The following is a 48,484-nucleotide window of genomic DNA, read 5'->3' as shown; positions in this document are numbered from 1 at the left end:
GGTGGGTATGGCAATATATCGTTCAGAAGGATGAACAAATTTTTTGGTGAAAATCCGATAAAATTGACTGACGGGCCTGGTATGAATACCCCGAAGAGTATCCGTATACCAGAGTTCACCTTCGCAGCCCCAGCCTTTCAATTCGAGAAAACGGTGATCATCGAACCGGTAAACAACCTGTGTCGGTGGCTCTTTCGCCTGGCAGCCCGTCGCCAGAACAATGGTAGTAATCGCCAGTCCTATAAATAATGTTTTCATGCTCTATCCTTGAACTAGTTGGCTCTCACTTTTGGGTTTAGGCATATCCCATTGCAGATTTGTCATTACCTGATTTCCTGCGGTTAGATCTCGGGACGGTTTTATAGTTGTAGAATTGTTAAAATGATTTTTCACACCATAGTCGCCTTTCGGTAGTACCTCATCAGGCCAGTTCATATAAAATTTAGTTTGTGTCTCTGGTAATTTTCCGCTTCGATAATATTCTAATGCTGGTTCATAACCGTTCTGCGGATCGCGCCAGTCCGCACGATGTAACAACCCTTCCCAAAATTTCCCCGCCTGATAATCGAATGATTTGCACTGCCCAATAGCCAAATCAAACGCCATAGCGTGCGATGGCGCAAATTCGCTCATCACAATAGAGGAGTGCTGGCTGTAGCCTACCGGGTCAATTTTCTGCCATTCCGCTTGCAGTTCTTCCGGTGTTTTCTTCCAGGTAAGGGTAACTAACTGAAAATCACGCGAACCTGACACCTCACCATAAATAACCTCATGCTTGCGTTCAAAACTCTCTTCTTTAAGCTCTGAAGCAGATAAAACGTGACCAGGCTGCCAGCCAATATTTTGATAGCGGTTCACAGCAAAGGTTGTCGTTACCGTGCGCTTAATGGCGCTGGCTTTGGCGGAATAGGAAATGTAGGCGTCCGGGCTGTCCGGATCGACATAATAGGTATACGGTTTATCACTGGTTTTAGGATCGTTATCCGGGTGATTATCCTCCCCCTGGAGTTTGAAAATAAAAGGTTCCGGTAACTCCTCACCGTTTATTACCACATCGCGAGCGCTGTAACTGGCGTTCGTGAGAAAGGCATATTTTGCATCCCCCTCATTTCGCGGCGGTAACTCAAAGGGGTTAGCGTCAGGGATGTTTCCTACTTCACCATGCTGGTAAAACACACGCTGAAACAGATTCGGTATATCACTGGCGATATTCTGAGGAATGCCCCGCCAGCCAAACCCCTGCACATTCTCCAGCGACACGACGCCATCGTTCGGGCAAAAGTAGTTATACACTTTACCGTCGTTGCTTCGGCAATATCTGTCATCCGTTCGCAGCGGATTATCGGAAGGTTTACGCAGGGTACAGGAGGCCTCCAGAGCCTGTAATTCGCTCTCTGCCATTTTCCCACCCCCTTTCCATTGCGTATGCATCAGGCGACAGAAATTTTTAAATGTCTGCTGTCTGGCATCGTCGGTCTGTTGATAACCCGGCTGAATATTTTCAGCCACGCGCGACTCAAGAGAATACGGTGAGTGATTAAGAATCACACAGTTTACCGGAGCATACCCGGCCTGTTTCACCAGCATATTTGCCAGCATAGTAATAATCGTGCCCTGACTGTGAGCGACGATATTGATAACATCGTTTTGAGTTACTAACGGCTGACGAATCTGAATAATCAAATCCGCCAGCCGTTGAGCGGCAAAAAACTGGTAAATGCGGTGCGGGTTTTCATAAATGGGATGGGTAAAATCGCCATCATTGAAGTGCAGCGAGGCAAATCCCGCAGCGGCAACGCCGAAGCCACCGGCGCCGGGTCCCAGCATATCCGGGATCGTCGTCGTTGCGTTGGCAAAGGTCCCGCCCCCCTTGGCAAAACTCGTATCAAGTGCATTTTTAAAGTTATCGTTCTGGTACTGAAACGGCCCTTTTCCGTCATTACCCAGCGACTTTTTATTCGTCTCGTTATCTTCCTGGTATGCATCATAGGGAAGATGCGCTTTGTCACTCAGCTTCCCGACCTCCTCCCGGTAGCGCTTCTGGTCCGCCCGGTAATCAGCATGCGTAACCGGTTTATATCCCCAGTAAAACGGGATGATGGGGGAACGCCCTGGAGTGATAATTCTGTAGTCTTTCCATTCGTGGGCGTAAAAATCCTGCCGGTTAAGTCGCTTACCCAGCCCGGCAAGTATACCTTTCTCCTGGTTCTGGTAGGCTTCACCCACGTCGTTCACGCCATGGACGAGGATCACAATGCCGGGCATCGGGCGCGGTATCCCGACGTTGCGCGTCTGGGCGACTTCGCCCAGGGTTTTGTGTACCGGAATATCGCCTTCTGATACCACCCGTGGAGCGTAGGGTTTTGTCTTCGCCTCCGTCATTCCATTATCTCCATTTTATAGCTGTCGAGGTCGTCAGCATCGAGCAGGGGTGAACGACCGCAGCTGTCCGTCACGCCTTCCACCCTCTGTCCGGATGCACTGGTCAGCCTGAATTTTTTGTTTGCCAGAATTTGCTCCGGATCATCGCCGGCGTGCAGTTTGTAGCGATGTTTAAAGGCGCCTTTCTCAAAGGATGGCGTCGGTACCGACACACTTTCCGGACCGTCGTATTTCAGGCTCGGCGCTTTGAGCTCAATGCCCGTCGGCGAGAAAATGGTGACCAGTCCGGTCGGGCTGATACGGATCCCGCCGCCCCCGCAGACAAACTGCATTCCCTTTCTGGCACTGCCGTTCATTTTCCCGGCGGTGCTCGTCAGCGTGAAATCCTGCTGCGACAGCATGTGCATTTCGCCCCGCTGCGCCTGCGTCGTAATATCCCCCGCACCGGCAATCATCTGGATGCCGAGTTTGCGGGCAAACAGCGACAGTTTTTCCCCTACGGCCAGCGAGAATTTTTTCACCACATTCACGCTGGCATTCCCGCCCGCTGTGGCAATCAGGTCTTTCCCGGCGGAAAGTTGCAGGCTGTCCGGCGTAACCAGCGCAATTCCACTTTTTCCATATGCCAAAATACCGGGCTCCGCGAGATGACTCAGCGTCTGGCTGAGCGCATTTTGCCGATCGGTTTCCACATTACTCGCGCCTGCCGTAAGCGCACTTTGCTGTAGGGTCATCGCCAGCGACAACGCCTTTTCAAGTTGTGCAATAGCCGCTGTCATATCCAGTTGCTTCCCCCCCGCGCGGGGCTGGGCTTCCGTGGTGATCATCACGCCTTTCGCAGCACGCAGCGCCATCCAGTCGTCGGTGCGAGCCTCCACACCTTCCCCGCGCTTTTTGCCTTCAGCATCAACCAGGTGACCCACACTCACTTGCCCTTTGCCGTACTCCGTAGCGATTTTGATGTGCTCCTGCCCGCGACGATCTTCAAGACGGATCTTGTTCAACGCGGCTGTGCGGATCACGTTTCGGGTATCGTTACGGTTTGTGACTAAATCCGGGTGGCTGCCGTCGTGCATGACATGGGCGATATAAGGTCTGTCCGGGTCGCCGCCTTCGAAACCAACGGCAACTTCAGTCCCCTCCAGTAGCGGAAAGTGAATACCAAAGGTGTCACCGGCGTACGGCCTGCCGAGGCGTACCAGGGCGCTTTCGAATCCGACCCGTTTTTCATCAAGGTCAAAATCGAACTTAACCCTGTAGCGCCCAACCGCATCAAGTCCGGCATAGGTTTTATCTCCCCCGATAGCCTTCACTCTGGCGGGCACCGTTCCGGCTATCACCGGCCGGGATAAGTATTCAGGACGGAAGCTATAGCCCTGGATATAGGGGATCCCAGAAAGTACGGCGCGATAGTGTTCAGCACGGCTGCCGCGGATAGTCATCGCAGTTATCACAAACCCGGACTTAAACCCGTCAGGTACAGGCCCTGAGGGATAAAACATAATGCCTGGCTGAAGCTCGGGATCGCTGGTTGTCGCCCCCAGAAGACTCTGTCCGTTCAACAGGCGTTCATAACGCAGACGAGCGTAAAATGCGGCGGTTTCCGCCTCTTCACCGTGAAAATCCCCCGCAGTCAGATAGTGATCGGCATAGTGATAGTGTTGGCCTGTCGTTACACCTTCGGGAATATCGCTCGTTTTAACGGTCTTATCCGTCTGCGGCGATTGCGGGTCACGGTAGTTATAGGTGCGAACCAACACATTTTTGGGGATCAGGCCGTGCTGCTCCTCCAGATCGGTAATGTATTCGCTATAACTGGTCATGCCTGAATGTCGGACATAAGGCATCTGTTTGTCGCTGAAGTTGTAACGACGCGCAGAATCCCCAAAAATAACGACGGTTTCCGTTTTCACTTTGTTGTGATTCTCAAATCGGAACCAGATCCCTATCTCTGCCAGCAGCCGACGGATGAACCGCAAATCGGTTTCTTTCCACTGAACGATCATTTCCCGTCGTGGATAACTGTGGCTCAGTTGGTCAAAATCAATGTTGTAGCCGTCAAAGTGACCACTGTCCTTCATCAGCTTTGTAACGAGCTCCGGGACTGTCATGTTCATGTAAACCGCAGAACGGTAATTTTGATCCAGCAGCGCCAGCTCATGCTCCAGCACGCATTCATACAGTGCTTCGTCACCTGAAGACATCAGCCGCGAAAATTGGGTGATCGTGCCATTAATCTGGCGAACCGGCAGCCAGGAGGTTTGCCCATGCCATGAGGCTTCCAGATTGGGTGCACGCAGAATAAACTCAGCCCTTTGATTAAGAACAGCATTAATGGCAATGTTTAGATCCGGACTGGTAAAGCGAATGGTATAGCGATAAGGCTCGCTTAATATCTCTTTTCCTGTAAAAGAATGAACATCTGAAATAACATTTTTGCTACGCGGGAAATACAATAAATATCTGTTTAACGTGTCCTGCCTTTGAGCTACCTCAGATTCCCCTGACATTATTAGCTATCCTTTTAACAAACATTCCGTTCATTAAAAACAATACACCCATCGCTCCCCCATTAAAATACCCAACTTCAGGTTGAATTAATTCACGGGAAGTGAATCTATTCACAGAATAAATAAAAAAGGACCAGACAATTTTATCACACATAAATTCAGAATGATTTATTCATCAAATATATAAGTGAAGGATTATTTAATAATGAAAAATAATACGCCTGGGGTTAGGGATATTAGAAATGTTGTGTAGAGAAGAAGAACTTATACATGCTGGTCACATAAAGTGACCAGCATCAGGCCAGAGGGCCTGCTTTATGCATTGGGCATTTGTTACTGTTTCGCGCCTTCTACCGCTTCGCGAGCCAGTTTAGTGATGCGATCCCAGTCGCCTGCTTCCAGCGCATCCGCCGGAACCAGCCAGGAGCCACCGATGCACAGCACGCTTTTCAGCGCCAGGTAGTCACGGTAGTTTGCCGGAGAGATACCGCCCGTTGGGCAGAAACGCACCTGGGAGAATGGGCCCGCAATCGCCTGCAACGCTTTGGTGCCGCCGTTCGCTTCAGCCGGGAAGAATTTGAATTCTTTCAGGCCGTAGTCCATGCCCAGCATCAGTTCAGAAACGGTGCTGATACCCGGGATCAGCGGAATAGAACCTTCGGTTGCGGCTTTCAGCAGGGGCTCGGTCAGCCCCGGGCTGATGGCAAACTGTGCGCCCGCTTCGGTCACTTCCGCCAGCTGCTGCGCATTCAGAACCGTACCTGCACCGATGATCGCTTCCGGCACTTCTTTGGCGATAGCGTGAATCGCATCCATCGCACAGGCCGTACGCAGGGTCACTTCCAGAACACGAACGCCACCCGCAACCAGCGCCTTCGCCATTGGGACAGCGTGCTCCAGTTTGTTTACCACAATAACCGGCACGACAGGGCCAGTAGTCAGGATTGCTTCTGCACTTGTTTTCCAGTTTTTCATCAGAGTTTTCTCTCGCCAGATCGTTAAAATCAAGTCGTCTTAAAACGTAATACAGGTTGCGCCCTGCTCCGCACCGGAGAGTTTCTCACGCAACGCACCAAACATTTCGCGTCCGGTACCCACGCGGGATGCGCTCAGGTCAGGAATATGTGGCTGACGCGCCGCCAGCTCTGCTTCGTCCACCAGCAGGGTTAACTCGCCTGTCTGACCGTTAACGCGGATCATGTCACCATCACGCACTTTCGCCAGCAGGCCGCCGTCGTAGGCTTCCGGGGTGACATGAATCGCTGAAGGCACTTTACCGGATGCCCCCGAGAGGCGTCCATCGGTCACCAGTGCAATTTTGAAACGGCGGTCCAATAATACACCAAGCGGCGGCATAAGTTTATGTAATTCTGGCATCCCGTTCGCTTTTGGTCCCTGATGACGCACCACGACCACACAGTCTTTATCAAGCAGACCCGCGTCAAAAGCAGGTAAAACGTCGTGCTGGCTTTCAAACACCACCGCCGGGGCTTCAATCACCTGATTCTCTTCCGGCACGGCAGAGGTTTTCATCACGGCACGTCCAAGGTTACCGCTCAGCACTTTGGTGCCGCCGTGAGGAGAGAATGGCTGTTCGAAGGTTGCGATAACCTGAGGATCGAGCGAGTCGCTCGCCCCTTCGCGCCAGTCCAGCTCACCGTTGTTCAGCCAGGGTTCAAGGGTATAGCGATGCAGGCCAAAGCCCGCCACCGTGTTGACATCCTCATGCAGCAGGCCGCCTTTCAGCAGCTCGCGCATCAGCACCGGCACGCCGCCCGCGGCCTGGAAGTGGTTGATGTCCGCCGGACCGTTCGGGTACAGACGCGCCATCAGCGGTACCACGGAGGAGATATCGGAGAAGTCATCCCAGTTAATCAGAATGCCCGCCGCGCGCGCCATCGCGACAAGGTGCATGGTATGGTTGGTTGAACCGCCGGTCGCCAGCAGGGCGACAATCCCGTTTACGATAACTTTTTCATCCACCATTTTGCCCATTGGCATCCACTCGTTGCCGTTACCGGTCAGGCGCGTCACCTGACGGGCTGCGGCTTCGGTCAGCGCTTTACGCAGTGGCGCATCCGGCTGGATGAACGACGAGCCCGGTAGCTGCATCCCCATAAACTCCACCACCATCTGGTTGGTGTTGGCCGTACCGTAGAATGTACAGGTGCCCGGCGCGTGATAAGACGCGGCTTCCGCTTCCAGCAGTGCCTGACGGTCCGCTTTTCCTTCGGCATACAGCTGGCGGATACGGACTTTTTCCTTGTTTGGCAGACCGCTTGCCATCGGGCCTGACGGCACAAAAATCGCTGGCAGATGGCCAAACGACAGCGCGGCCATCACCAGCCCCGGGACGATTTTGTCGCACACGCCCAGATAGAGCGCGCCATCAAACATATTATGAGACAGGCCCACTGCCGCCGACATGGCGATCACTTCGCGGCTCAGCAGGGACAGTTCCATACCGTCCTGGCCCTGGGTTACGCCATCACACATGGCCGGCACGCCGCCTGCAACCTGGCCCACCGCGTTCACGCTGTGCAGCGCATTGCGGATGATAGACGGGTAGACCTCATACGGCTGGTGGGCTGAAAGCATGTCGTTATAGGAGGTAATGATGGCGATATTGTTACGCAACATGCTTTTCAGCGCGTCTTTATCACCAGGCTGGCAGGCCGCAAAGCCGTGGGCCAGATTCCCGCAGGCCAGCTGTGAGCGATGGACCGTTTCACTCTTCGCCTGTTCGATGCGGGCAAGGTAGGCAGCACGGGTCTCTTGCGAGCGTTCAACAATGCGTTGTGTTACGCGTAACAATGTCGGATTCATAAAAGCTCCTCTAATTTATCTGTCCAGGCTCGGGAGTTTACACAGTTTCTGACGGTTGTTAACAACGCTGAAACGCCTGATATCCGGAGCACAGGGGCAAAATGTCTGAAGGGAGTGTAATAAAAAAAGCTCCGCGGGTGAATCCACGCGGAGCTTAAAAGATAAAAATTATGCCACTTGCTGTGTTAGATCATGTTACCGGTAAAATAACACCTTTGGGCTAGAGAAGGTGGTTATTCAAACTCGTTCCAGGAGCGGCCATCACGGGTGATCATCGCAACGGAGGCGACAGGTCCCCATGTTCCCGCCTGATACGGTTTTGGCGCGTCCTGATCGGCTGCCCACGCTTCGGTGATGGAGTCGACCCACTTCCACGCCTCTTCCACTTCATCGCGGCGGACGAACAGCGCCTGGATACCACGCATGGTTTCCAGCAGCAGACGCTCGTAAGCGTCGGCCAGATGCGTCTGGTTGAAGGTTTCAGAGTAGCTCAGGTCGAGCTTGGTGGTTTGCAGGTTGTGTTTGTGATCAAGACCCGGCACTTTGTTCAGGATCTGAATATCCACACCCTCGTCCGGTTGCAGACGGATGGTCAGTTTATTCTGCGGCAGTTCCTGCCAGGATTCTTTGAACAGGTTCAGTTCCGGATTTTTGAAGTAGACCACCACTTCGGAGCATTTTGCTGGCAGACGTTTCCCGGTACGCAGGTAGAACGGCACACCGGCCCAGCGCCAGTCGTCGATATCCACGCGGATCGCCACAAACGTCTCGGTGTTGCTGGACTTGTTCGCGCCCTCTTCTTCCAGATAGCCAGGAACTTTTTTCCCCTGGGCAAAACCTGCGGTGTACTGGCCGCGCACGGTTTTCTCACGCACGTTGGAGCGGTCAATACGGCGCAGTGATTTCAGCACTTTCACTTTGGCGTCACGAATGCTGTCGGCCGTCAGATCTGACGGTGGAGACATGGCAATCATGCACAGAATTTGCAGCAGGTGGTTCTGGATCATGTCACGCATCTGGCCGGCCTGGTCGAAGTAGCCCCAACGGCCTTCGATGCCCACCTCTTCCGCCACGGTAATTTCCACGTGGTCGATAGTGCGGTTGTCCCAGTTGTTCACAAACAGGGAGTTGGCAAAACGCAGCGCCAGCAGGTTCAGTACCGTCTCTTTGCCCAGATAGTGGTCAATACGGTAAACCTGACACTCCTCAAAGAACTCGCCTACCTGGTCGTTGATTTCACGCGAGGTCGCCAGCGACGTACCCAGCGGTTTCTCCATCACTACGCGCGCCGGTTTAGCGTTCAGCTTCGCCTCGCCCAGACCTTTGCAGATGGCGCCGAAGGTGCTTGGCGGCATGGCGAAATAGTTAATAGTGACACGATTTTCCTGGTCAAGCATTTCACCCAGACGGGTAAAGGCGCCTACATCGTTGACGTCCAGGTTGCAGAAATCGAGACGCCCGCTCAGCTTATCCCAAAGGCTTTCATCGATTTTCTCTTTCATGAACGTTTCGAGCGCCTCACGCACGACTTTGGTATAAGCCTCCTTATCCCAGTCTGCGCGCCCTACCCCAAGGATCCGGGTGTCGGGATGGATCTGGCCCGCTTTTTCGAGCTGATACAGGGAAGGCAGCAATTTTCGGCGTGCAAGATCGCCTTTCGCGCCGAAAATGACCAGGTCACATGCCTGGGCTGTTTGCGTTACCGCCATGTCATTCTCCTCAGTTAGATCGCCTGGTACTCTGCCAGGTATCGTTGTAATTTTATTACAATGCACTGTACTGCTTTTACGCGTTTCCTGAAACCATTAGCGCTTAACGTCGCGTGCGATACGGTGATTTTTCGTCGCCTGGGCCATTACGCCCGTCTGATGACGCAGCAAACGTCGATTCTTTGCGCAACGGGGTCAGAGCAAAACCCGACGTCGATCAAGTAATGAAAAAAAACAACAACATTTCTTGTCGACGATTACCCTTTCGGGAGTCCTGGGGGTAATATCGGCTAAATCGAATCAAGGTTTCATCTCTTTATGAAATCGTTTATGCCCTCATGAGCGTCTTGTTAACAATGAACATGCTGGAAAAAATCCAGTTTCAACTGGAACACCTTAGCAAATCCGAGCGCAAAGTGGCTGAAGTTATTCTCGCCGCGCCCGCTCAGGCGATTCATTCAAGCATCGCCGCTCTGGCACAGGAATCGGGCGTCAGCGAACCGACGGTCAATCGATTCTGTCGTAGTCTGGACACGCGCGGCTTTCCTGATTTTAAACTGCATCTGGCCCAAAGTCTGGCAAACGGCACCCCGTATGTTAATCGCAATGTCGATGAAGACGACAGCGTTGATGCATACACCGCAAAAATATTTGAATCGGCAATGGCCACGCTCGACCACGTTCGCCAGTCTCTGGACATGAGTTCAGTGAATCGCGCGGTCGATCTTCTCACGCAGGCCAAACGGATTGCCTTCTTTGGCCTTGGCTCGTCCGCCGCCGTGGCGCATGACGCCATGAATAAGTTCTTTCGCTTTAACGTGCCGGTGATTTACTCCGATGACATTGTGCTGCAACGCATGAGCTGTATGAATTGTAGCGAAGATGATGTCGTGGTACTCATCTCTCATACGGGCCGCACCAAGAGCCAGGTGGAGCTGGCGCAGCTCGCGCGTGACAACGATGCGATGGTCATCGCCCTGACGACGGCAGGTACGCCGCTCGCCCGGGAAGCGACGCTCGCCATTACCCTGGACGTACCGGAGGATACCGACATGTACATGCCGATGGTCTCCCGCCTGGCGCAGTTGACGGTCATCGACGTGCTGGCGACCGGTTTTACCTTACGCCGGGGCGCAAAATTCCGGGATAACTTGAAGCGGGTCAAGGAAGCCCTGAAAGAATCGCGTTTTGATAAAGAATTGCTTATAAAGAGCGATGTTCCCTAATAACGACGAAGTACGATTTACGGCATTCGGTCCCCTCGCTACTGCCTTGCGATAGATGAAGGCCGATTCTATGTTCACGCAACACCAAAGTTGTTTCAGTCAACGGAGTATTACATGTCCAGAAGGCTTCGCAGAACCAAGATCGTCACCACCTTAGGCCCGGCCACCGACCGCGATAATAACCTCGAAAAGATTATCGCCGCGGGTGCTAACGTGGTGCGTATGAACTTCTCTCACGGTACGCCAGAAGACCATAAATTACGTGCCGACAAAGTGCGTGAAATCGCAGCTAAACTGGGCCGCCATGTTGCCATCCTCGGTGACCTGCAAGGTCCAAAAATCCGCGTATCGACCTTTAAAGAAGGCAAAGTCTTCCTCAACATCGGCGATAAATTCCTGCTGGACGCCAACCTGAGCAAAGGTGAAGGCGATAAGGAAAAAGTGGGTATCGACTACAAAGGTCTGCCTGCTGACGTTGTGCCTGGCGACATCCTGCTGCTGGACGACGGACGCGTACAGCTGAAAGTGCTGGAAGTTCAGGGTATGAAGGTGTTCACCGAAGTGACCGTCGGCGGCCCGCTCTCCAACAACAAAGGCATCAACAAACTCGGCGGTGGCCTGTCTGCCGAAGCGCTGACCGATAAAGACAAAGCGGATATCGTGACCGCAGCGCAGATCGGCGTGGATTATCTGGCCGTCTCCTTCCCGCGCTGCGGTGAAGATCTGAACTATGCTCGCCGCCTGGCGCGCGATGCAGGCTGCGATGCGAAAATCGTTGCAAAAGTGGAACGCGCTGAAGCGGTCTGCGATCAGGACGCGATGGACGACGTGATCCTGGCGTCTGACGTGGTGATGGTTGCCCGTGGTGACCTGGGCGTGGAAATTGGCGACCCTGAACTGGTCGGTATCCAGAAAGCGCTGATCCGTCGCGCGCGTCAGCTGAACCGCGCGGTGATCACCGCCACCCAGATGATGGAATCCATGATCACCAACCCAATGCCGACCCGTGCAGAAGTCATGGACGTGGCGAACGCCGTGCTGGATGGTACTGACGCGGTGATGCTGTCAGCGGAAACCGCGGCGGGCCAGTATCCGGCGGAAACCGTGGCCGCCATGGCGCGCGTCTGCCTGGGTGCAGAGAAGATCCCAAGCATTAACGTCTCCAAGCACCGCCTGGATATCCAGTTCGACAATGTGGAAGAAGCGATTGCGATGTCCGCGATGTACGCAGCCAACCACCTGAAAGGGGTCACGGCGATCATCACCATGACCGAATCTGGCCGTACCGCGCTAATGACGTCCCGTATCAGCTCCGGTCTGCCGATCTTCGCCATGTCCCGTCACGAGCGTACGCTGAACCTGACGGCGCTGTATCGCGGCGTGACGCCAGTATACTTCGACAGCACCAACGACGGCGTGGCCGCCGCGCACGATGCCGTGAACCTGCTGCGCGACAAAGGTTATCTGGTATCCGGTGATATCGTTATCGTGACGCAGGGTGACGTGATGAGCACCATCGGCTCAACCAATACCACCCGCGTACTGACCGTAGAGTAAGCTCCGCACCCCTCTTCCCTAAGGGAGAGGGGTGAAGGTTTCCTATTTCTTCGGGAAAAGTTCTTTACGCTTGTACGGCTCTGTTTCGCCAGGTTTACGCGTTTTGAGCAGCTTCAGGATCCACGTATATTGCTCCTTATGCGGCCCCACCAGCACTTCCACCTCTTCATTCATGCGGCGTGCGATGGTGTGATCGTCTGCGGTCAGCAGATCGTCCATCGGCGGACGTACCTCAATGCTCAGGCGATGCGTTTTACCGTCATAAGCCGGGAACAGTGGGATCACGCGGGCGCGGCAGACTTTCATCAGGCGACCAATCGCTGGTAGCGTGGCTTTATAGGTTGCGAAGAAATCGACAAACTCGCTGTGCTCAGGACCATGGTCCTGATCGGGCAGATAGTAGCCCCAGTAACCCTGACGTACCGACTGAATGAAAGGCTTAATGCCATCGTTTCTGGCGTGCAAGCGTCCGCCAAAGCGACGGCGCACGGTATTCCAGACGAAATCGTAGATTTTGTTTCCCTGATTATGGAACATCGCCGCCATTTTCTGGCCCTGCGACGCCATTAACATCGCCGGAATGTCGACCCCCCAGCCGTGCGGCACCAGGAAAATCACCTTTTCATCATTGCGACGCATCTCGTCGATGATCTCCAGCCCTTTCCAGTCAACGCGTTCGACGATCTTCTCCGGCCCTTTCAGCGCCAGTTCCGCCATCATCGCCATCGCCTGCGGCGCAGTGGTATACATGTCATCAATGATTGCTTCGCGTTCGGCGTCGCTTTTATCCGGGAAACAGTACAACAGGTTTATTTGCGCGCGTCGGCGCGCGCTTTTACCCAAGCGCCCTGCCAGGCGCCCCACTTTACCGAGCACCGGATCGCGAAGGGAAGCAGGTAGCAACGCCATGCCAGCAAACGCGTATACGCCAATCCAGGCGCCCCAGTTACGCGGGTGGCGAAAAGATTTTTCAAACTCAGGAATGTACTCAATATTGTTTTTTTTGGTTTCCATGCGGGTTCCAGGGTCTGGTGACGCAAAAATATATGCGGATAGTGTAGCGAGGCTGCCGCCCGCGCACAAAAGAAAAAGCCGGCGCATACTGACGCCGGCTTTTTAAATCAGGAGAGCTTAGTCGAAGCGCAGCTGCGGCATCACCTCTTTCACCTGCGCCAGGTAATCTTTGCGATCTTTTCCGGTCAGCCCTTCGGTGCGCGGCAGTTTCGCCGTCAGCGGGTTAACCGCCTGCTGGTTGATCCACACTTCATAGTGCAGGTGCGGCCCCGTCGACCGGCCGGTGTTACCGGACAGCGCGATGCGATCGCCACGTTTCACCTTCTGGCCCGGTTTGACCAGCAGTTTACGCAGGTGCATGTAGCGGGTGGTGTACGTACGACCGTGACGAATAGCAACGTAATAGCCAGCAGCACCGCTGCGTTTCGCCATGACCACTTCACCATCTCCTACCGCCAGCACTGGCGTGCCCTGCGGCATAGCGAAGTCAACGCCACGGTGCGGCGCTACGCGGCCCGTTACCGGGTTCAGACGACGCGGGTTAAAGTTGGAGGAGACGCGGAACTGTTTCGCCGTTGGGAAACGCAGGAAGCCTTTTGCCAGACCCGTACCGCTGCGGTCATAGAACTTACCGTCTTCCGCGCGAATGGCGTAGTAGTCTTTGCCGTCTGAACGCAGACGAACGCCCACCAGCTGGCTCTGCTCGCGCTTACCGTCCAGCATTTCGCGGGACATCAGGACAGAGAACTGATCGCCTTTTTTCAGTTTGCGGAAATCCATCTGCCACTGCATGGCTTTGATCACCGAGCTGATTTCAGCGCTGGTCAGGCCGGCATCGCGTGCGCTGGAAACAAAGCTGCCGCCGACGGTCCCTTTCATGACGCTGTTAACCCAGTCGCCCTGCTGCAATTCACTGGTCATTTTGAAACCGTTTGCAGTGCGATCGTAGGTGCGGGTTTCGCGACGGGACATCTCCCAGGTCAAACGTTGCAGATCGCCGTCGGGCGTTAAGGTCCAGGAAAGTTGCTGACCAATTTTCAGGTTACGCAGCTCTTTATCGGATGCGGCGAGCTGGCTGATGTTGCCCATGTCGATACCGTACTGGTTCAGGACGCTGCTCAGCGTATCGCCAGTGGATACAACATATTCATGAATGCCAGCTTCATTCTGGATCTTGTCATCCAGCTCATCCTGGGGAATCGCTTCATCTTCCTGAGCGGCCTGATCGATAGGCTCGCTGGCCTCGGGCAGCAGAGAGCGGATCTCGCTCTTCTCCAGTTCGATGGTTTTGATGATTGGGGCGGAACTCGGGTGGTAAACATAGGGCCGCCAGACGGCGACCGCTAATGTGAGAACTGTAAGCGACCCCAGCATAACGCGGTGGGGTCGAGGCAGATTGTTAAATGCCAGGGCGACAGAGCGGGCTATCTGTTGCACGTATTCACTTCCTCGTTAATCTCCTTTCAGGCAGCTCGCATACTGATTCGCCAGTTGGCTGAGGAACTGCGAATAGCTCGCTTTGCTCAACTGGATGTTCGTACCTAGCGGGTCAAGGGTTCCCATGCGCACGGATGTTCCCCTGGCCACGGCTTCTACGACCGCTGGCCTGAACTGTGGCTCAGCAAAAACGCATGTCGCTTTTTGCTCAACCAACTGTGTTCTGATTTCATGTAAACGCTGCGCACCAGGCTGAATTTCAGGGTTGACGGTAAAATGCCCCAGCGGGGTCAGACCGTAATGTTTCTCGTAATACCCGTAGGCATCATGAAAAACGAAGTACCCTTTTCCTTTAAGCGGTGCGAGCTCGTTACCCACCTGTTTGTCGGTTGCGGCTAATTGAGCCTCAAAATCCTTCAGGTTGGCGTCGAGTTTGATTCGACTTTGCGGCATAAGTTCCACTAATTTGTCGTGGATTGCAACCGCTGTAAGCCGCGCTATCTCTGGGGAGAGCCAGAGATGCATGTTGTATTCGCCGTGATGGTGATGGTCGTCACCTTTTTCACCATGAGCATGGTCGTGGTCATGCTCATCACCCTCGTTCTCAGCTCCTTTCATGAGTAACGGTTTCACGCCGGACAGCCCGGCAATCGTCACCTGTTTCTCAGCGGGAAGCTGTCTGGCTGACTTCTGCATGAACGCTTCCATCTCAGGACCAATCCAGACGACTAAGTCCGCGTTCTGTAAGCGTTTTACATCAGATGGACGCAGAGAATAATCATGCTCGGAAGCCCCGTCAGGCAGCAGAACCTGTGTCTCAGTGACCCCGTCCGCGATGGCAGAGGCGATAAATCCAAGCGGTTTAAGCGAAGCGACAACAGCGGCGTTAACATCTTGTGCTGTTGTACCCCAAAGAGCAGCGGATAAAGCTGCGAAAAGAAGCGTATTTTTCTGTAACATAATGCGACTAATCATCGTAATGAATGCGTGGAATGTGATATTATAACATTCGATGACTTCTGCAAGCTTAAATTGACATGACGACTTTAGTTTCTCTTGAAAATGTTTCGGTCTCATTCGGCCAGCGCCGCGTCCTTTCTGACGTGTCGCTGAATCTGAAGCCCGGCAAAATACTCACGCTGCTCGGCCCTAACGGTGCAGGCAAATCGACGCTGGTGCGCGTCGTATTAGGCCTGGTAGCCCCTGACGCAGGTGTTATCGTCCGCGAAGACAAATTGCGTATCGGCTATGTGCCGCAAAAATTACATCTTGATGCCACCCTGCCCCTGACGGTGAGCCGCTTCCTGCGCCTCCGTCCCGGTACGCGTAAAGCGGACATCCTCCCGGCGCTGAAACGCGTTCAGGCGGGACATCTTGTTGAGGCGCCCTTGCAAAAGCTGTCGGGCGGTGAAACCCAGCGCGTATTGCTTGCCCGTGCCCTGCTCAGCAGCCCTCAGCTGCTGGTCCTGGACGAGCCGACGCAGGGTGTTGACGTCAACGGTCAGGTTGCGCTGTACGATCTGATTGACCAGCTCCGTCGGGAGCTTAACTGCGCGGTGCTGATGGTCTCCCATGATCTGCATCTGGTGATGGCCAAAACCGACGAAGTACTGTGCCTGAACCATCACATTTGTTGTTCCGGCACGCCGGAAGTGGTGTCAATGCATCCGGAATTTATCTCTATGTTTGGCCATCGTGGCGCCGAGCAGCTGGGCATCTATCGTCATAATCACAATCACCGCCATGATTTACAGGGACGAATTGTCCTGCGTCGGGGAAATGGACACTCATGATTGAACTGTTACTGCCCGGCTGGCTGGCCGGGATTATGCTTGCCTGCGCCGCGGGTCCACTCGGCTCGTTTGTCGTCTGGCGCAGAATGTCCTATTTCGGCGATACGCTGGCCCATGCTTCATTGCTGGGTGTCGCGTTTGGTTTATTACTGGACGTGAACCCGTTTTATGCGGTGATTGTCGTCACGCTGCTGCTGGCTGCCGGTCTGGTCTGGCTGGAAAAACGCCCTCACCTGGCAATTGATACCCTGCTCGGCATTATGGCGCACAGCGCCCTGTCGCTGGGCCTGGTGGTAGTGAGCCTGATGTCAAACATCCGCGTAGATCTGATGGCCTACCTGTTTGGCGATCTGCTGGCCGTCACGCCCGAAGATCTCATTTCCATTGCCATTGGCGTGGCGGTGGTGCTCGGGATCCTGCTGTGGCAGTGGCGGAGTTTACTGGCGATGACCGTCAGCCCGGATCTGGCCTTTGTCGACGGCGTGAAGCTTCAGCGCGTGAAGCTGCTGTTGATGCTGGTGACGGCGTTAACCATCGGTGTGGCGATGAAGTTTGTCGGCGCGCTGATCATCACGTCGCTGCTGATAATCCCTGCCGCCACGGCGCGCCGTTTTGCGCGTACGCCGGAGCAAATGGCCGGTATCGCGGTGATTATCGGAATGATTGCGGTGACGGGCGGGTTAACCTTCTCGGCGTTTTATGACACGCCAGCGGGGCCGTCGGTGGTATTGTGCGCGGCGGTGTTGTTTATTTTCAGTATGATGAAAAAGACCGCGCAGTAGTCAGCATGTCCCCGGTGGCGCTTCGCTTACCGGGGCTAGAATTTATCGCTACTTACGGCATCGCGGGCGGCGTAATGCCGAAATGATTCCACGCCCGCACCGTCGCCATACGACCGCGCGGGGTACGCTGCAAGAAGCCTTGCTGGATCAGATACGGCTCCAGCACATCTTCGATAGTCTCACGCTCTTCGCCAATTGCCGCCGCCAGGTTATCCAGCCCTACTGGCCCGCCAAAGAACTTATCCAGCACCGCCAGCAGCAGCTTACGGTCCATATAGTCAAAACCTTCAGCATCGACGTTCAGCATATCCAGCGCCTGGGCGGCGATCTCGGCCGATATAGTGCCGTCGTGCTTCACCTCGGCAAAGTCACGCACCCGGCGCAGCAGGCGGTTGGCGATACGCGGCGTACCGCGGGAGCGCTTCGCCACTTCAAACGCCCCCTCTTCGCTCATATCCAGCCCCATGTAGCGCGCGCTGCGCCCCACAATATGCTGAAGGTCGGGCACCTGATAAAACTCCAGACGCTGCACGATACCAAAACGGTCACGCAGTGGAGAAGTCAGCGAGCCGGCACGGGTCGTGGCGCCAATCAGGGTAAACGGTGGCAGATCGATTTTGATCGAGCGCGCGGCCGGACCTTCACCGATCATGATATCCAGCTGGTAATCCTCCATTGCCGGATAGAGCACTTCCTCCACCACCGGAGAAAGACGGTGGATCTCGTCGATAAACAGCACGTCATGCGGTTCGAGGTTAGTCAGCATCGCCGCCAGGTCCCCTGCTTTCTCCAGTACCGGGCCGGAAGTGGTACGCAGGTTAACGCCCATTTCGTTGGCGACGATATTCGCCAGGGTGGTTTTACCTAACCCCGGCGGACCAAAAATCAGCAGGTGATCGAGCGCATCGCCGCGCAGCTTTGCCGCCTGGATGAAAATCTCCATCTGAGAACGAACCTGCGGCTGGCCGATATACTCATCCAGCAGTTTGGGACGGATCGCGCGATCCACCACGTCATCTGGCTGAATAGTGCCTGCCGATACCAGGCGGTCTGCTTCAATCATCCTTTACCTCACAATGCAGCGCGCAGCGCTTCACGAATCAGGGTTTCACTGCTGGCATCCGGTTTAGCAATTTTGCTCACCATCCGGCTGGCCTCCTGAGGTTTATAGCCCAGCGCCACCAGCGCGGCAACCGCTTCCTGCTCGGCATCATCATCCGATGCAGGCGCGCCCGGGGAAGTCAGCACCAGATCGGCTGCCGGCGTGAACAGATCGCCATGCAGACCTTTAAAGCGGTCCTTCATCTCGACAATTAAACGCTCGGCAGTTTTCTTCCCGATGCCCGGAAGTTTAATTAACGCAGCCGGATCTTCACGCTCAACGGCGTTCACAAACTGTGGCGCTGACATACCGGACAGAATCGCAAGCGCCAGCTTCGGCCCGACGCCGTTGGTTTTGATCAATTCGCGGAACAGGGTGCGTTCCTGTTTGTTATTGAATCCGTACAGCAGCTGAGCGTCTTCACGCACCACAAACTGGGTAAAGACAACCGCCTCTTTGCCCGCCTCCGGAAGCTCGTAGAAGCAGGTCATCGGCATATGGACTTCATAGCCCACGCCACCCACTTCCAGCAGCACTAACGGGGGTTGTTTTTCAATGATGATGCCTCTGAGTCTGCCTATCACGTGACGCTCCTGCGTTCTGGAAGAAATTATCTGCCGACATAATAAAAAAAGGCTGGATAAACATCCAGCCTGATTTGTCATTATCGTAACCTGCCTCGCGCCAGATTGAGCCGCGACTCGCTCATTTGCATCGCATTCTGGCTGACGTGACAGTGGGTAATCGCAATGGCCAGCGCATCCGCGGCGTCGGCCTGCGGGTTCGCAGGGAGCTTCAGCAGGGTACGCACCATGTGCTGCACCTGGCTTTTCTCCGCGCTACCAATGCCCACCACCGTCTGCTTAACCTGACGGGCCGCATACTCGAACACCGGCAGATCCTGGTTCACGGCGGCAACAATCGCCACGCCGCGCGCCTGACCGAGCTTTAACGCCGAGTCAGCATTTTTCGCCATAAAGACCTGCTCGATGGCGAAATAGTCCGGCTGAAACTGGGTGATGATCTCCGACACGCCCGCATAGATGAGCTTCAGGCGCGACGGCAGATCGTCCACTTTGGTGCGAATACACCCACTGCCGAGGTAGGTTAACTGGCGTCCCACCTGACGGATAACGCCATACCCGGTGACGCGTGAGCCTGGGTCAATCCCGAGAATAATCGACATCACGCGTCTCCTGTAACGGATCTACACGCTCTCATCAGAGAGTCGCTGCAACCTCATCAGAGATTTCACCGTTGTGGTACACTTCCTGTACGTCGTCGCAGTCTTCGAGCATGTCGATCAGACGCAGCAGTTTCGGTGCGGTTTCCGCATCCATGTCCGCTTTGGTAGACGGGATCATGGAGACTTCAGCGTTATCCGCCTTCAGGCCAGCCGCTTCCAGCGCATCACGCACGGCCCCCATCTCTTCCCATGCGGTGTAAACATCAATAGCGCCGTCGTCGTAGGTCACCACGTCTTCCGCACCGGCTTCCAGCGCCGCTTCCATGATCGCATCTTCGTCGCCTTTCTCGAAGGAGATGACGCCTTTTTTGCTGAACAGGTACGCTACAGAACCGTCAGTGCCCAGGTTGCCGCCGGTTTTGGTGAACGCGTGGCGCACTTCCGCAACGGTACGGTTACGGTTGTCGGACAGGCACTCAACCATCACCGCCGTACCGCCAGGACCGTAACCTTCATAAATGATGGTTTCCATGTTCGCGTCTTCATCACCGCCCACGCCACGTGCGATTGCACGGTTCAGGGTGTCACGCGTCATGTTGTTGGACAGGGCTTTATCCACCGCTGCGCGCAGACGTGGGTTAGAGGCCGGATCGCCGCCGCCCAGACGCGCCGCTGTCACCAGCTCACGAATGATTTTGGTAAAGATTTTACCGCGTTTGGCATCCTGTGCCGCTTTGCGGTGTTTGGTGTTGGCCCACTTACTATGACCTGCCATAAAAAGTTCTCCAAAAATCGCGCCTTCTCAGGCAGCGTTAATTACAAATTCTTCAATCGCCTGCCGGTTGCTCCACGACTTGGTCAGTGCGGCGGCATCCGCCGCATCCACCCAGCGGTAGGTCAGGTGTTCCGTGAACACGATCTCCCGCTCATGGGGAAGCGCAAGGCAGAACCATGATTCCGTATTGCGCTCAATTCCCGGTGCATAGCGATGACGTAAATGGCTAAAAATTTCAAACTCCACCGTGCGCTGACAGTCCTTCAGGGTCAGTTGCTCGTAAGCAACATCAATGGCGACCTCTTCCTTTACTTCACGCGCGGCGGCCTGCGGTGCGGTCTCCCCCTCTTCCAGGCTGCCGGTAACCGACTGCCAGAAATCCGGATCGTCGCGCCGCTGCAACATCAGCACCCGCTTCGTGTCTTCTGCATAAATGACCACCAGAACCGAAACGGGACGCTTATATGCCATATCAGTTTTTCTCTTCCTTCTTCACCACCTCAATGCCCAGCTCAGCCAGTGCGGCCGGGTTGGCAAAGCTTGGCGCTTCGGTCATCAGACACGCGGCGGCAGTGGTTTTCGGGAAGGCGATCACATCACGGATGTTATCGGTGCCGGTCAGCAGCATGGTCAGACGGTCAAGACCGAAAGCCAGACCCGCGTGCGGAGGCGTACCGTATTTCAGCGCGTCCAGCAGGAAGCCGAACTTCTCGCGCTGCTCCTGTTCGTTGATGCCCAGGATGCCGAACACGGTCTGCTGCATTTCACCGCTGTGAATACGCACGGAACCACCGCCCACTTCGTAGCCGTTGATGACCATATCGTAGGCGTTTGCCACTGCGTCTTCCGGTGCTGCCTTCAGCTCTGCCGGCGTCATGTCTTTTGGCGAGGTGAACGGGTGGTGCATCGCGGTCAGGCCGCCTTCACCGTCGTCTTCAAACATCGGGAAGTCGATCACCCACAGCGGCGCCCATTTACTTTCGTCGGTCAGGTTCAGGTCTTTGCCGAGCTTCAGACGCAGCGCGCCCATCGCATCCGCAACCACTTTCTTGTTATCTGCACCGAAGAAGATCATGTCGCCGTCCTGCGCGCCGGTGCGCTCCAGGATCGCTTCCACGATGTCCGCGTTCAGGAATTTCGCCACCGGGCTGGTGATACCTTCCAGACCTTTCGCACGCTCGGTCACTTTAATATAGGCCAGACCTTTCGCGCCGTAGATCTTGATGAAGTTGCCGTAGTCGTCGATCTGCTTACGGCTCAGAGCCGCTCCGCCCGGCACGCGCAGTGCCGCCACGCGGCCTTTCGGATCGTTAGCCGGGCCAGCAAAGACCGCGAACTCAACGGCTTTCACCAGGTCTGCCACGTCCACCAGCTCCATCGGGTTACGCAGGTCTGGTTTGTCGGAGCCGTAGCGACGCTCGGCTTCCGCGAAGGTCATGATTGGGAAATCGCCCAGTTCGACGCCTTTCACGTCGTTCCACAGGCTACGTACCAGGGCTTCCATCACTTCACGCACCTGCTCAGCGGTCATGAAGGAGGTTTCCACATCGATCTGGGTAAATTCTGGCTGACGGTCAGCGCGCAGGTCTTCGTCGCGGAAGCATTTCACGATCTGATAGTAGCGATCGAAGCCAGACATCATCAGCAGCTGTTTGAACAGCTGTGGAGACTGCGGCAGCGCATAGAATTTGCCTTTATGGACGCGGGATGGCACCAGGTAATCGCGCGCGCCTTCCGGCGTGGCTTTGGTCAGCATCGGGGTTTCGATATCAAGGAAACCGTGGTCATCCATAAAACGGCGCACCAGGCTGGTGATTTTCGCACGGGTTTTCAGGCGCTGAGCCATTTCCGGACGACGCAGATCCAGGTAGCGGTATTTCAGACGCGCTTCTTCGGTGTTGACGTGGTTGGAGTCCAGCGGCAACGCTTCCGCGCGGTTGATGATCGTCAGATCAGACGCCAGCACTTCGATAGCGCCGGTCGCCATGTCGGCGTTGACGTTTTTCTCGTCACGCGCACGCACGGTGCCCGTCACCTGAATGCAGAACTCATTGCGCAGCTCAGAAGCCAGCTTCAACGCATCAGCGCGATCCGGATCGAAGAACACCTGAACGATACCTTCGCGGTCACGCATATCAATAAAGATAAGGCTACCAAGATCGCGACGACGATTGACCCAACCACACAGGGTGACCTGCTGCCCGACGTGGGACTGACGCAGCTGCCCGCAATATTCTGTACGCATGAGATATCCCTTAATTAGCCGCAGGCTGATTGTCGCCTGTCTCGCAGGCTACGATGTCGCAGCTTTCTGTATGTCACAACTGGATGAAAAAAGGCGGCTATTATACTGGAAATTCTGCCGCACGATAAGAGCGAAGCACGGCCTGACGCGCGTTTGCTGAACTCTTATTGCCTATTCTCACAAAAATTAACAAAATTATCCGACCGATAACAGGCCATCACGTCGTAAGGTGTAGAAAAGCAATCATTTGACGGGAGCGACGATGTTTACACTTGATGCCACCAAAACCGCCCTTGTGGTCATTGATTTACAGGAAGGCATTCTGCCTTTTGCCGGTGGTCCGCACACCGCTGACGATGTGGTCAGCCGCGCTGCGCGCCTGGCAGAAAAATGTCGCGCCAGCGGCTCGCCTGTTGTTATGGTGCGCGTCGGCTGGTCCGCTGATTTCGCCGAAGCGTTAAAACAGCCGGTTGATGCTCAGGCCCCGGCGCAGGCGCTGCCGGACAACTGGTGGACATATCCTGTCTCGCTCGGTAAACGCGACGGCGATATAGAAGTCACCAAACGCCAGTGGGGCGCATTCTACGGCACCGACCTGGAGCTCCAGCTGCGCCGTCGCGGGATCGACACGATTATTCTGTGCGGGATCTCCACCAACATTGGTGTGGAATCCACCGCCCGTAACGCCTGGGAGCTGGGCTTTAACCTGGTGATCGCGGAAGATGCGTGCAGCGCAGCCTCTGCGGATCAGCACCAGGGCAGCATGACCCATATCTTCCCGCGTATCGGTCGCGTGCGCAGCACGGATGAGATCCTCAGCGCGCTATGATGTACGTGGGCCTGCCCCAGTGGTCGCACCCGAAATGGGTGCGCCTGGGTATTACCAACCTTGAAGAGTATGCCCGACACTTTAACTGCGTGGAGGGCAATACCACGCTGTACGCTCTGCCCCGCGCGGAGATCGTCGAACGCTGGCGCGAGCAAACCACCGACGACTTCCGCTTTTGCTTTAAATTCCCGGCGACCATCTCCCACAACGCCGCGCTGCGCAACTGCGATGATTTAACCCACGAGTTTTTCACCCGGATGTCGCCTCTGGCCAACCGTATTGGCCAGTACTGGCTCCAGCTTCCCGCCACGTTTGGCCCACGCGACCTGCCCGCCCTCTGGCAGTTTCTCGAGGCCCTGCCACTTGATTTCACCTACGGCGTAGAAGTGAGGCATCCGGAATTCTTTGCCAAAGGCGACGCGGAGAAAGCGCTCAATCGCGGCCTGCATGAACGATCGGTCAACCGCGTGATCCTCGACAGCCGCCCCGTGCACAGCGCAATCCCGCACAGCGAAGCCGTTGTTGATGCCCAGCGCAAAAAACCGAAAGTACCCGTCCATGCGATCGTAACGGCGCAGAACCCGATGGTCCGGTTTATCGGCAGCGATAACATGCAGCAAAATGAGGAGATGTTCGCCGTCTGGCTGCAAACGCTGGCGAAATGGGAGCACACCACCACGCCGTACCTTTTTTTACATACGCCGGATATCGCACAGGCGCCTGAACTGGTCGATGCTCTCTGGCAGGCCTTGCAGCAGGCGGTTCCGTCGGTTGGCCCCGCGCCGTCCATCCCACAACAATCTTCTCTTTTCTGAAATCACCCCCTATCATAGAGACGTGCCATCTGCCAAAAACAGGGAGTTAGTATGGTCAGCGCGCTGTATGCGGTGTTAGGTGCATTACTGCTGATTAAGTTTTCATTTGATGTTGTGCGCCTGAGAATGCAGTACCGCGTCTCGTACGGTGACGGGGGCTTTTCTGAGCTGCAAAGCGCAATCCGGATCCACGGCAACGCGGTCGAGTACATTCCCGTCGCGTTAATTTTACTGCTGTTAATGGAGATGGATGGCGCTGAAACCTGGATGGTGCACGTCTGCGGGCTGCTGCTGATAGCAGGGCGTTTGATGCATTATTATGGTTTTCACCACCGCCTGATCCGCTGGCGTCGTTCCGGCATGAGCGCGACCTGGTGCTCGCTTTTGCTGATGGTGCTGGCTAACCTTTGGTATATGCCGTGGGAGTTGGTTTTCTCCTTCCATTAGCGCACAATATGCCCCTTTATTTTTCCCGGATTTTTACGTTATGTCAGATCGCGACACGCTTTTTTCCGCGCCTATCGCCAGCCTGGGCGACTGGACCTTTGATGAACGGGTAGCCGAAGTCTTCCCGGATATGATCCAGCGCTCTGTTCCCGGTTATTCCAATATTATCTCCATGATCGGCATGCTGGCGGAGCGTTTTGTTCAACCCGGCACGCAGGTCTATGACCTGGGCTGTTCGCTGGGAGCGGCAACGCTGTCCATTCGTCGTAACGTTCATCACGAAGGCTGCAAGATTGTGGCTGTCGATAACTCACCGGCCATGGTCGAACGCTGCCGTCGCCACATTGACGCGTATAAAGCCCCTACGCCTGTGGAGGTGGTAGAAGGCGATATCCGCGATATCGACATCCAGAACGCCTCGATGGTGGTTCTGAACTTTACCCTTCAGTTCCTGGTGCCGGACGATCGTCAGCGGTTGCTGGATAAAATTTATCAAGGCCTTAACCCGGGCGGCGCGCTGGTGTTGTCTGAGAAATTCAGCTTTGAAGACGCCAGCGTGGGCGAACTGCTGTTCAACATGCACCATGATTTCAAGCGTGCAAATGGCTACAGCGAGCTGGAGATCAGCCAGAAGCGCAGCATGCTTGAAAACGTCATGCTGACGGATTCCGTAGAAACCCACAAAGCGCGCCTGCGCAAAGCCGGATTTGAACACAGCGAACTGTGGTTCCAGTGCTTTAACTTTGGTTCTCTGGTGGCGCTGAAAGCCGGAGACGCAGCATGATCGAGTTCGGTAATTTCTATCAGCTGATTGCCAAAAACCATCTTTCCCACTGGCTGGAAACCCTGCCTGCGCAAATTGCCACCTGGCAGCGCGATCAGCAGCATGGTCTGTTGAAGCAGTGGTCCAACGCCGTGGAGTTTCTGCCTGAACTGACGCCTCATCGTCTGGATTTACTGCACAGCGTGACGGCGGAGAGCGAAGAGCCGCTCCCGGCCGGGCAGATCAACCGCATCGAAACGCTGATGCGTAACCTGATGCCGTGGCGCAAAGGGCCGTTTTCACTTTACGGCGTAAACATCAACACCGAGTGGCGCTCTGACTGGAAGTGGGATCGCGTTCTGCCGCATTTATCCGACCTGACCGGGCGCACCATTCTGGACGTGGGCTGCGGTAGCGGCTATCACATGTGGCGCATGATCGGCGCAGGCGCGCATCTGGTCATCGGTATCGATCCGATGCAGCTGTTCCTGTGCCAGTTTGAAGCGGTGCGTAAGCTGTTGGGTAACGACCAGCGTGCGCACCTGTTGCCGCTGGGTATCGAGCAACTCCCTGCCCTGAAAGCCTTTGATACCGTTTTCTCGATGGGCGTGCTGTACCACCGTCGTTCCCCGCTGGAGCATCTCTGGCAATTGAAAGATCAGCTGGTCAGCGGCGGCGAACTGGTGCTCGAAACGTTGGTTATCGAAGGCGATGAACATGCCGTTCTGGTGCCGGGCGATCGCTATGCGCAGATGCGCAACGTTTACTTCATCCCTTCCGCGCTGGCGCTGAAGAACTGGCTGGAGAAATGTGGGTTTGTCGATGTACGCATCGCCGATGTGTGCGTGACGTCGATTGAAGAACAGCGTCGCACCGACTGGATGATCACCGAATCGCTGGAGCAATTCCTCGACCCGGACGATCACAGTAAAACCATCGAAGGCTATCCGGCCCCGATGCGTGCGGTATTGATTGCGACGAAGCCGTAGTTTGTACCGGGTGGCGGCTGCGCCTTACCCGGCCTACGCGTCGCACGTTTTCTCCAAAATAGTTCAAGTTGCAGCAAGGCGGCAACGCAGCGAATCCCCGGGAGCTTACATCAGTAAGTGACCGGGGTGAGCGAGGCGGCCAACGCGGCTGCGGCTTGAAATATGAAGGAGAAAAAAAGGCCCCTGTGTAATTTGCAGGGGCCTGGTACAAGCAAGCATCATATTGGGCGACATGATGCGCGGTAAAAATCGGTACGTTGCTACACGTGATGACGTTCAATCAACGATTTCATTACCGCAACCGACTCTCCATCCACACCGTAGCGCGAGTACTCATCCGCTTCAGCATCCGTCGACATTGACAACCCTGTATTGCGATAACGCATGGGTGAAGGTATCCATTTACCCGCTGAGCTGTGCAGCTCTTCCACCTCTGCGTTTAAAAACAGTTCCAGATTGCTGGCGCGTACTCCTGCGCCCGCCATGATTATTGGAACACCGGAATGTGCTTTTAGTTCCGTAATTAATTTCAGTCCTTTTTCAGCCGAGGACTGCTGGCCCGACGTCAGAACGCGCGCCACGCCCAGTTCTGCCAGCGTATCAAAGGCTTGTATCGGATCTTGACACATATCGAACGCACGATGAAAAGTGACCGTCATTCCCCGGGCAACGCGCATAACCTGGCGCATGCGCGGAAGATCGATGTTGCCGTCTTCGTCCAGTACACCGATCACCAGCCCCGGAAAACCTAAATCACGGACGAGGGCGATATCCTCAAGCATGGCACTGAACTCACCCGCCGTATAACAAAAATCACCGCCGCGCGGGCGAATAATCGGGTGCACCGGAATAGTGATGGCCTGACGGGCTGATTTCAGCACGCCAAAGGACGGGGTTAATCCTCCTTCTTTCGGTGCCGCGCAAAGCTCGATGCGATCGGCCCCGTGCCGTTGCGCAGTGACGGCACACTCCACGCTGTAACAACAAATTTCCAGCAGCGCCATGTCATCCTCCTTAAATTTCACTCAACGTATCATCGTGGCACGTTGCCCGATTGGTGTCTGGATCGACGCTCACAATGCTTACGCTTCGCTGGCGACGATCTGCTCGATAGTCCAGGGATGGAATTTCACCGTCACGTTGCCGTCCGTTACGGCAAGCGTAGGGTTCGGTAAGCGTTCGCGCTCCCCTTTTGGCGAGCTGGTTTTGACGAAAATACCCGGCTGGCTTAACCCCTCGTCGGAAAGCAGCGTCAGCGCACGGGCGTTCAGCGTCTCGGGCTCCCCAGGCAGAACAATTTCGATATGCTCCCAGCCTTCGTGCGGATAACGCTTCTCTCCTGGCCAGGGCAGTTCCACAACGGTGAATTGCCAGTGCGCCACCGTTACCGGCGCATGAAGTTTGAACAGGCAGATCGGGCGACCGTTAATGATATTCTCCGACAGCAGTTCTCCGCACTGTTCAAAGCCACGCCGCCAGCGTTCGGCGGTGGCATTCTGGTGGCAGCGCAAAGAGATGTGATCGGCCTCAAGCGGCGCGATATCCAGCCCGAGACGGGTGGCAAGTTCTGTGAACGCCTGGGTGAAGCGCGGTAAATCTGCGGAAATATCATGCAGTTCGTCAATGGTGTGCCAGTTCGCCATAGGTCAGTCTCGTTTCGTGTCGCAAAGCCGCTAATTTACTCTGTTGCCCTCTGTCGACCAACCGCAGAATCACGGTTTTTTCGACTGCATGATTATGCATACCGTCTTCGCCTGGATTCTGAGCGATCTTCGCCCCCCGCAGGGCTGACGCCCGAAGGCATTTGCAGTATACTCCCGCCCTAAATTCTTAAACTGGCGTGGGTGTTTTTTACCCGCATCAAAAACGTAAGGTATCCAGGTGAATATTCAGGCTCTTCTCTCAGAAAAAGTCAGTCAGGCACTGATTGCCGCAGGTGCGCCTGCGGATTGCGAACCACAGGTTCGTCAGTCAGCGAAAGTACAGTTTGGCGACTATCAGGCTAATGGCGTGATGGCAGTGGCTAAAAAACTGGGCATGCCGCCGCGACAGCTCGCTGAGCAGGTACTGACGCATCTGGATCTCACCGGCATCGCCAGCAAAACCGAAATCGCCGGTCCAGGCTTTATCAACATTTTCCTTGAGCCTGCATTCCTGGCAAGCCACGTTGACGCGGCGCTGAAATCTGACCGTCTGGGCGTGGCTCAGCCAGAAGCGCAGACCGTGGTGGTTGACTACTCCGCGCCAAACGTGGCGAAAGAGATGCACGTCGGTCACCTGCGCTCCACCATCATCGGTGACGCGGCAGTGCGTACCCTGGAGTTCCTTGGTCACAAGGTGATCCGCGCAAACCACGTAGGCGACTGGGGCACGCAGTTCGGCATGCTGATCGCGTATCTGGAAAAACAGCAGCAGGAAAACGCAGGCGAAATGGCGCTGGCAGACCTGGAAGGTTTCTACCGTGAAGCCAAAAAGCACTATGACGAAGACGAAGCCTTCGCCGAGCGCGCGCGCAGCTACGTGGTGAAACTTCAAGGTGGCGACCCGTACTTCCTCGAGATGTGGCGCAAGCTGGTGGACATTACCATGTCCCAGAACCAGCTTACCTATAATCGTCTGAACGTGACCCTGACCCGTGACGACGTGATGGGTGAAAGCCTGTATAACCCGATGCTGCCAGGCATTGTGGCGGACCTGAAAGCTAAAAATCTGGCGGTGGAAAGCGAAGGCGCAACGGTGGTGTTCCTTGATGAGTATAAAAACAAGGAAGGCGAACCGATGGGCGTGATCGTCCAGAAAAAGGATGGCGGCTATCTTTACACCACCACCGACATCGCCTGTGCGAAATACCGTTACGAAACCCTGCATGCGGACCGCGTGCTGTATTACATCGACTCCCGTCAGCATCAGCATCTGATGCAGGCGTGGACTATCGTGCGTAAAGCGGGTTATGTGCCGGATTCCGTGCCGCTGGAACATCACATGTTCGGCATGATGCTGGGTAAAGACGGTAAGCCGTTCAAAACCCGTGCGGGCGGCACCGTGAAGCTTTCCGATCTGCTGGATGAAGCGCTGGAACGCGCGCGTCGCCTGGTGGCCGAGAAGAACCCGGACATGCCTGCTGACGAGCTGGAGAAACTTGCTAACGCGGTGGGAATTGGCGCGGTGAAATACGCGGATCTCTCCAAGAACCGTACCACCGACTATATCTTCGACTGGGACAACATGCTGGCGTTTGAAGGCAACACGGCGCCATACATGCAGTACGCTTATACCCGGGTACTCTCCGTCTTCCGTAAAGCCAATATCGACGAAAGCGTGCTGGCGAATGCTACGGTGTCTATTACCGAAGACCGTGAAGCACAGCTGGCTGCCCGCCTGCTTCAGTTCGAAGAGACGCTCTCCGTGGTCGCGCGTGACGGTACGCCGCACGTTATGTGTGCTTACCTGTACGATCTCGCCGGTCTGTTCTCTGGCTTCTACGAACACTGCCCTATCCTCTCTGCCGAGAACGAAGCGGTGCGCCACAGCCGCCTGAAGCTCGCGCAGCTGACGGCGAAGACCCTGAAGCTCGGTCTGGACACTCTGGGTATCGAAACCGTAGAACGTATGTAAAAAATAAACCCGGCAAGCGCCGGGTTTTTTATTATCAGAAATACTTCCGCAAATACTCCGTCAGGCACAGTATCGCCATCGCCTGCCCGTACGGCATCGACGTGAGCGGTATCTGGCGATAAAACTCAAGATCGCTTCCCATCCCGGTCCCGAACGAGGTTTGCAGCAGCTCCCCTTCCGGCGAGATGTTTTTCACGATACCGCGAATCGCTTTCTCCGCCACCTCTGCGTACTCTGCGCCGACATAACGCTTGCGCACGGCTTTCAGAATGCCGTAGGCAAACCCTGCCGTGGCCGACGCCTCCAGATAAGATTCAGGATCGTCCAGCAGCGTATGCCACAAGCCACTCTCGTCCTGACATTTTGCCAGTGCGGCGATCTGCGCGTTCAGTACCTGCACCAGATAGCGACGAACGGCGTTGTTTTCCGGCAGATCCACCAGCTCGAGGAAATCCGGGATCACGATGGTCAGCCAGCTGTTGCCGCGCGCCCAGCGGGCCCGGGCAAAGTTGTGATTGCCGTCGTAATTCCAGCCGTGGAACCACAGCCCCGTCTCCCGATCCATCAGGTTCTGTACGTGGAGCAGGAACTGATAGATCGCCTCCTCGACGTACTCCGGCTTGTTCAGCAGCTTGCCGATTTTCGCCAGCGGCAGCACCGTCATCATCAGCGTGTCATCCCACATTTGCTGATGGTTCTCTTCCGCCAGGGTGATGTGCTGCATGCCACCATGTTCGGTGCGCGGCATCTCATTCATCGCCCATTCCGCCCAGCTTTCCAGCCACGGCAGCCAGGCCGGGTTTTTGGTCTCTTCGTAGCGATACGCCAGCGTCAGGAACGGCGACATGGTATTCACGTTTTTGGTGGTTGCGCCTTCAGCGAAACGGTCAGTAAACCAGCTGTCGATAATCTCGCGCATGCCTTCGTCACCGGTCTGGCAGTAATACTGCCAGATACCGTATAAACCGACGCCGTGGGTCCATTCCCATCCGGCCCAGCCTTTGGTGTCGATCACGCGCCCGTCGTCCAGCCGCAGCAAAAACTCACCCGTTTTGTCGTGGATATTGACCAGGTTATGCGTCACCTTTTGAATCAGCGATTTCAGCTCATCCCTGGCGATAAAGCGCTCAGGCTGACGCAGTAACGGGCTATGTTTGACAGGCCAAACTTTCATCATCTTAACCTCTGTTGTATGTCGAATTCAGTACCGCGCGATCCTTCAGCGAAGGGGCCGCCGGCTTATTGCGATTCAGATAACCGATATTGTTGTTGCCCCACAGGGATTCATACGGCATACCGGCCAGCATCTCCACGGTGGCGCGGGCCTGCGGGGTCACCGCCTCTGGCATCGCATGGCCGGACTCGCGCATTTTCGCGGTCTCTTCACGCAGGGTGCTGTGGGTCTGCAAATTGAGTTTGAAGCGCAGGGAGACCAGGAAGCCGCAGAACAGTACCAGAATGGTGCCGACGCTCAGGATCATCAGGATAGTGTGGCTCACTTCCGCAGGCTGCACTTTTTGCCCGCTGACAAAGCCAGACATCTGCATCACGATCCCCACCAGCATTACCGCACCGGCCTGAGACGCTTTACGGGTCAGCGTCATGATGCCCGCGAAGATCCCTTCGCGACGCTGGCCGGTGATCACTTCGTCCACGTCCGCAATGTAGGTGTAGGTATTCCACGGTACGTAGTTGATCCCCCCGCGACCAAGACCGGCAACCGCAGAGATCAGCAGCAGCAGAGCGTAAACGTCGCTCAGGCCCGCGTAATAAAGTACCGCGTAAGAGAGCGAAGCCAGACCAAACAGCACGACCACCATGCGGTAAGACGGCGCAGGCCCGAAGCGAATGCACAGCGGGATCATGCCGATCACGGCGAGGAACTGGAAGATGGCCATCGTGCCCAGCAGGTTGGAAGCCATTGACGCCTCCTGCATCAGCACAAATACCACGTAATAGGTAAACACGGCATTAAAGACGTCCTGTGCGATGTAGCCGCCAAGGTACATCCCCAGATGCTGGCGGAAAATCTTGATACGCAGCGTCGAACTTAATTCAACAAAAAGGCGATTCAGGCTCTGGCCCAGGGTCAGCTTTTTCTTCTCTTCTTCGGCACGCAGGGCCGCTTCAGACCACTCTTCCCGCGGGCGCTCCCAGGTAAAGAACCAGACGAACGTAAGCATCAGCGCGCAGAGTACGGAGAAGACCAGGCTTGCATAGAAGAAGGAGATCGCGTTGTCTTTGCCGAAATGCGTGAGCAGGATCCCCGGGAGGAAGGAAGCCAGAATAGCGGACATCTGCGCCATAGAGATACGCGCCCCGGAGAATTTGGTTTTCTGTTTGAAATCGTCCGTCATCTCCGGCACCAGCGTTTCGTATGGCACCAGGATCATGGTGTAGACGATATCAAAGATCAGATAGGTCAGCAGGTAGTACCAGAAACTCATGTCCCCTACCCACATCAGCGAGTAGCTGAAAACGCAGGGAATACCGAGCATGATGAAGAACTTACGACGGCCAAAACGCTTGCCCAGCCAGGTGGTGCCAAAGTTATCGGTTAAAAAGCCCATTAACGGGCTGACAACCGCATCCAGCACCCTTGCGGCGGCGAAGATAAAGGTTGCTTCAATCGGTGTGAGTCCACAGAAGGTGGTATAAAAATACAAAAGCCAGGCGGCCGTCAGGGCGGTGGTTCCCGCCCCGAGGAAGTCCCCTGACCCGTAAGCAAGATAATTTGCGAGTCCAATTTTACGTGTTTTCATTGCCGTCAACCCTAATCAGTTTTGGGAGACTCCCTGTAAGCAAACCTCGTCCGGGAGTTTTTACACGGCTACAGTAAAAGTATCGACCTGTTGATACCTTTCTGTTTCTGCCATCACAAAGGGGTGAATGGCAAAAATGCAAAGAGTGTCAATACGCGTGTCACTGATTTATAAAACAGCGTTTCTTTTGTATCAAAAGGGAAGGTCAATTTTGCGAGCCAGCCTTCAGAAATGCCTGAAGACTGGTGAAAAGGCAGGCAGTTAGCGGTAGTTGACGAGCACCTCGTTGCGCTGAACTTTCAGCGCCGGGATCAGACGTCCACCGCCTGGCACTTCCCAGATAAAGCGTAAAGGCTCCTGAGCAGACACCCCGTTGAAGGCCTGGGTGGTGCCACTTTGTCCCTCGATTTCCGCGCAGCGGGTCAGCGAGCACAGCCGCACCCGCAACCCGGCTGGTGTGGGTCCCGTCAGGGTGTAATTCCAGGCCACCAGCGTCATCTGCCCGGACACGGGCTCAGAGGCGGACAACGGACGGGAGGAGATCGACTCCCCGCGATGGTTGAGCGTTAAGCCTATACTGCTGGCCTGCCATGCCCCCTCGCCTGCGGCCTGCGCCGCCAGCGGGAAAAGTAAGATCCACAGCCACTTCCGCATTATTTCCCTCCTATGGTCGCCGTCATGCGAATATTGCGGTTATCGGACAGCTCCATATTCGACAGCACCACCAGCTGGTTCAGGCTCCGGCGCAGGAAGCGCGACAGCAGCGGACGCAGCGCATGATTCACCAGCAGCACCGGCGGCGCGCCCAGCATCTCCTGACGCGCCAGCGCCTCCTGGGTTTGCGCCAGTAATCTGTCCGCCAGACCCGGCTCCAGCCCGCCACCGCCCTGCAACGCCTGAAGCAGCAGCCGTTCCAGCGGTGTATCCAGGCCAATGACCTGCACTTCGCCGGTTCCCGGGAACCATTGCTGGGTAATGGCGCGTCCGAGCGCCACTCGTACCACCGCCGTCAGTTCGTGCGGATCGCTTTGCAGCGGCGCATGTTCGGCCAGCGTCTCAAGGATGGTACGCATATCGCGAATGGGCACCTTCTCGTCGAGCAGGTTTTGCAGCACTTTATGCAGGGTGGTTAAGGTCAGCACGCCCGGCACTAAATCTTCGGTCAGCTTCGGCATCTCCTGCGTTACGCGGTCGAGCAGCTGCTGCGCCTCCTGACGACCAAACAGTTCCGCAGAGAACTGGCCAATCAGATGGTTGAGGTGCGTCGCCACCACGGTACTGGCCTCAACAACCGTGTAACCCTGGATCTGCGCCTGCTCTTTCAGAGCGCTCTCAATCCAGATTGCCGCCAGACCAAAGGCCGGGTCGGTCGTCTGCTCACCCGGCAACGTGCCTGCGGCCGTGCCCGGGTTAATTGCCAGCCAGCGGCCGGGGTACGCATCACCGCTGCCGATTTCTACCCCTTTCATCAGGATGCGATAGCGCGCGGGCGGGAGATCCATGTTGTCCCGGATGTGGACCACCGGCGGCAGGAAGCCCATATCCTGGGCGAATTTTTTACGAATGCTGCGGATACGGCCAAGCAGTTCACCATCCTGCTGGAAATCCACCATCGGGATCAGGCGGTACCCCACTTCCATCCCCAGCGAATCTTCGAGCTGAACGTCGTTCCAGGTGGCCTCCACCGCCTGGGTGTTCTCAGGCATTTTGACCGGCGCTGGCTCTGCCTTAGGCTGCGTTTCACGGCCACGCATCCACCAGGCAAGGCCCAGCAGCGCGGCAGTAAACAGCAGGAATACCAGGTTTGGCATGCCAGGCACCATACCGAGCAGGCCCAGTACCGCCGCGGAGAGCAGCATAACGCGCGGGTTGCTGAACAACTGCCCCACCATCTGCTCGCCTACATCCTGATCGGTGCTGACGCGGGTCACAATCACACCCGCCGCGGTGGAGATCACCAGCGCCGGGATCTGCGCCACCAGACCATCACCAATGGTCAGCAGCGTATAGCTTTCCGCTGCGTGGCCCATGTCCATGCCGTGTTGCAGCACGCCGACAAGCAGGCCGCCGACGACGTTAATCACCATGATCAGAATGCCCGCGATGGCGTCACCGCGCACAAACTTACTCGCACCGTCCATGGAGCCGTAGAAATCTGCCTCCTGGGTCACTTCGGCACGGCGTTTTTTTGCTTCATCTTCCGCGATCAGCCCGGCATTCAGGTCGGCGTCGATGGCCATCTGCTTACCCGGCATCCCGTCGAGCACGAAGCGCGCGCCTACTTCTGCGATACGCCCCGCACCTTTAGTGATAACCATGAAGTTGATAATCACCAGAATGACGAACACCACGATACCGATGGCGAAGTTGCCGCCCACCAGGAAGTGACCGAAGGCTTCGACCACCTTGCCCGCCGCCGCCGCGCCGGTGTGCCCTTCCATCAGGATGATACGCGTGGAGGCAACGTTCAGCGCCAGACGCAGCAGCGTGGTGAACAGCAGGATCGTTGGAAACGCGGCGAACTCCAGCGTGCGCTGGGTGAACATCGCCACCAGCAACACCATGATGGACAACGCAATGTTGAAGGTGAAAAGCAGGTCGAGAATAAATGCCGGTAACGGCAGCACCATCATCGACAGAATTAGCAGGATCAGAATCGGTCCGGCAAGGATCTGCCATTGCGTCGATTTCAGGTTGCCGGGCAGGCGCAACATTGCCACCAGATTAGCCATCAGTGTCCTTCTCGTTCAAAAAATCCAGTGCTTCAGGCACCGGAAGGTTCTCAGGTTTTACAGGTCGTTGACCGCCCGCTAAACGCCAGCGTTTCAGTTGCCACACCCAGGCCAGCACCTCTGCGACAGCGGCGTAGAGCTGGCCCGGGATCTGTTGTCCAATTTCCGCGTGGCGATACAGCGCACGGGCCAGCGGCGGTGCTTCCAGGATCGGTACGCGGTTTTCCGTCGCGATTTCACGAATGCGCAGCGCAATCAGTCCGGCCCCTTTCGCCACCACTTTCGGCGCGCTCATTTTGTTTTCGTCGTACTGAAGCGCCACGGAGTAGTGGGTCGGGTTGGTGACGATGACGTCGGCTTTCGGCACATCTTCCATCATGCGCCGACGCGCGGCGGCACGCTGCATCTGCCGGATACGGCCCTTAACGTGGGGGTCGCCTTCCATCTGTTTATATTCATCGCGGATGTCCTGACGCGACATTCGCAGCTTTTTGATATGGGAATAGATCTGGAAGATAACGTCGAACGCCACCATCGGAATAATGCTGAGTACCACCAGCAGCGAGCATAACCCGACCAGGTTCAGGGCATTTTTCATCGCCGTCATCGGGGACTCGCTGATCAGGCGCATCATCTCCGGCCAGTGGTGCCACAGAAAAAACCCGGCTGTACTGCCCATAAGAAGCGATTTCAGGATCGCTTTAAGAAGCTCAGCCCCGGTTTGCGCGGAGAACATTTTCGCAATACCGGGTAGCGGGTTGAGCTTGGAGAATTTCGGTTGCAGCGATTTACCGCTGAACACCAGGCCACCGAGCATGACCGGCGAAACAAGGGCCACGATGACCACGCCCGCGATCAGCGGCAGCAAGGCGATCATCGCGCTTTTCACAAGGTTGATGATTTGAATGAGGATCAGATTGGGGTCATTGACCATGCTGTGATCAAAACGTAAGCCAGCAGAGAGCATTCCCGCCAGTCTGCGGGCGAGCATCTCCCCGCCCCACCAGATTATGCAGACGCCCACCACCAGGATCAGCAGGGATGTCAGCTCTCGGGATCGGGGGATCTGCCCATCCTCACGGGCTTTTTCAAGTCGGTGGGGTGTGGGGGCTTCTGTTTTGTCGTCGTTCTCTTCTGCCACTGTGCCTGCTCGCAGCCCATTAATTCACGGGTATCATGCCAGCGCAGAGAAAATCCAATGGCGGGAAAAGCCCGTTTATTCGGGCTCTTTTCGCTGTTTTTGTTCTGAGCTGCCTCAGGCCGCGTTAACGACCTGAGGCAGAACGGGCAATCAGAAACCAAGGCTATCCAGCAGATCGTCCACCTGATCCTGGCTTGCCACCACGCCCGCTTTGCTGGTGTCAAGCTGTGGACCATTGAGCAGGCTTTCGTTCTCGCGTTTCGGACGGGCAGCCGGTTCCGGAATGTTCTCCAGCAGCACCATCAGCAGCTGACGTTCAATCTCCTGAATCACATCCATCATGCGCTTGATCACCTGGCCGGTAAGGTCCTGGAAATCCTGCGCCATCATGATGTCCAGCAGCTGGGCGTTAGTGAAGCTGGTGTGGCCCGGCACGTCACCCAGGTACTGACGGGTATCCGTTACCAGTTCGCGGGCATCCGCCAGCTCAATAGGGTTCTCAAACCACTCATCCCAGCGTTTGCTCAGCGCTTTCGCACCCTTCTCCATGGCATCCTGGTGCGGCTGCGAGGCTTCAACGCTGTTCAGTGCACGCTCGGCCGCCTGCGCGGTCATCTGCACGACGTAGTCCAGACGGTCGCGCGCGTCAGGGATGGCTTCCGCCGCTTCGGCGATCGCCTGGTCCAGCCCCAGCTCACGCAGGCTGTCGCGCAGCATGCGGGTCAGGCTACCAATGCGGGCAATAATGTCGCTCGGCGAATGTTCTTCAACGGGTTTCATAGCAGGTTGCAACATATCCATCACCTCACATGCCGAGTTTCTCGAAGATCTTCCCGAGCTTCTCTTCCAGAGTCGCCGCGGTGAATGGCTTCACCACGTAGCCGCTTGCGCCCGCCTGTGCAGCGGCAATAATGTTCTCTTTCTTCGCTTCTGCGGTCACCATCAGCACCGGCAGAGAGGCCATGCCTGCATCCGCGCGGATGGTTTTCAGCAGTTCGAGACCGTCCATGTTCGGCATGTTCCAGTCGGAAATCACAAAACCAAACCCGCCAGCCTGGAGCTTGTTCAGCGCATCCACCCCGTCTTCTGCTTCTTCAACATTGTTGAAGCCCAGCTCTTTCAGCAGGTTGCGCACAATGCGACGCATGGTGGAAAAGTCATCCACAACCAAAAACTTAAGCTCTTTATCCGCCATAAAATAATACTCCTGAGTCAAATACGTATTGCCTGTCCGGCACTGATTTTCGCCAGCATCTGCTGGCTTACCTGGCTAAGATCGACCACTTCGCTTACGCCACCCATATTGATGGCCTCGCGCGGCATGCCGAACACCACACAACTTGCTTCATTCTGCGCAATCGTCCAGGCGCCAGCCTGGTGCATCGCAAGCATTCCGGCGGCGCCGTCGTTACCCATCCCCGTCAGGATCACCCCAACGGCGTTGCGCCCCGCATGTTTCGCCACCGAATGAAACAGCACATCCACCGACGGACGGTGCCGGTTAACCGGCGGCCCGTCATGAATTTTGACTTGATAGTTCGCCCCGCTGCGCGCCAGCTCCATGTGCTTGTCACCCGGGGCGATATAGGCGTGACCCGGCAGCACGCGCTCGCCGTCTTCCGCCTCTTTCACGCTGATCTGGCACAGCTTATTCAGGCGCTCCGCGAACGAGCGGGTAAAGCCCGGCGGCATATGTTGCGTAATCAGAATACCCGGGCTTGAGAGCGGCAATGGCTGGAGTACATGGCGAATTGCCTCTGTTCCTCCGGTTGACGCGCCAATCACCAGCAACTTTTCCGAGCTGAGTAACGGCCCCGCCTTCAGGGTTGCCGGGGCTGCCGTCGGTTTATGCGCGGCAAGCTTCGCCCGGGACGCGGTGCGGATCTTCTCGGCGATCATCTCGCTGTACGCCAGCATCCCCTCGCGAATGCCGAGCTGCGGCTTGGTGACAAAATCCACCGCCCCCAGCTCCAGCGCGCGCAGGGTGATTTCTGAACCCTTACCGGTCAGAGATGACACCATCACCACCGGCATCGGGCGCAGGCGCATTAATTTTTCCAGGAAATCGATGCCATCCATGCGCGGCATTTCAACATCCAGCGTCAGCACGTCGGGGTTATATTTTTTGATTAAATCCCGCGCGACCAGCGGATCGGGCGCTGTCGCCACCATCTCCATATCGCTGTGGCTATTGATGATTTCGGTCATGATCTGACGCATCAGCGCCGAATCATCGACAGACAATACCCTGATTTTACTCATGCTTTTTCCTTACTCAGCGCATATACCGTTTGCCCACGCAGGCTAAACTCACGCACGAGGTTGCTGAAGTTTTCCGAGTGCCCGGCAAACAGTAAACCGTCAGGCTTGAGCAACGGAACAAAGCGACGCAAAATGTCCTGCTGCGTCGTTTTATCAAAATAGATCATCACGTTACGACAAAAAATGGCGTCGAATGGCCCCGGCACGTTGTACTGCTTATCCAGTAAATTAACGGGGGCAAATTCCACGCAGTTCGCCAGCTCCTGGCGTACGCGCACCAGTCCTTCATGCGGGCCGGTACCGCGCATGAAGTAACGCTGTAGCTGCTGGGGAGACAGCGTTTTCAGCTCATCCTGGCGATAAACGCCGTTACGGGCTTTTTCCAGCACTTCCGTGTCGATGTCGCTGGCGTACACTTTCCAGCGACCCGGCGCCATGCCCAGGGTGTCCGCCAGGGTGATGGCCAGCGAGTACGGCTCTTCCCCGGTAGAGGCCGCCGCGCTCCAGACGCGATACTCTCCGCCACGGCGGCGGGCGTGTTCCGCCAGCACCGGGAAGTGATGCGCCTCGCGGAAAAACGCGGTCAGGTTGGTGGTTAATGAGTTGATAAATGCCTGCCATTCGGCGCTGTTCTGGTTCGCTTCGAGCATGCTCAGATAGCGGCCAAAATCGTCCAGCCCCAGCGTGCGCAAGCGCCGCACCAGCCGGTTGTAGACCATGTCTCGCTTATGGTCCGCAAGCACGATCCCCGCACGCTGGTAGATTAACTGACATATCCGACGAAAATGCGCGTCGGACAGCGCGAGGCGCTGTGTCATCTGCAACAATAATGACGTTTGCCCTGAGGGCATGGGTGATGTCATAGCGCCTTCTCAATCACATTCAGGATACAACGGGCACGGCCTGTGACCGTCCGACTTCTGTTACTGCTTCAACGTGCTCTTTCACATTAAATACGGCGACTAACCCGGTAAGGTGATCCGCCTGGTTTGCCAGCTGATCGGTCGCAGCCGCCGCCTCTTCCACCAGTGAGGCGTTCTGCTGTGTAACCTGATCCATCTGTGTAACGGCCTGCGCCACCTGCTCAATACCACGGCGTTGTTCATCAGACGCCGAGGCAATCTCGCCCATAATGTCGTTAACCCGCGTCACGGAGGTGACTATCTCGTGCATGGTCTGCGCGGCGGTATCCACCAGCGCGGAGCCCTGCTGAACCCGGGAGACCGACTCTTCTATCAGCCCTTTGATCTCTTTCGCCGCATTGGCGCTGCGGCTGGCGAGGTTTCGGACTTCACCGGCAACCACCGCGAACCCGCGCCCCTGCTCGCCGGCACGCGCCGCTTCCACCGCCGCGTTCAGCGCCAGAATATTGGTCTGGAACGCGATACCGTCGATAACGCTGATAATGTCGCCAATTTTCTGCGAGCTGGCGGCAATCTCCTGCATCGTGCTGGCAACGTGAGAAGCCTGATCGCCCCCACGTTTCGCCGTCATCGCTGCCTGTTTTGACAAGTCGGACGCCTGACGCGCGTTATCGGCGTTCTGGCTTACCGTCGCGGTCAGCTGCTCCATGCTGGCCGCCGTCTGCGCCAGCGATGCCGCCTGCTGTTCAGTGCGGGAAGAGAGGTCGTTATTGCCTGCCGCAATCTCGGAGATCCCGGTATGCATGGCGTAACTGCCCTGGCGAACGTTGCTTACCGTTTCCCGCAGCGAACTCTGCATCGCCTTCAGGCTGGCGAAAATCGCTGATATTTCATTCCTGCCATACACGGCCACCGGACGCGCCAGGTCGCCCTTCGCAATACTGTCGAAGTGACTGCTGACGATGGCCAGCGGCTGGACGATCATTTTGCGCGACCACCACAGCGAGCCGCCGGTCAGCAGGGCCGCCAGGATTACCATAGTCAGGAATATCACCCCTGACATGCGGTAACTGGTACGGCTGTCCGCACCGGCACGCGCCACAAACTGGTTAATATCCTGCTGCCATGCGTTAAAGCTGTCGTCAAACGCCGCCTGAGACGCCTGCACCGGCGCGGTCAGGAAGTCAGAAAGTTGGTTGTTCTCCAGCCACGTCGCCTGATGGTCGAGATCGCCGTACCACACATCAAAGGTCTTTTTCATGGCGACTTTGAGCGCTTTCTCTTTCTCACTGACCGCCTCCTGCGCCATAAAAGCCTTAAACTGCGCGTCGGCCTGCTTCAGGCTGCTGCGGGCCACAACCATCAGCGCCTTAATATCCTCCGGCGGATAGCTCAGCGCGGTTAACGTCCCTGCTTTGTTCAGCGCAGTGCTTGCCTGCAACAGCACGGCACGCGTTTGTGCCAGTGCGGAGCGCTGCTGATTACTCGTCTCAACTTCCTGCAAATTCTGATAGCCATCGCGAAACGCCCAGAAAGACAACCCGTTACTGCCAACCTGCAAAACCCCACACAGGATCAGAATCAAAAACAGTGTGGTCGAGATACGAATACGATTTAACATCCACGCTCCCATCAAGCGGCAAGCAGCCGCGGTTTAATTGTCAGTCAAAATGTTTCCCAGTTTTCATCTTGTCCGGTCACCGCTGCGCGCGTACGTGCTGTCACGGGCGCCGGGGCTGCTTCGCCGTACACCGACCGCGAGCTGACCGTATTTGTTGTTTTTGAAGTAAGACGGAACGCCGAGACGGCCATTTTCAGGCGGCTCGCCTGGTCCTCCAGCGCAGCGGCCGCGGCAGCGGACTCCTGCACCAGGGCGGCGTTTTGCTGCGTCACACGATCCATTTCCGATACCGCCAGGGCGACCTGGTCAATACCACGACTCTGCTCATCCGATGCAGAGGCGATTTCACCCATGATGTCCGTCACGCGCGTCACGGCATTCACGATGTCATTCATGGTTTCACCCGCACTTTCCACCAGCACCGAGCCGGTATCCACGCGTGAAACAGAGTCTTCAATCAGAGCTTTGATCTCTTTCGCCGCATTGGCGCTGCGGCTGGCGAGGTTACGCACTTCGCCGGCGACTACGGCAAACCCGCGCCCCTGCTCGCCCGCACGCGCCGCTTCAACGGCCGCGTTCAGCGCCAGGATGTTGGTCTGGAAGGCGATGCCGTCGATAACGCTGATGATGTCGGCGATTTTCTTCGAGCTGTCGGCAATGTCATGCATGGTTTTCACCACGCCGTCGACCACCCGACCGCCGCGCTGGGCGGTGTCGGACGCGCTCTCTGCAAGCTGCGACGCCTGGAGGGCATTGTCGGCATTCTGCTTCACGGTCGCGGTGAGCTGCTCCATGCTGGCCGCCGTCTCTTCCAGAGCGGATGCCTGCTGTTCGGTACGGGACGAAAGATCGTTGTTGCCCATCGCGATTTCACTCGTGCCGGTATAGATGGCATCCGCCCCCTCGCGCACGTTGGCGACGGTATCAATCAGCGAACGCTGCATATGGTCGACGCTGGTTGCCAGCTCGGTGATCTCATTGCGCCCAGAAACAGTCAGCGTTTTCGTGAGATCGCCCCGGCCAATATCACGGATATGGGCAATGACGCGGCCAAGCGGGTTAAGAAGGATATGACGAATGCCGTACCACACGGCCACCAGTACGATGACCAGCGCGAGGGCGAGAACCGCCATCTGCCATTTAGCGAAACGGTAGTCGTTCTGGCTTTGCGTGAACGCGGAGTGATAAAGCTCGCCGCTGGCTTTAGCGTACTCGCCGAGCGCCGCGCCGAGGGCGTTCTGCATTCCCTGGGTCGGCTGCGCGAAATAGGCGTCCATATTGCCCTTCTCCAGGAACTGCACCAGCTCCGTGAGGCCGGCGAAGTAGGCCTGATATTTTTCATCTATGTTCGCGCTCGCCTGCGCCATTGCCGGCTGAGGGGCGATTTTTTTGAAGGCGTCGTAATGTTTCGCCGCGTCTGCCAGCGTGGCGCGCGCATTCTTCAGCAGTTCCGTTTTTGCGCTGCTCTGCTGGTTATTTGGGTCCATCATCATGCGGGCAGACGAGCGGCTCAGGTTGATACGCGTCTGCAACATCAGATCCCAGGTCGTGGTCAGTTCGCTTTGCTGCATTCGCAAAGCGTTCGAGGCCGCGAAGCTGTCCTGGTTCTGTTTTAACGACGAGAAAAAGAGGCCGCCAGAAGTAAGCTGAAGAAGTGCGAAAATGACCAGCACCATCATAAGCATTGTGACAACGCGGATACGGTTCAACATACAACACCTTCTCATAGATTTATTAACGGTGTTATCGGCACAGGCCACAGGAACTTTACATTTGCGAAAGGGAAAAGCGCGGGAGTCAGAATGCGACGTCGACAATCAGCGTGTCGGTGTAGGTTCCGGCAGGCGGCGTGGCCTGGCTGGTCAGAACTTTGGCGGTGTAGTTGTAGGTACGTAAAAGCCCGTCCGTACTGACCTGCGATGAGCTGGCGCTGGCCCAGCGCTCGCTGCCGCTGCTACCCCAGCGGTTGCTGGTCGCCTCTTTGTAGATGTCGTAACTCATGAAGTTGCTGCCGCTGACCATACGACGCACGTTGTTCAGGGCATTTGCCCCATTATTAATGCCTATGGTGTAGGTGCTGCCTTTGGTACAGGTGACGGCAACCGACTGTGAAACGGTGGGAAAATTTTGCACCAGCGGCGCGCTGTTAAAATTCACGTCCGGCGTGGTCATGGTGCTGCAATCGTTGGTGACGGTCATGTTGACGAGAATGGAGGTGGTTGCCGTGCCGGTTTGCGGGGTCAGGCACGCACCGACCGCGCCAACAGCGCACACGTTGTAGTTGATGCTGAACGTTAACAACACCTGGTACGGCCCGGCAGTGACGTTCTGCCCCATTACGGTCCGGAAATAAAGGGGAATGTTGTAGCGCCTTGAACCCAGCAGCCCGAGCAGCGTGTTTCCACTCCAGGTATAGGCTTTGCTGATTTGTACTTCACTGTTTCCGCCGCAGCCGGACGCCCCGCACAGGCGCGTAGGAATGACATCGGTAATAGCCGCGTTGTCCGTACGCTTCATGGTCGCCCGGCTATTCGCAAAGACGGATGCCGAAGTGTAATTCAGCGTCACCGAGTCGTTGGTTAACAGGTTGAGAACGGTATCGCAGGTCACCACCAGCGTGCCCGTCGTTTCCACTTCTCCGGTGCCGCTGAGTGCGAACGAGGTGACGCTGCCAAACGAGGCATTCACCGTACTGACGGTACAGGCCGCCCAGCTGCCGCCGGAGCACAGCAGCAGAAGCGCGATTAACAGGCGTCTCACGGCGCCTCCCGACAGGTCAGCGGACCGTAGGTTTGCAGCTTATGCTCAGGGTTTGCGCCAACGGTCAGCGTTGCCGTACACCGTTTACCCTCCGGGGTGATGACCTCAAGCGGATTCACATCGTTGAGGTTTTCCAGCCAGGCGAGGCCGTCATAGCCGACAACCGCGCTGCTGCGGGATGCGCGTCTGACCTGGCTTCCCACCGGGATCGCATTGCCCTGCGCATCGTGCAGAATGACGCTGGCAACCCGCTCCTGCTCCATCGGGAAATCCACCAGATAACCGTTATGCCGACGAATCGCCACCCGACGCTCGGTCTCTTTCAGCCGGGTATCCGCAGGTAAGTTCAGGGTATCAATGCGGTAGCTTGCCGGGTAATAGGCGGAAACGCCGCTGACCAACAGATAACCTTTGTTATTGGTTTTACCAACCGGCTGGTTTTCGTAGCTGACGGGTACGTCCGGATGTCCGTCGGTGCTGATCACCACAAACGCATCGTTGATTTTGTTCGCCGCAAATAGCTCACCGTCCATCAGCACGACAGAACCCATCGCCTCGCCCCACCAGGTCATCATGCCCTTCTCACCGTAGCCGCCGCCCTGTAGCTCCACGTTGTTATTCCGCCAGCCGAGCGTGGCCTGCTGATAGTTACTCGACCGCGACTGGTTGGCCCAGGCCATGTTCCAGCTAAAGCCGCCGTCTGAAGGCATCGAGTGGTTGTAGTTAATGCGTTGAGTGCTGCCTGCGTCAGGAGTGTTTTCAAAGGTGACGGCCGCGCTGTCACGTTCGCCGAGGGGAACCTGCAACGACAGCGCAACCGTCCAGTCGCCCCGCTGCTGGTCACGGCTGGCAGCCAGATAAATACTGCTTGAGTCCCACAAATTACGGCTCCAGGAGAGGTTGAGCAGCTCAGTTTTTTTGCTGTCAAAACTTTCAACCCCGATCCACGCCGCGCCGATATTGCCGTAACCGCCGAGGTTAAAGGTTAAGGAATACTGGTCGGTATTGCGGCTCAGGCTGGCAACGGGGTTATCATTTTCATCATAAACGGTGGGCTGATCGTACAGGGCGAGGTTGCCGAAGCCACGGTCGCGCCGGGTATGCTGGGTCGCTACGCTAAACTCGCTGGTGTTGTACTGATAGCCCCAGTTTATCTGGCCGCCGCTATCGCCGCGCATGCGGCTTTGGGTCCACGAGGTATTTACCACGCCAAAACGCCCGAGCTTCAGCACCGTGCCCGCTCCGCCGAGCGCCAGCGACTCCGCCCCTTCCGCATGCCCCTCCAGCGTCAGCCAGTCGGTCACCCCGTAGCGATACGATCCGCTGCCCGCCGCCGGGCCATAGTCAAAATTCTCAATACCGTAGTTACGCCGCAGGCTGCCCAGCGTCACGGCGCCGTCGCTTAACCCCTGCTTAAGCAGATCGCTGCTGACATAAAACGGCAGCGTGGTACTCACCTGACGACCCAGCGCATCAGTGGTAACCAGCACCGCATCCCCGGCACCGTTGATATACGGCAGATTGGTGAGGGTAAACGGCCCCGGCTGAAGGCGGGTGGAGCCGGAACGGTAGCCATTAATAAAGAGATCGACCGAGGTCGGGACAGCCGCCTCGCCGGAAAACGCCGGCAGCGGCCAGGTCACCAGATCAGGACACAGGGAGAAGTCGCGCCCGTAGCTGATCCCGCCCATGCGCACGCTGGTGCTCCAGCTCAGCGCATCGCTGATGACGTCCCCGACGGTCCAGGTGGTGGCATCTTCCTCGTTGGTGATCAGAAACGTTGAGTCGTAGCGCACGTACCCTTCCTGCTGCCCGCTGTTACCGGTGAAATTCTGCCGGGCGTAACCCGTCGATGAAAACGAATAATCCTCATTGAAATAGCGGAACTCGTGCCAGACCGACGCCTGGCCGCCCGTGTGCTCGGAATGGTTGGTATAAACGTCGTAATTGAGCAGCGCGCCGCGGCCATAGTGCGGCTTGCTATGCGTGTTCTGTTCGCTGAACGGCGTGATCCGCGCGGCGACCCAGTCCCGGGGGACCGTCAGCAACAGACGCTGGGCCGTGCTGTCGTACTCTGCGCGTACCGACGTAAGCGTCGAGAGATTCACCTCTCCGGCAGGCACATGCGCGGGCGGCAGCCCGGCGCGGAGCAAATCCGCGCCCGAAATAAACCAGGCGCCCTCGCGCTGCGTCACCGGCACCACCAGACCCGTGTCATAGTGGTTCAGCACCAGGGCGAGCTGGAATACTGCTTCGCCGTTCATCGTCCGTGCATCCGGCGGCGGCGGTAAACTGTCGTCACCGGTTTCGGCAAAGGCGCTGGTACTGACGCAAAGCAGGATCATCATCGCCGGTTTCAGTTGACGGGCGTCGATTGCCATTGCGTATCCCTGGCATTAATTTGCGCGCTCATCCGGTTCGGCTGATAAATCCCTGCCGGAAGCGGCCAGCTTCGGGTGCTGCCTGGCAGCACATAACCCAGCAGCCCCTCGGCAACCGTGCGTTTTTGCCCGCCCTGCTCAACCGCAACCTGGCTGAGCCGGACATGAACATCCCCCTGATTACGGACCTGAAGCGCGGGTTTCCCCCCCTCCTGAATGACCCGCCAGCTCAGCTGTTGGGTGTTCGCCAGCGCGTGGTGTGCCCCTTCGTTGAGGGTGGGGATACCCTGCCCATAAACAAATAAAGGAATCGAATAGCGCATTTGCAGTTTGAGGCCCATGGACGGTTCCGCTTTGGCATCCGGCTGGGGAATTTCATCCACAATAATGCGGTAGGCCTGCTCAACCCCCGACGGGATCGTCCCCTGCTTGATCAGGCGAATAAGCTGTTTACTGCCTTTAGCGATAGTCACGATCGGCGGGCTGGCGACCACATCCTGCTGGGCGGTGTAACGCTCATATCCGCCCTCCTGTTTCCAGCGCACAATGCGTATCTGCATTGTCGTGGCGCTGTTGCCCTGATTCTGGATCCACAATTCAGTTGCTCTGGCCTCTGCCGAAAGCCACGGATCGATGGGCCACAAAAGAATGGTTGCCGCTGCCTGCGCCTGGCCCGCTGCCAGAGCCGTTGCCCCCAACAGACCCACCAGGCCTGATCGCCTGAAAAATGGCTTCATCGATGTTCTCCCTTTCCTACCATGACAAGGTCACGGTGAGTTGATCTGAATATGTTCCCGGCAGGCTAAACCCCGTCAGGAGCGCGACGCCAAAAAGAGGCAGCGCGATGTTATTGCTGTTGGTATAGGTAATCGGTATGGCCTGGTTAACGCCAATTTCACTGTTCGCGGCCAGTGAGCTGCTGCTGTAGAGCCGGTAACCGACCACCTCTGTCCCGCCTGAACGCGTCATCCGCCTCACAGAGCTATAATTCTGACCGCCGTTAATGCTCATACTTAGCGCCACACCCGGTGTGCAGGCGATGGACAACGCGCCGTCGGCGACAAAGCTGGTGCTGACCGGCGTGTTGTCCACGCCATTGCGGGTTCCAAAATCCAGCGTCCCAAAGCGCCCGCCCGTGCCGGTACTCACCGAGCATCCTGGTACTACCGTCGCGCTCACCCTGAAGGACTGGGATGTCACCGCCCTGGCGTCGCAGATCATCATCAGCCCGACGATCAGGGCCAAAAAAGGGTGCACGACGCCCTCTGCGCTTTCGCGCAGACATAAACACAATGCCTTCATGGCTGAATCAGTAGGTGACGCTGACGTTAATCGTGTCGGTATAGGTTCCCGGTACAACCGTTACGCTATTGCCGCCGCCCGTTATGCGCCCGTAGAGGGTATAGCTGTTCACCCCGCCCGCTGTGGAAGCTACGGGCAACGCGGCGTTGTTAGCAATCACGTTGTTGTACCCGCTGTCGCTATAGAGGCTGTATGCCACGCCCTGTGCCGCATTGGCGGTGTTCACCAGATATCGGGCGGGTGTGCCGGGGGTGCCGACAACGGTTCCGGGTGCGGTCGCGTTGGTGTTGCCGGTGATCGCCACCGTGTAACTGGCAGTGGTACATTGAATGGTAAAGGTATTTCCGCCGCTGGCCCCGGTTAACTGGGTTGTCAGGGTGGAGAATGTCGCAGGATGGGTCCCGAAATCGAGTGTCCCGAAGTTAATGCCGTTTTGCGTTGGCGAGCCGTTGATCAAACAACCGTTCGTCAACGTCAGCGTCGCCCCGATAGTACCGCTACTGGTGACTGCCAGCGCCTGACCGACAGTCGCCGCCGTCAGCAGTGTACCCGCGCAGATAAAAAGAAGTTTTCTTTTCATTTACCACCCTCCAGAAGAAATAATGGTCCGCTTGCCATATTTTATTCATACTGTTCAGTATGTTAGCCCCGCTTAAAC

43 protein-coding genes are annotated in these 48,484 nt (G+C 56.4%); 10 read left to right on the top strand and 33 right to left on the bottom strand.

The annotated features are described in order from the left end of the window. The 6 genes from ACOTXL_RS20005 to zwf all read right to left on the bottom strand — a co-directional run. Positions 1-258, bottom strand: a 258-nt coding sequence (locus tag ACOTXL_RS20005; protein ID WP_421625856.1) for a T6SS immunity protein Tli3 family protein, incomplete at its 3' end; no start/stop codon positions are given. A 3-nt stretch (positions 259-261) separates the two neighbouring features. Next, a complete protein-coding gene (locus ACOTXL_RS20000) occupies positions 262-2,382 on the bottom strand; it encodes a T6SS effector phospholipase Tle3 domain-containing protein (protein WP_032659030.1) in 2,121 nt (706 codons plus the stop codon). Next, a complete protein-coding gene (locus ACOTXL_RS19995; RefSeq protein WP_045350829.1) occupies positions 2,379-4,892 on the bottom strand; it encodes a DUF2345 domain-containing protein in 2,514 nt (837 codons plus the stop codon). Before ACOTXL_RS19995 ends, ACOTXL_RS20000 begins: the two co-directional genes overlap by 4 nt. Positions 4,893-5,225: 333 nt before the next feature. Beyond that, positions 5,226-5,867, bottom strand: a complete 642-nt coding sequence (gene kdgA / locus ACOTXL_RS19990; RefSeq protein ID WP_045350828.1) for a bifunctional 4-hydroxy-2-oxoglutarate aldolase/2-dehydro-3-deoxy-phosphogluconate aldolase — start codon at positions 5,865-5,867, stop codon at positions 5,226-5,228. 39 nt (positions 5,868-5,906) lie between these two features. Continuing rightward, positions 5,907-7,718 carry a phosphogluconate dehydratase gene (gene edd / locus ACOTXL_RS19985; RefSeq protein ID WP_032659039.1) on the bottom strand — a complete coding sequence of 604 codons (1,812 nt, stop codon included), beginning with the start codon at positions 7,716-7,718 and terminating at the stop codon, positions 5,907-5,909. A 233-nt stretch (positions 7,719-7,951) separates the two neighbouring features. Beyond that, a complete protein-coding gene (gene zwf / locus ACOTXL_RS19980; protein ID WP_003859771.1) occupies positions 7,952-9,427 on the bottom strand; it encodes a glucose-6-phosphate dehydrogenase in 1,476 nt (491 codons plus the stop codon). 356 nt (positions 9,428-9,783) lie between these two features. Here zwf and ACOTXL_RS19975 point away from each other — a divergent pair, with 356 nt between their 5' ends. Beyond that, positions 9,784-10,653, top strand: a complete 870-nt coding sequence (locus ACOTXL_RS19975; RefSeq protein WP_003859769.1) for a MurR/RpiR family transcriptional regulator — start codon at positions 9,784-9,786, stop codon at positions 10,651-10,653. A gap of 114 nt (positions 10,654-10,767) precedes the next feature. Further along, positions 10,768-12,210: a pyruvate kinase gene (gene pyk, locus ACOTXL_RS19970; protein ID WP_003859767.1), complete on the top strand. Its 1,443-nt coding sequence runs from the start codon at positions 10,768-10,770 to the stop codon at positions 12,208-12,210. A 42-nt stretch (positions 12,211-12,252) separates the two neighbouring features. On the opposite strand, the gene lpxM is transcribed toward pyk, so the two are convergent. From lpxM to znuA, 3 genes are all read right to left on the bottom strand, one after another. Then, positions 12,253-13,224 (bottom strand): lauroyl-Kdo(2)-lipid IV(A) myristoyltransferase, encoded by a 972-nt coding sequence (lpxM, locus tag ACOTXL_RS19965; RefSeq protein WP_022651444.1) that lies wholly within the window; start codon positions 13,222-13,224, stop codon positions 12,253-12,255. A gap of 117 nt (positions 13,225-13,341) precedes the next feature. Further along, on the bottom strand, positions 13,342-14,661 hold the full coding sequence (gene mepM / locus ACOTXL_RS19960; RefSeq protein WP_003859762.1) for a murein DD-endopeptidase MepM: 1,320 nt from the start codon (positions 14,659-14,661) through the stop codon (positions 13,342-13,344). 15 nt (positions 14,662-14,676) lie between these two features. Continuing rightward, positions 14,677-15,621, bottom strand: coding sequence for a zinc ABC transporter substrate-binding protein ZnuA (gene znuA / locus ACOTXL_RS19955; RefSeq protein ID WP_045329943.1), 945 nt, complete (start codon positions 15,619-15,621; stop codon positions 14,677-14,679). A gap of 77 nt (positions 15,622-15,698) precedes the next feature. On the opposite strand from znuA, the gene znuC reads away from it, so the two are divergent. Both znuC and znuB read left to right on the top strand, forming a co-directional pair. Beyond that, positions 15,699-16,454 carry a zinc ABC transporter ATP-binding protein ZnuC gene (gene znuC / locus ACOTXL_RS19950; RefSeq protein ID WP_003859757.1) on the top strand — a complete coding sequence of 252 codons (756 nt, stop codon included), beginning with the start codon at positions 15,699-15,701 and terminating at the stop codon, positions 16,452-16,454. Further along, positions 16,451-17,236: a zinc ABC transporter permease subunit ZnuB gene (znuB, locus tag ACOTXL_RS19945; RefSeq protein WP_003859755.1), complete on the top strand. Its 786-nt coding sequence runs from the start codon at positions 16,451-16,453 to the stop codon at positions 17,234-17,236. The genes znuC and znuB overlap by 4 nt, the downstream gene beginning before the upstream one ends. Before the next feature lie 52 nt (positions 17,237-17,288). Here the strand turns inward: znuB and ruvB are convergent, their stop codons facing one another. The 6 genes from ruvB to aspS form a co-directional block, all read right to left on the bottom strand. After that, complete coding sequence (gene ruvB / locus ACOTXL_RS19940; protein WP_003859753.1) at positions 17,289-18,299, bottom strand: Holliday junction branch migration DNA helicase RuvB; 1,011 nt, start codon at positions 18,297-18,299, stop codon at positions 17,289-17,291. 8 nt (positions 18,300-18,307) lie between these two features. Beyond that, positions 18,308-18,922, bottom strand: a complete 615-nt coding sequence (gene ruvA, locus ACOTXL_RS19935; RefSeq protein ID WP_003859751.1) for a Holliday junction branch migration protein RuvA — start codon at positions 18,920-18,922, stop codon at positions 18,308-18,310. 80 nt (positions 18,923-19,002) lie between these two features. Next, complete coding sequence (ruvC, locus tag ACOTXL_RS19930; protein WP_003859749.1) at positions 19,003-19,524, bottom strand: crossover junction endodeoxyribonuclease RuvC; 522 nt, start codon at positions 19,522-19,524, stop codon at positions 19,003-19,005. Between the two features lie 34 nt (positions 19,525-19,558). Then, positions 19,559-20,299 carry a YebC/PmpR family DNA-binding transcriptional regulator gene (locus tag ACOTXL_RS19925; protein ID WP_003859747.1) on the bottom strand — a complete coding sequence of 247 codons (741 nt, stop codon included), beginning with the start codon at positions 20,297-20,299 and terminating at the stop codon, positions 19,559-19,561. 27 nt (positions 20,300-20,326) lie between these two features. Further along, positions 20,327-20,770, bottom strand: coding sequence for a dihydroneopterin triphosphate diphosphatase (gene nudB, locus ACOTXL_RS19920; protein ID WP_003859745.1), 444 nt, complete (start codon positions 20,768-20,770; stop codon positions 20,327-20,329). A 1-nt stretch (position 20,771) separates the two neighbouring features. Beyond that, entirely contained in the window at positions 20,772-22,544 is a 1,773-nt protein-coding gene (aspS, locus tag ACOTXL_RS19915; RefSeq protein WP_003859743.1) for an aspartate--tRNA ligase, read from the bottom strand. 262 nt (positions 22,545-22,806) lie between these two features. Here aspS and ACOTXL_RS19910 point away from each other — a divergent pair, with 262 nt between their 5' ends. From ACOTXL_RS19910 to cmoB, 5 genes are read left to right on the top strand one after another with little or no spacing between them, the layout of a single operon-like run. After that, entirely contained in the window at positions 22,807-23,373 is a 567-nt protein-coding gene (locus ACOTXL_RS19910) for a hydrolase (protein ID WP_003859741.1), read from the top strand. Next, the gene (locus tag ACOTXL_RS19905) at positions 23,370-24,188 is read left to right on the top strand and encodes a DUF72 domain-containing protein (RefSeq protein ID WP_023314350.1); all 819 of its coding nucleotides are present in this window, start codon (positions 23,370-23,372) and stop codon (positions 24,186-24,188) included. The genes ACOTXL_RS19910 and ACOTXL_RS19905 overlap by 4 nt, the downstream gene beginning before the upstream one ends. Before the next feature lie 51 nt (positions 24,189-24,239). Continuing rightward, entirely contained in the window at positions 24,240-24,635 is a 396-nt protein-coding gene (locus ACOTXL_RS19900) for an MAPEG family protein (RefSeq protein ID WP_003859737.1), read from the top strand. A 40-nt stretch (positions 24,636-24,675) separates the two neighbouring features. Continuing rightward, complete coding sequence (cmoA, locus tag ACOTXL_RS19895) at positions 24,676-25,419, top strand: carboxy-S-adenosyl-L-methionine synthase CmoA (RefSeq protein ID WP_003859735.1); 744 nt, start codon at positions 24,676-24,678, stop codon at positions 25,417-25,419. Then, positions 25,416-26,387 carry a tRNA 5-methoxyuridine(34)/uridine 5-oxyacetic acid(34) synthase CmoB gene (gene cmoB, locus ACOTXL_RS19890; RefSeq protein ID WP_022651447.1) on the top strand — a complete coding sequence of 324 codons (972 nt, stop codon included), beginning with the start codon at positions 25,416-25,418 and terminating at the stop codon, positions 26,385-26,387. Before cmoA ends, cmoB begins: the two co-directional genes overlap by 4 nt. Positions 26,388-26,647: 260 nt before the next feature. Here the strand turns inward: cmoB and cutC are convergent, their stop codons facing one another. Both cutC and ACOTXL_RS19880 read right to left on the bottom strand, forming a co-directional pair. After that, positions 26,648-27,391, bottom strand: coding sequence for a copper homeostasis protein CutC (gene cutC / locus ACOTXL_RS19885; RefSeq protein ID WP_045350827.1), 744 nt, complete (start codon positions 27,389-27,391; stop codon positions 26,648-26,650). Positions 27,392-27,469: 78 nt separating this feature from the next. Beyond that, positions 27,470-28,030, bottom strand: coding sequence for a VOC family protein (locus ACOTXL_RS19880; RefSeq protein WP_032609525.1), 561 nt, complete (start codon positions 28,028-28,030; stop codon positions 27,470-27,472). Positions 28,031-28,268: 238 nt separating this feature from the next. Between ACOTXL_RS19880 and argS the strand changes: the two genes are divergently transcribed. Further along, entirely contained in the window at positions 28,269-30,002 is a 1,734-nt protein-coding gene (gene argS / locus ACOTXL_RS19875; protein ID WP_003859730.1) for an arginine--tRNA ligase, read from the top strand. Positions 30,003-30,036: 34 nt separating this feature from the next. Here the strand turns inward: argS and ACOTXL_RS19870 are convergent, their stop codons facing one another. From ACOTXL_RS19870 to ACOTXL_RS19795, 16 genes are all read right to left on the bottom strand, one after another. Next, the gene (locus ACOTXL_RS19870) at positions 30,037-31,176 is read right to left on the bottom strand and encodes a glycoside hydrolase family 88/105 protein (RefSeq protein WP_003859729.1); all 1,140 of its coding nucleotides are present in this window, start codon (positions 31,174-31,176) and stop codon (positions 30,037-30,039) included. Between the two features lie 4 nt (positions 31,177-31,180). Further along, a complete protein-coding gene (locus tag ACOTXL_RS19865; RefSeq protein ID WP_023324881.1) occupies positions 31,181-32,764 on the bottom strand; it encodes an MFS transporter in 1,584 nt (527 codons plus the stop codon). A gap of 261 nt (positions 32,765-33,025) precedes the next feature. Further along, entirely contained in the window at positions 33,026-33,418 is a 393-nt protein-coding gene (gene flhE, locus ACOTXL_RS19860) for a flagellar protein FlhE (RefSeq protein ID WP_003859725.1), read from the bottom strand. Further along, positions 33,418-35,496: a flagellar biosynthesis protein FlhA gene (gene flhA, locus ACOTXL_RS19855; RefSeq protein ID WP_003859723.1), complete on the bottom strand. Its 2,079-nt coding sequence runs from the start codon at positions 35,494-35,496 to the stop codon at positions 33,418-33,420. The genes flhE and flhA overlap by 1 nt, the downstream gene beginning before the upstream one ends. Continuing rightward, positions 35,489-36,637, bottom strand: a complete 1,149-nt coding sequence (gene flhB, locus ACOTXL_RS19850) for a flagellar biosynthesis protein FlhB (RefSeq protein WP_003859720.1) — start codon at positions 36,635-36,637, stop codon at positions 35,489-35,491. The genes flhA and flhB overlap by 8 nt, the downstream gene beginning before the upstream one ends. Before the next feature lie 150 nt (positions 36,638-36,787). Further along, a complete protein-coding gene (gene cheZ / locus ACOTXL_RS19845) occupies positions 36,788-37,432 on the bottom strand; it encodes a protein phosphatase CheZ (protein WP_003859718.1) in 645 nt (214 codons plus the stop codon). Positions 37,433-37,442: 10 nt separating this feature from the next. Continuing rightward, positions 37,443-37,832: a chemotaxis response regulator CheY gene (gene cheY / locus ACOTXL_RS19840; protein WP_000763862.1), complete on the bottom strand. Its 390-nt coding sequence runs from the start codon at positions 37,830-37,832 to the stop codon at positions 37,443-37,445. A 17-nt stretch (positions 37,833-37,849) separates the two neighbouring features. After that, on the bottom strand, positions 37,850-38,899 hold the full coding sequence (locus tag ACOTXL_RS19835; protein WP_023324884.1) for a protein-glutamate methylesterase/protein-glutamine glutaminase: 1,050 nt from the start codon (positions 38,897-38,899) through the stop codon (positions 37,850-37,852). Then, positions 38,896-39,762 (bottom strand): protein-glutamate O-methyltransferase CheR, encoded by an 867-nt coding sequence (gene cheR / locus ACOTXL_RS19830; RefSeq protein ID WP_003859714.1) that lies wholly within the window; start codon positions 39,760-39,762, stop codon positions 38,896-38,898. The genes ACOTXL_RS19835 and cheR overlap by 4 nt, the downstream gene beginning before the upstream one ends. 19 nt (positions 39,763-39,781) lie before the next feature. Continuing rightward, the gene (gene tap, locus ACOTXL_RS19825) at positions 39,782-41,383 is read right to left on the bottom strand and encodes a methyl-accepting chemotaxis protein IV (protein ID WP_045350826.1); all 1,602 of its coding nucleotides are present in this window, start codon (positions 41,381-41,383) and stop codon (positions 39,782-39,784) included. 44 nt (positions 41,384-41,427) lie between these two features. After that, positions 41,428-43,095, bottom strand: coding sequence for a methyl-accepting chemotaxis protein II (tar, locus tag ACOTXL_RS19820; RefSeq protein WP_045350825.1), 1,668 nt, complete (start codon positions 43,093-43,095; stop codon positions 41,428-41,430). An 85-nt stretch (positions 43,096-43,180) separates the two neighbouring features. Next, the gene (locus ACOTXL_RS19815) at positions 43,181-44,143 is read right to left on the bottom strand and encodes a Csu type fimbrial protein (protein WP_023324887.1); all 963 of its coding nucleotides are present in this window, start codon (positions 44,141-44,143) and stop codon (positions 43,181-43,183) included. Continuing rightward, positions 44,140-46,524 (bottom strand): fimbria/pilus outer membrane usher protein, encoded by a 2,385-nt coding sequence (locus ACOTXL_RS19810; protein ID WP_045350824.1) that lies wholly within the window; start codon positions 46,522-46,524, stop codon positions 44,140-44,142. The genes ACOTXL_RS19815 and ACOTXL_RS19810 overlap by 4 nt, the downstream gene beginning before the upstream one ends. Continuing rightward, positions 46,500-47,261 (bottom strand): fimbrial biogenesis chaperone, encoded by a 762-nt coding sequence (locus ACOTXL_RS19805; protein ID WP_045329898.1) that lies wholly within the window; start codon positions 47,259-47,261, stop codon positions 46,500-46,502. Before ACOTXL_RS19805 ends, ACOTXL_RS19810 begins: the two co-directional genes overlap by 25 nt. A 16-nt stretch (positions 47,262-47,277) precedes the next feature. Then, positions 47,278-47,826 carry a Csu type fimbrial protein gene (locus ACOTXL_RS19800; protein WP_032609535.1) on the bottom strand — a complete coding sequence of 183 codons (549 nt, stop codon included), beginning with the start codon at positions 47,824-47,826 and terminating at the stop codon, positions 47,278-47,280. A 7-nt stretch (positions 47,827-47,833) separates the two neighbouring features. Continuing rightward, positions 47,834-48,406: a Csu type fimbrial protein gene (locus ACOTXL_RS19795; protein WP_003859701.1), complete on the bottom strand. Its 573-nt coding sequence runs from the start codon at positions 48,404-48,406 to the stop codon at positions 47,834-47,836. Between the last annotated feature and the right edge of the window lie 78 nt (positions 48,407-48,484).

This window comes from Enterobacter cloacae complex sp. IR5402, from assembly GCF_049238125.1.
In the GTDB taxonomy this organism is placed as follows: domain Bacteria; phylum Pseudomonadota; class Gammaproteobacteria; order Enterobacterales; family Enterobacteriaceae; genus Enterobacter; species Enterobacter hormaechei_C.
This window is presented reverse-complemented; position numbering and strand designations above follow the sequence as displayed.

Excerpts from the sequence above, each read along its gene's own strand:
- ACOTXL_RS20000 (WP_032659030.1), bottom strand. The coding sequence starts at position 2,382 with ATGACGGAGGCGAAGACAAAACCCTACGCTCCACGGGTGGTATCAGAA.
- ACOTXL_RS19995 (WP_045350829.1), bottom strand. The coding sequence starts at position 4,892 with ATGTCAGGGGAATCTGAGGTAGCTCAAAGGCAGGACACGTTAAACAGA.
- kdgA (WP_045350828.1), bottom strand. The coding sequence starts at position 5,867 with ATGAAAAACTGGAAAACAAGTGCAGAAGCAATCCTGACTACTGGCCCT.
- edd (WP_032659039.1), bottom strand. The coding sequence starts at position 7,718 with ATGAATCCGACATTGTTACGCGTAACACAACGCATTGTTGAACGCTCG.
- zwf (WP_003859771.1), bottom strand. The coding sequence starts at position 9,427 with ATGGCGGTAACGCAAACAGCCCAGGCATGTGACCTGGTCATTTTCGGC.
- ACOTXL_RS19975 (WP_003859769.1), top strand. The coding sequence starts at position 9,784 with ATGAACATGCTGGAAAAAATCCAGTTTCAACTGGAACACCTTAGCAAA.
- pyk (WP_003859767.1), top strand. The coding sequence starts at position 10,768 with ATGTCCAGAAGGCTTCGCAGAACCAAGATCGTCACCACCTTAGGCCCG.
- lpxM (WP_022651444.1), bottom strand. The coding sequence starts at position 13,224 with ATGGAAACCAAAAAAAACAATATTGAGTACATTCCTGAGTTTGAAAAA.
- znuA (WP_045329943.1), bottom strand. The coding sequence starts at position 15,621 with ATGTTACAGAAAAATACGCTTCTTTTCGCAGCTTTATCCGCTGCTCTT.
- znuC (WP_003859757.1), top strand. The coding sequence starts at position 15,699 with ATGACGACTTTAGTTTCTCTTGAAAATGTTTCGGTCTCATTCGGCCAG.
- znuB (WP_003859755.1), top strand. The coding sequence starts at position 16,451 with ATGATTGAACTGTTACTGCCCGGCTGGCTGGCCGGGATTATGCTTGCC.
- ruvB (WP_003859753.1), bottom strand. The coding sequence starts at position 18,299 with ATGATTGAAGCAGACCGCCTGGTATCGGCAGGCACTATTCAGCCAGAT.
- ruvC (WP_003859749.1), bottom strand. The coding sequence starts at position 19,524 with ATGTCGATTATTCTCGGGATTGACCCAGGCTCACGCGTCACCGGGTAT.
- ACOTXL_RS19925 (WP_003859747.1), bottom strand. The coding sequence starts at position 20,299 with ATGGCAGGTCATAGTAAGTGGGCCAACACCAAACACCGCAAAGCGGCA.
- nudB (WP_003859745.1), bottom strand. The coding sequence starts at position 20,770 with ATGGCATATAAGCGTCCCGTTTCGGTTCTGGTGGTCATTTATGCAGAA.
- aspS (WP_003859743.1), bottom strand. The coding sequence starts at position 22,544 with ATGCGTACAGAATATTGCGGGCAGCTGCGTCAGTCCCACGTCGGGCAG.
- ACOTXL_RS19910 (WP_003859741.1), top strand. The coding sequence starts at position 22,807 with ATGTTTACACTTGATGCCACCAAAACCGCCCTTGTGGTCATTGATTTA.
- ACOTXL_RS19905 (WP_023314350.1), top strand. The coding sequence starts at position 23,370 with ATGATGTACGTGGGCCTGCCCCAGTGGTCGCACCCGAAATGGGTGCGC.
- ACOTXL_RS19900 (WP_003859737.1), top strand. The coding sequence starts at position 24,240 with ATGGTCAGCGCGCTGTATGCGGTGTTAGGTGCATTACTGCTGATTAAG.
- cmoA (WP_003859735.1), top strand. The coding sequence starts at position 24,676 with ATGTCAGATCGCGACACGCTTTTTTCCGCGCCTATCGCCAGCCTGGGC.
- cmoB (WP_022651447.1), top strand. The coding sequence starts at position 25,416 with ATGATCGAGTTCGGTAATTTCTATCAGCTGATTGCCAAAAACCATCTT.
- cutC (WP_045350827.1), bottom strand. The coding sequence starts at position 27,391 with ATGGCGCTGCTGGAAATTTGTTGTTACAGCGTGGAGTGTGCCGTCACT.
- ACOTXL_RS19880 (WP_032609525.1), bottom strand. The coding sequence starts at position 28,030 with ATGGCGAACTGGCACACCATTGACGAACTGCATGATATTTCCGCAGAT.
- ACOTXL_RS19870 (WP_003859729.1), bottom strand. The coding sequence starts at position 31,176 with ATGAAAGTTTGGCCTGTCAAACATAGCCCGTTACTGCGTCAGCCTGAG.
- ACOTXL_RS19865 (WP_023324881.1), bottom strand. The coding sequence starts at position 32,764 with ATGAAAACACGTAAAATTGGACTCGCAAATTATCTTGCTTACGGGTCA.
- flhE (WP_003859725.1), bottom strand. The coding sequence starts at position 33,418 with ATGCGGAAGTGGCTGTGGATCTTACTTTTCCCGCTGGCGGCGCAGGCC.
- flhA (WP_003859723.1), bottom strand. The coding sequence starts at position 35,496 with ATGGCTAATCTGGTGGCAATGTTGCGCCTGCCCGGCAACCTGAAATCG.
- cheZ (WP_003859718.1), bottom strand. The coding sequence starts at position 37,432 with ATGTTGCAACCTGCTATGAAACCCGTTGAAGAACATTCGCCGAGCGAC.
- cheY (WP_000763862.1), bottom strand. The coding sequence starts at position 37,832 with ATGGCGGATAAAGAGCTTAAGTTTTTGGTTGTGGATGACTTTTCCACC.
- ACOTXL_RS19835 (WP_023324884.1), bottom strand. The coding sequence starts at position 38,899 with ATGAGTAAAATCAGGGTATTGTCTGTCGATGATTCGGCGCTGATGCGT.
- cheR (WP_003859714.1), bottom strand. The coding sequence starts at position 39,762 with ATGACATCACCCATGCCCTCAGGGCAAACGTCATTATTGTTGCAGATG.
- tap (WP_045350826.1), bottom strand. The coding sequence starts at position 41,383 with ATGTTAAATCGTATTCGTATCTCGACCACACTGTTTTTGATTCTGATC.
- tar (WP_045350825.1), bottom strand. The coding sequence starts at position 43,095 with ATGTTGAACCGTATCCGCGTTGTCACAATGCTTATGATGGTGCTGGTC.
- ACOTXL_RS19810 (WP_045350824.1), bottom strand. The coding sequence starts at position 46,524 with ATGGCAATCGACGCCCGTCAACTGAAACCGGCGATGATGATCCTGCTT.
- ACOTXL_RS19805 (WP_045329898.1), bottom strand. The coding sequence starts at position 47,261 with ATGAAGCCATTTTTCAGGCGATCAGGCCTGGTGGGTCTGTTGGGGGCA.
- ACOTXL_RS19800 (WP_032609535.1), bottom strand. The coding sequence starts at position 47,826 with ATGAAGGCATTGTGTTTATGTCTGCGCGAAAGCGCAGAGGGCGTCGTG.
- ACOTXL_RS19795 (WP_003859701.1), bottom strand. The coding sequence starts at position 48,406 with ATGAAAAGAAAACTTCTTTTTATCTGCGCGGGTACACTGCTGACGGCG.